This window comes from Streptomyces sp. NPDC060028 (assembly GCF_042736725.1).
Taxonomy (GTDB): domain Bacteria; phylum Actinomycetota; class Actinomycetes; order Streptomycetales; family Streptomycetaceae; genus Streptomyces.
Map to the genome: position 1 here is coordinate 56,384 of NZ_JBHWVJ010000007.1, position 57,671 is coordinate 114,054.

Annotated in this window: 47 protein-coding genes and 1 pseudogene (2 of these 48 running past the window's edge); 20 read left to right on the forward strand and 28 right to left on the reverse strand. The window is 73.0% G+C overall.

Annotated elements, in window-relative coordinates; all coding sequences use genetic code 11:
• From ACFWBF_RS06005 to ACFWBF_RS06090, 18 genes and pseudogenes are all read right to left on the reverse strand, one after another.
• Positions 1–755, reverse strand: partial view of a glycosyltransferase family 2 protein gene (locus ACFWBF_RS06005; protein WP_385595869.1) — the 5' portion only. 193 nt of this gene lie to the left of the window's left edge; the window shows 755 of its 948 coding nt (coding positions 1–755); its start codon is at positions 753–755; its stop codon lies beyond the left edge, outside the window.
• Positions 752–2,062, reverse strand: a complete 1,311-nt coding sequence (locus ACFWBF_RS06010) for a hypothetical protein (RefSeq protein WP_385595871.1) — start codon at positions 2,060–2,062, stop codon at positions 752–754. The genes ACFWBF_RS06005 and ACFWBF_RS06010 overlap by 4 nt, the downstream gene beginning before the upstream one ends.
• A 5-nt stretch (positions 2,063–2,067) precedes the next feature.
• The gene (locus ACFWBF_RS06015; protein WP_385595874.1) at positions 2,068–3,351 is read right to left on the reverse strand and encodes a DUF4910 domain-containing protein; all 1,284 of its coding nucleotides are present in this window, start codon (positions 3,349–3,351) and stop codon (positions 2,068–2,070) included.
• Positions 3,339–4,364 (reverse strand): NAD-dependent epimerase/dehydratase family protein, encoded by a 1,026-nt coding sequence (locus tag ACFWBF_RS06020; protein ID WP_385595876.1) that lies wholly within the window; start codon positions 4,362–4,364, stop codon positions 3,339–3,341. The genes ACFWBF_RS06015 and ACFWBF_RS06020 overlap by 13 nt, the downstream gene beginning before the upstream one ends.
• Positions 4,365–4,367: 3 nt before the next feature.
• Positions 4,368–5,015: a PIG-L deacetylase family protein gene (locus ACFWBF_RS06025; protein ID WP_385595879.1), complete on the reverse strand. Its 648-nt coding sequence runs from the start codon at positions 5,013–5,015 to the stop codon at positions 4,368–4,370.
• The gene (locus ACFWBF_RS06030; RefSeq protein WP_385595882.1) at positions 5,012–5,842 is read right to left on the reverse strand and encodes a glucose-1-phosphate cytidylyltransferase; all 831 of its coding nucleotides are present in this window, start codon (positions 5,840–5,842) and stop codon (positions 5,012–5,014) included. Before ACFWBF_RS06030 ends, ACFWBF_RS06025 begins: the two co-directional genes overlap by 4 nt.
• A complete protein-coding gene (locus ACFWBF_RS06035; RefSeq protein WP_385595885.1) occupies positions 5,839–7,074 on the reverse strand; it encodes a class I SAM-dependent methyltransferase in 1,236 nt (411 codons plus the stop codon). The genes ACFWBF_RS06030 and ACFWBF_RS06035 overlap by 4 nt, the downstream gene beginning before the upstream one ends.
• Positions 7,075–8,346, reverse strand: coding sequence for a glycosyltransferase (locus ACFWBF_RS06040; RefSeq protein WP_385595888.1), 1,272 nt, complete (start codon positions 8,344–8,346; stop codon positions 7,075–7,077). It lies immediately after the preceding gene.
• 2 nt (positions 8,347–8,348) lie between these two features.
• Positions 8,349–9,572, reverse strand: a complete 1,224-nt coding sequence (locus ACFWBF_RS06045; RefSeq protein WP_385595890.1) for an O-antigen ligase domain-containing protein — start codon at positions 9,570–9,572, stop codon at positions 8,349–8,351.
• A 1-nt stretch (position 9,573) separates the two neighbouring features.
• A complete protein-coding gene (locus ACFWBF_RS06050) occupies positions 9,574–11,094 on the reverse strand; it encodes a right-handed parallel beta-helix repeat-containing protein (protein ID WP_385595892.1) in 1,521 nt (506 codons plus the stop codon).
• A 9-nt stretch (positions 11,095–11,103) separates the two neighbouring features.
• A complete protein-coding gene (locus tag ACFWBF_RS06055) occupies positions 11,104–13,065 on the reverse strand; it encodes an alginate lyase family protein (protein WP_385595895.1) in 1,962 nt (653 codons plus the stop codon).
• Positions 13,062–15,266 (reverse strand): bi-domain-containing oxidoreductase, encoded by a 2,205-nt coding sequence (locus ACFWBF_RS06060; protein WP_385595897.1) that lies wholly within the window; start codon positions 15,264–15,266, stop codon positions 13,062–13,064. Before ACFWBF_RS06060 ends, ACFWBF_RS06055 begins: the two co-directional genes overlap by 4 nt.
• 16 nt (positions 15,267–15,282) lie before the next feature.
• Positions 15,283–17,217, reverse strand: coding sequence for an asparagine synthase (glutamine-hydrolyzing) (gene asnB, locus ACFWBF_RS06065; protein WP_385595899.1), 1,935 nt, complete (start codon positions 17,215–17,217; stop codon positions 15,283–15,285).
• A 3-nt stretch (positions 17,218–17,220) separates the two neighbouring features.
• Positions 17,221–18,744, reverse strand: coding sequence for a Wzz/FepE/Etk N-terminal domain-containing protein (locus tag ACFWBF_RS06070; RefSeq protein WP_385595902.1), 1,524 nt, complete (start codon positions 18,742–18,744; stop codon positions 17,221–17,223).
• Positions 18,741–20,108 (reverse strand): Wzz/FepE/Etk N-terminal domain-containing protein, encoded by a 1,368-nt coding sequence (locus tag ACFWBF_RS06075; RefSeq protein WP_385595904.1) that lies wholly within the window; start codon positions 20,106–20,108, stop codon positions 18,741–18,743. The genes ACFWBF_RS06070 and ACFWBF_RS06075 overlap by 4 nt, the downstream gene beginning before the upstream one ends.
• Positions 20,105–21,384 (reverse strand): annotated as a pseudogene (locus ACFWBF_RS06080) (glycosyltransferase family 4 protein). Before ACFWBF_RS06080 ends, ACFWBF_RS06075 begins: the two are co-directional and overlap by 4 nt.
• On the reverse strand, positions 21,374–22,690 hold the full coding sequence (locus ACFWBF_RS06085) for a nucleotide sugar dehydrogenase (protein ID WP_385595910.1): 1,317 nt from the start codon (positions 22,688–22,690) through the stop codon (positions 21,374–21,376). Before ACFWBF_RS06085 ends, ACFWBF_RS06080 begins: the two are co-directional and overlap by 11 nt.
• Before the next feature lie 73 nt (positions 22,691–22,763).
• Positions 22,764–24,248: a sugar transferase gene (locus tag ACFWBF_RS06090; RefSeq protein ID WP_385596121.1), complete on the reverse strand. Its 1,485-nt coding sequence runs from the start codon at positions 24,246–24,248 to the stop codon at positions 22,764–22,766.
• A 709-nt stretch (positions 24,249–24,957) separates the two neighbouring features.
• On the opposite strand from ACFWBF_RS06090, the gene dhaK reads away from it, so the two are divergent.
• From dhaK to ACFWBF_RS06105, 3 genes are all read left to right on the forward strand, one after another.
• A complete protein-coding gene (dhaK, locus tag ACFWBF_RS06095; RefSeq protein WP_385595913.1) occupies positions 24,958–25,962 on the forward strand; it encodes a dihydroxyacetone kinase subunit DhaK in 1,005 nt (334 codons plus the stop codon).
• Positions 25,963–26,023: 61 nt separating this feature from the next.
• Positions 26,024–26,638, forward strand: a complete 615-nt coding sequence (dhaL, locus tag ACFWBF_RS06100; protein ID WP_385595916.1) for a dihydroxyacetone kinase subunit DhaL — start codon at positions 26,024–26,026, stop codon at positions 26,636–26,638.
• Positions 26,635–27,036, forward strand: a complete 402-nt coding sequence (locus ACFWBF_RS06105; protein ID WP_385595919.1) for a PTS-dependent dihydroxyacetone kinase phosphotransferase subunit DhaM — start codon at positions 26,635–26,637, stop codon at positions 27,034–27,036. Before dhaL ends, ACFWBF_RS06105 begins: the two co-directional genes overlap by 4 nt.
• Positions 27,037–27,103: 67 nt before the next feature.
• On the opposite strand, the gene ACFWBF_RS06110 is transcribed toward ACFWBF_RS06105, so the two are convergent.
• Positions 27,104–27,523: an RNA-binding S4 domain-containing protein gene (locus ACFWBF_RS06110; protein ID WP_385595922.1), complete on the reverse strand. Its 420-nt coding sequence runs from the start codon at positions 27,521–27,523 to the stop codon at positions 27,104–27,106.
• A 298-nt stretch (positions 27,524–27,821) separates the two neighbouring features.
• Between ACFWBF_RS06110 and modA the strand changes: the two genes are divergently transcribed.
• The 3 genes from modA to ACFWBF_RS06125 all read left to right on the forward strand — a co-directional run bounded on the left by modA (position 27,822) and on the right by ACFWBF_RS06125 (position 31,799).
• Entirely contained in the window at positions 27,822–28,646 is an 825-nt protein-coding gene (gene modA, locus ACFWBF_RS06115) for a molybdate ABC transporter substrate-binding protein (protein ID WP_385595925.1), read from the forward strand.
• 211 nt (positions 28,647–28,857) lie between these two features.
• Positions 28,858–30,834: an ABC transporter permease gene (locus ACFWBF_RS06120; RefSeq protein ID WP_385595927.1), complete on the forward strand. Its 1,977-nt coding sequence runs from the start codon at positions 28,858–28,860 to the stop codon at positions 30,832–30,834.
• A 299-nt stretch (positions 30,835–31,133) separates the two neighbouring features.
• Positions 31,134–31,799, forward strand: coding sequence for a DUF4328 domain-containing protein (locus ACFWBF_RS06125; protein WP_385595930.1), 666 nt, complete (start codon positions 31,134–31,136; stop codon positions 31,797–31,799).
• A gap of 3 nt (positions 31,800–31,802) precedes the next feature.
• Here the strand turns inward: ACFWBF_RS06125 and ACFWBF_RS06130 are convergent, their stop codons facing one another.
• A complete protein-coding gene (locus ACFWBF_RS06130; RefSeq protein WP_385595932.1) occupies positions 31,803–33,911 on the reverse strand; it encodes a SpoIIE family protein phosphatase in 2,109 nt (702 codons plus the stop codon).
• Between the two features lie 442 nt (positions 33,912–34,353).
• Here ACFWBF_RS06130 and ACFWBF_RS06135 point away from each other — a divergent pair, with 442 nt between their 5' ends.
• The 5 genes from ACFWBF_RS06135 to ACFWBF_RS06155 all read left to right on the forward strand — a co-directional run bounded on the left by ACFWBF_RS06135 (position 34,354) and on the right by ACFWBF_RS06155 (position 38,493).
• Complete coding sequence (locus ACFWBF_RS06135) at positions 34,354–35,490, forward strand: SPFH domain-containing protein (protein WP_385595935.1); 1,137 nt, start codon at positions 34,354–34,356, stop codon at positions 35,488–35,490.
• 26 nt (positions 35,491–35,516) lie between these two features.
• Positions 35,517–36,458: a C40 family peptidase gene (locus ACFWBF_RS06140; RefSeq protein WP_385595937.1), complete on the forward strand. Its 942-nt coding sequence runs from the start codon at positions 35,517–35,519 to the stop codon at positions 36,456–36,458.
• Positions 36,459–36,544: 86 nt separating this feature from the next.
• On the forward strand, positions 36,545–37,024 hold the full coding sequence (locus ACFWBF_RS06145) for a tetratricopeptide repeat protein (RefSeq protein WP_385595940.1): 480 nt from the start codon (positions 36,545–36,547) through the stop codon (positions 37,022–37,024).
• 230 nt (positions 37,025–37,254) lie between these two features.
• The gene (locus tag ACFWBF_RS06150) at positions 37,255–37,989 is read left to right on the forward strand and encodes a hypothetical protein (RefSeq protein WP_385595944.1); all 735 of its coding nucleotides are present in this window, start codon (positions 37,255–37,257) and stop codon (positions 37,987–37,989) included.
• 378 nt (positions 37,990–38,367) lie between these two features.
• Positions 38,368–38,493, forward strand: coding sequence for a hypothetical protein (locus ACFWBF_RS06155; RefSeq protein WP_385595948.1), 126 nt, complete (start codon positions 38,368–38,370; stop codon positions 38,491–38,493).
• Between the two features lie 19 nt (positions 38,494–38,512).
• On the opposite strand, the gene ACFWBF_RS06160 is transcribed toward ACFWBF_RS06155, so the two are convergent.
• Positions 38,513–39,751: a DUF6777 domain-containing protein gene (locus ACFWBF_RS06160; RefSeq protein WP_385595951.1), complete on the reverse strand. Its 1,239-nt coding sequence runs from the start codon at positions 39,749–39,751 to the stop codon at positions 38,513–38,515.
• A gap of 162 nt (positions 39,752–39,913) precedes the next feature.
• Here ACFWBF_RS06160 and ACFWBF_RS06165 point away from each other — a divergent pair, with 162 nt between their 5' ends.
• Entirely contained in the window at positions 39,914–41,206 is a 1,293-nt protein-coding gene (locus ACFWBF_RS06165; RefSeq protein ID WP_385596124.1) for a streptophobe family protein, read from the forward strand.
• A gap of 38 nt (positions 41,207–41,244) precedes the next feature.
• Here the strand turns inward: ACFWBF_RS06165 and ACFWBF_RS06170 are convergent, their stop codons facing one another.
• Positions 41,245–41,619, reverse strand: a complete 375-nt coding sequence (locus ACFWBF_RS06170) for a DUF4180 domain-containing protein (RefSeq protein WP_385595954.1) — start codon at positions 41,617–41,619, stop codon at positions 41,245–41,247.
• An 86-nt stretch (positions 41,620–41,705) separates the two neighbouring features.
• On the opposite strand from ACFWBF_RS06170, the gene ACFWBF_RS06175 reads away from it, so the two are divergent.
• The gene (locus ACFWBF_RS06175; protein ID WP_385595957.1) at positions 41,706–42,095 is read left to right on the forward strand and encodes a hypothetical protein; all 390 of its coding nucleotides are present in this window, start codon (positions 41,706–41,708) and stop codon (positions 42,093–42,095) included.
• Positions 42,096–42,099: 4 nt separating this feature from the next.
• On the opposite strand, the gene ACFWBF_RS06180 is transcribed toward ACFWBF_RS06175, so the two are convergent.
• Genes ACFWBF_RS06180 through ACFWBF_RS06190 form a run of 3 tightly spaced genes read right to left on the reverse strand, consistent with a single transcriptional unit; the run spans position 42,100 to position 46,094 of the window.
• Positions 42,100–43,083 (reverse strand): serine/threonine-protein kinase, encoded by a 984-nt coding sequence (locus ACFWBF_RS06180; RefSeq protein ID WP_385595960.1) that lies wholly within the window; start codon positions 43,081–43,083, stop codon positions 42,100–42,102.
• Entirely contained in the window at positions 43,083–43,721 is a 639-nt protein-coding gene (locus ACFWBF_RS06185) for a hypothetical protein (protein WP_385595963.1), read from the reverse strand. The genes ACFWBF_RS06180 and ACFWBF_RS06185 overlap by 1 nt, the downstream gene beginning before the upstream one ends.
• A 6-nt stretch (positions 43,722–43,727) precedes the next feature.
• The gene (locus tag ACFWBF_RS06190; RefSeq protein WP_385595966.1) at positions 43,728–46,094 is read right to left on the reverse strand and encodes an FHA domain-containing protein; all 2,367 of its coding nucleotides are present in this window, start codon (positions 46,092–46,094) and stop codon (positions 43,728–43,730) included.
• A gap of 162 nt (positions 46,095–46,256) precedes the next feature.
• Here ACFWBF_RS06190 and ACFWBF_RS06195 point away from each other — a divergent pair, with 162 nt between their 5' ends.
• The 5 genes from ACFWBF_RS06195 (at position 46,257) to ACFWBF_RS06215 (ending at position 51,464) form a co-directional block, all read left to right on the forward strand.
• Positions 46,257–47,333, forward strand: a complete 1,077-nt coding sequence (locus ACFWBF_RS06195) for a cation diffusion facilitator family transporter (protein ID WP_385595969.1) — start codon at positions 46,257–46,259, stop codon at positions 47,331–47,333.
• A 58-nt stretch (positions 47,334–47,391) separates the two neighbouring features.
• Entirely contained in the window at positions 47,392–47,880 is a 489-nt protein-coding gene (locus ACFWBF_RS06200) for an NUDIX domain-containing protein (RefSeq protein ID WP_385595971.1), read from the forward strand.
• 47 nt (positions 47,881–47,927) lie between these two features.
• Positions 47,928–49,184, forward strand: a complete 1,257-nt coding sequence (locus ACFWBF_RS06205) for a Tm-1-like ATP-binding domain-containing protein (protein ID WP_385595974.1) — start codon at positions 47,928–47,930, stop codon at positions 49,182–49,184.
• 112 nt (positions 49,185–49,296) lie between these two features.
• Positions 49,297–50,886 carry a serine/threonine-protein kinase gene (locus ACFWBF_RS06210; protein WP_385595977.1) on the forward strand — a complete coding sequence of 530 codons (1,590 nt, stop codon included), beginning with the start codon at positions 49,297–49,299 and terminating at the stop codon, positions 50,884–50,886.
• Positions 50,883–51,464: a hypothetical protein gene (locus ACFWBF_RS06215; protein WP_385595979.1), complete on the forward strand. Its 582-nt coding sequence runs from the start codon at positions 50,883–50,885 to the stop codon at positions 51,462–51,464. Before ACFWBF_RS06210 ends, ACFWBF_RS06215 begins: the two co-directional genes overlap by 4 nt.
• A gap of 141 nt (positions 51,465–51,605) precedes the next feature.
• Here the strand turns inward: ACFWBF_RS06215 and ACFWBF_RS06220 are convergent, their stop codons facing one another.
• Positions 51,606–52,895 (reverse strand): ATP-binding protein, encoded by a 1,290-nt coding sequence (locus tag ACFWBF_RS06220; RefSeq protein ID WP_385595981.1) that lies wholly within the window; start codon positions 52,893–52,895, stop codon positions 51,606–51,608.
• Between the two features lie 160 nt (positions 52,896–53,055).
• On the opposite strand from ACFWBF_RS06220, the gene ACFWBF_RS06225 reads away from it, so the two are divergent.
• Both ACFWBF_RS06225 and ACFWBF_RS06230 read left to right on the forward strand, forming a co-directional pair.
• Positions 53,056–54,525 (forward strand): hypothetical protein, encoded by a 1,470-nt coding sequence (locus ACFWBF_RS06225; RefSeq protein WP_385595984.1) that lies wholly within the window; start codon positions 53,056–53,058, stop codon positions 54,523–54,525.
• Between the two features lie 129 nt (positions 54,526–54,654).
• Complete coding sequence (locus tag ACFWBF_RS06230) at positions 54,655–55,428, forward strand: trypsin-like serine peptidase (RefSeq protein ID WP_385595987.1); 774 nt, start codon at positions 54,655–54,657, stop codon at positions 55,426–55,428.
• Positions 55,429–55,478: 50 nt separating this feature from the next.
• Here ACFWBF_RS06230 and ACFWBF_RS06235 read toward each other — a convergent pair whose 3' ends face one another.
• The gene (locus ACFWBF_RS06235) at positions 55,479–55,961 is read right to left on the reverse strand and encodes an NUDIX domain-containing protein (protein WP_385595989.1); all 483 of its coding nucleotides are present in this window, start codon (positions 55,959–55,961) and stop codon (positions 55,479–55,481) included.
• Positions 55,962–55,992: 31 nt separating this feature from the next.
• Positions 55,993–57,671 carry the 3' portion of an apolipoprotein N-acyltransferase gene (gene lnt, locus ACFWBF_RS06240; RefSeq protein ID WP_385595992.1) on the reverse strand. 25 nt of this gene lie beyond the right edge of the window, so 1,679 of the gene's 1,704 nt are visible here — the last part of the coding sequence; its start codon lies beyond the right edge, outside the window; its stop codon occupies positions 55,993–55,995.

The window sequence follows — 57,671 nt, forward strand, 5'->3', positions numbered from 1 at the left end:
ACGAAGCCCCAGAGGTACTCGGCGAGCAGCCGGGGCGTCGGGTGCAGCGGGCCTGCCCGGAGCGGATCCAGGTTGACGCACCGCGAGCGCTTGCCGGGGTTCGCCCGCTCGGCGCGGGTGGGGTGGTCGCGGCGGAAGTACAGCAGCTCCGGCACCTGGTGGAAGGGCCCGTGCAGGGCGATCTCGGCGACGAACGTGCGGTCCGCGTGGTGGTAGCTGTCGAGCGGTTTCACCCGGCGCAGCACGTCGGCCCGCATCACCCCGTAGAAGTCGTCCCCACCGGGCTCGAACAGCAGACTGCGCAGCCGCTCCGGCGGGTGCGGAGAGTCGGTGGCGAGCCCGTACTCGTACGGGACCTTCACCTGGCCGGCGGCGTCGATGACCGCCTGGTCGGTGTGCGCGACGATCACGTCCGGCCGTTCGTCCAGCGCCTCCACGCAGCGCCGCAGCAGGTCCCGGGCGTACAGGTCGTCGTGGGAGGCCCACTTGAAGAGCTCGCCGTGGCACTCGGTGAACACATGGTTGTGGTTCGGCGAGGCGCCGATGTTCCGGGGCAGCCGGAGGTACCGGATGCGCGAGTCCCGCGCGGCGTACCGGCGGCAGATGTCCTGGGTCCCGTCGGTCGAGGCGTTGTCGGAGATGACCAGCTCGAAGTCCTCGTAGGTCTGGCCGAGCAGGGCGTCCAGCGACTCGGCCAGGTACTCCTCGCCGTTGTACACGGGCAGCCCGATGCTCAATCGGGGATGGGTGGTCATGGCGTCCTCACTTCGTGGATGGGGTTTTGGTGGTGCTCGCGCAGGGCGGAGCGCAGCTGCAGCCACCACACGGCCGAGCTGCTCAAGGTCGCGGCGGCGACACCCCAGGACGAGCCGACCGTGCCCGCCAGGACCGCCCCGCCGACACCGCCGCCGGCATAACAGGCGGAGGCGAACATCTGGCAGCGCAGGCTGCGCCGGGCCGCGCCGAGCGCGCGCAGCCCGGCCGCCGCCCCGGTGCCGAGGCTGGCGCCCGCGACGCCGAGGGTGGCCGGCAGGATGAGCTGCGAGGCAGCGGGCCAGACACCGCCGAGTACGAGCTCGCCGAGCCGGTCCGGGACCAGCAGCAGGGCAGCGCCCCACAGCAGCGCGGCGGCGGCCTGCCCGCCGCCGAGCAGGAGGCAGAACCTGCCCAACCGGTGCGAGGCCTGCCGCAGTACCCGGGCCGCCTCCGCGACGGTGACCAGCGACAGCCCCATCAACACCGCGAGGAACGGGCCGAGCAGCAGCTCGGCGCCCCGGACGGCACCCACCGAGGTGACCCCGACGATCGCGCCGAGCCCGTACGCGCGGACCTGGTACGCGCCGCTGAGGCCGACGTTCTCGGCCAGGTACCGGTAGCCGAGGTCACGCTGCTCGCGGAGCCACCCGCGGGCTCCGGTCATCCGGGGCCGGATGCCGGACTGGAGGCAGCCGTACGCCGCGGCCACCGCGGCGGACCCGCCCCAGGCGAACACGAAAGCGGCCACGCTGCCCACGCGGGCCGCCACCACCATGGCCGGGACGAGCGCGACGCCCCACACGAGGTCGTTGGTGAACGCCTTCCGCCCGGTACCGGCGGCGAAGAAGGAGTACCGCCAGGCGTCCTGCAGCAGCAGCCCCGGCAGCACGACGCCGAGGCAGGTCAGCGCGGGCCCCACGCTGCCGCCGAGGCCCAGCCCGACCGCCAGACACGCCGCGCCGAGAGCGACACCGACGCCGAGCGCGGTGCCCGAGGACCGGGCCACCGCCCCGCGCCAGGAGGCTTCCGGCACACCGCTGAAGCGCACCACGAGCGGGTCGGTGGCCAGCCCGCGGGAGACGTTGAGCACCACGCCGTAGGTCACCCAGGCCAGGCTGAACACGCCGAACGCGGTCGCCCCCAGCGAGCGTGCCACGTAGATCCCCACCGCGAAGTTGCTCATGCTGGAGGCCGCCTGGTCGGCCAGCCCCCAGGACAGCCGGCCGACCATGGCCCGCTTGGCGGTCCGCCGGGCGGCCTCGGGCGGGGCCGCCCGTACCGTCGCTTCGTCCCCCTCCGTGGTCATCGGCGTCATGCCTTGATCAGCCCGGCGCCGCACAGCGCGTCGGCCGCGGCGGCGACGGTGTCGAACGGCAGCCCGGACCGCTCGGCGACGTCCAGCAGACCGTGCTCGCCGTCGGAGAGGCTGAGCACCCAGAGCATGGCCATCTGGGCCTGCTTCGCGTCACTGCGGCCGCCGAGCGAGTCGTACAGCCCGCGCCGCCCCAACTGTGGTTCGCCGTACGGGCTGAGGTTGAGGTAGCGCCGGTTGCGGTCGAGCACGCCGAACGCCTCGCGGCAGACGGCGAGGGTGTCCGCCATCGCCTCCGGGGAGACGAAGTCCGGGTTGTCCGCCGAGGTGTGGTACTCGGGGTACCCGGCGTACGGGGTCCGGCTGAGCGAGCCCACGCCGAGATCGAACCCGGGCGAGCAGAACTGCCGCTCGTCGTAGCCGTACGGCGTGAACTCGTTGATCTGGTGCGGGCGTTCGCAGGAGCGCAGCACGTGCCTCATCACGCGGTCGATCTCCGCGTCGCCGCGCCTGCTCTGTTTGTACGTCAGCTGCCCCGGGTCGCCGGCGCAGGCCAGCACCAGCCCGTGCTTGACCTGGTCCACCCGCTCCGCGTTGCGGGCCAGCCAGGTGATCGCCCCGATGGTGCCGGGCGCGAACAGGAACCGGTAGGTGTAGTACGGCGTCCGCTCGGCCAGCGCCCGGGCCAGGAACGTCGCCACCGCGATGCCGGCCAGGTTGTCGTTGGCCAGCGACGGGTGGCAGACGTGGCAGGAGACGATCACCTCGTCGGCGACCTGCCCGGGGACCACGTGCTCGGCGTAGGTGAGGTGGCCGTCCGCGAGGGTGGAGTCGACGCGCACCTCGTACTCGCCGTCCGGCAGCGCGTCCAAGGTCTCCTGGGCCAGGCAGAACCCCCATTGCGGTGTGTAGTAGCTGGTGCGGTACGGCACCCAGGACGGGTGGTCCGGCAGGGTGTGCAGGTGCGCGCGGAGCTCGGCCAGCGGCATGGTCGCCGACACCGGCACGCTGTAGCCGAGCACGTGCAGGCTGGACGCGGCGAAGTCGACGACCCTGTTGCCGGCGGCGTCGGCGACGTACGCGTCCCGGATGTTCCACTCCTGCGGCACCGTCCAGTCGAGCACCTGCGTCCCGGTCGGCACCTCGTGCACCTGCAGCGGAACGTACTCGCCGACGATGTCCAGGGTCGCGCGCACCCCGTCGCCGGTGATGCTCCGGCACAGCGGGTACAGCCGCTCCACCAGCGCGTGCATCTGCGCGCCGACCGCGGTCACCGGCGCCACCGCAGGGTGTCGTCGACGGCGCCGGCGTCGGACGCCGCGCGCAGCACGGCCAGCCGGGTGAAGCGTCGCTCGAAGTCCTCCCGGGTCAGCCCGTGCGTGCGGTAGGCGTCGGCGAGTTCGAGCGCGCCCTGCTTGACCGTCCACTCGCAGTCGAAGCCGGGCACCGCGGCGCGAAGCCGGGAGAAGTCCACGCGGTACGACCGCGGATCGGCGCCGCTCTCACCGGTGATCACCACCCGCGAGCCGGACACCGCCGCGGCGACCTGCTCGGCTATCTCGGCGACCGTGACGTTGTTGATCTCGCTGCCGATGTTGAACGCCCGGTCGTGCACCGCCTCCCGCGGCGCCGTCAGCGCGGCCGCGAAGGCCCGGGCGATGTCGGCGGCGTGCACCAGCGGGCGCCAGGGCGTGCCGTCGGAGAGCACCAGCACCTCGCCGGACAGGAGCGCGTGGCCCACCAGGTTGTTCAGCACGATGTCGGCGCGCAGCCGGGGCGAGTATCCGAAGGCGGTGGCGTTGCGCATGTACACCGGGGTGAAGTCGCCGTCGGCCAGCGCGTGCAGGTCGTCCTCCACCCGCACCTTGGACTCCGCGTACGGGGTCACCGGGCGCAGCGGGGCGTCCTCGGACACCAGGTCGCCGCCCCCGGCGGCGCCGTAGACCGAGCAGGTGGACGCGTACAGGAAGCGCCGGACCCCGGCGTCGCGGGCCAGCCGGGCCAGTCGTACGGAGGCGTGGTGGTTGATGTCGTAGGTGAGCTCCGGCGCCAGCGAGCCCAGGGGGTCGTTGGACAGCGCGGCCAGGTGGATCACGGCGTCCACCCCGGCCACGTCGTCGGCCGTGACGTCGCGCAGGTCCACCCGCCGCCCCGGCGGGTCCGCGGGCGGCGGGCCGAGGACGCAGTCCGCGAACAGGCCGGAGTCGAGACCGACGACCTCGTGTCCGGCGGCCGCGAGGACCGGGGCCATCACGGTGCCCAGGTAACCCTGGTGTCCGGTCAGCAGTACGCGCAAGGTTCATTCCCCCAGGTCGAGAGTGAGTTTGGTGACGGCGAACGCCTCGGCGTAGCGCGCGTGGCATTCGATGCCGCGTATCCGGGCCAGCCCGAGGAAGGCTTCCCGGTCGTACCAGGGCCTGTGCCGCTGCGAGGGGTAGTGCTCCTGCAGCAACTGCACCTTCTGTTCGGCGATCTCCGGCGGCAGCGGCTGGTACGCCACCGGACGGCCGAGGTCGCCGTCCCACTTGACGATCTCGTAGCCGAGCACGAGGTGGTCGCGGAACGCGGTGGTGACGAGCTTCGCCAGGCCGCGGTGGTCCTGGTGCGCGTCATCGGTACGCGGCGCCAGCACCAGATCCGGTTCGGTCGCCGCGCGCAGCTCCTCGACCGCGGCCTTGGCCTCGTCCCAGTGCGTGGGCAGCCGGCCGTCCGGCAGCTTGAGCACGGTCAGCCGCAGTTCGGCGCCCGGGCAGAAGGCGGCGAGCGCGGCCTGCTCCTCCTCCTCCCGCTCGCTGCCACCGCCGGTGAGCACCAGCACGTCGACACGGATCCCCGGCCGCGCGAGGCACAGCGTCAGCAGCGTGCCGCCGGCGCCGATGGCGATGTCGTCGCAGTGCGCCCCCACCGCGACGAGTCGGTCCAAGGGCCCGGCCCCGAGCCGGATCACGCGGTCCTCGCCCCGGCGCCGTCCCTGCTGCCGGTCGCGCTCGCCCCTGCGCCGTCCCGTTCCCACACGGCCCACGGGCGGTCGCCCAGGGCGTAGGCGGCGTCGAGCGCGGCCCGCTCCTTCACGGTGTCGGTCGGCTTCCAGAAGCCGCGGTGCTGATGCGCCACCAGTCGACCTTGCTTGGCCAGTTGGGCACATCCGTCTGCGACCAGGTCCCCGTTCTCCGGTATGTGGTCGAAGATCTCCTGGCGGAGCACGAAGTAGCCGCCGTTCTCCCACAGCGGCAGTTCGCTCACCGCGGTGATGCCCCCCACCAGGCCGTCCTCGCCCAGGTCCACGCAGTGGAACGAGGACTGCGGCGGCACCACCATCATCGACGCCCCGGCATCACGTTGGGCGAACCGGTCGATCATCTCCGGCAGCGGGGCGTCGGTGAGCACGTCGGCGTAGTTGGCGAGGAACATCTCGTCGCCGTCCAGGTGGTGCCGCACCCGGCGCAGCCGCTCGCCGATCGGCGACTCGATGCCGGTCTGCACGAACGTGATCGTCCAGGAGGCGATGTCGGTGGACAGCAGCTCGGTCTGCCCGCCCCGCAGCACGAAGTCGTTGGACGTCGTCTCCTCGTAGTTGAGGAAGAAGTCCTTGATGTGGTGAGCCCCGTATCCGAGACACAGGATGAACTCCGTGTGCCCGAAGTACGCGTAGTAGCGCATGACGTGCCAGATCAGCGGCCGCGGGCCGACCATCGCCATCGGCTTGGGCATGTCGTCGGAGGTTCCGCTGCGCATACGCAGCCCATAACCGCCGCAGAACAGTACGACCTTCACGGCTTGACCTCGACAATGCTCAGTTCCGGGATGGGAAAGACCAGTCGGCCGCCCCAGGCGTGCACGAAGGACAGTTGTTCGACCAGCTCGTCCCGCAGGTTCCACGGGAGGACGAGCACGTAGTCCGGTTTGTCGGTGGCTATCTGCTCGGGCGGCAGGATCGGGATGCGGGTGCCCGGGGTGAACCTGCCGTGCTTGTAGGGGTTTCGGTCGACCGTGTACGGGAGCAGGTCGGGCCGGATGCCGCAGTGGTTGAGCAGGGTGTTGCCCTTGCCCGGAGCGCCGTAGCCGACGACCGTCTCGCCGCGCTCGGCCGCCTCGATGAGGAACCGCAGGAGGTCCCGGCGCACCTTGGCCACCCGGGCGGAGAACTCGGTGTACCCGGACAGCTCCTGCAGCCCGGCGGACTTCTCCCGGTCCAGTACGTCGGCCACCCGCCGGGTCGGCTCCCCGGCCGCCTCGGTCGGCCGGGCCCACAGCCGGATGGAGCCGCCGTGCGTGGGAAGCAGCTCGACGTCCACGAGCGCGAGTCCGCCGCTCGCCAGCGCCCGGGCCGCGGACGCGACCGTGTAGTACTGGAAGTGCTCGTGGTAGATCGTGTCGTACTGGTTCTCCTCGATCAGGGTCAGCAGGTGCTGCACCTCGATGGAGACCCAGCCGTCGTCGGCGACCAGGGCGCGCAGCCCCCGGGTGAACCCCACCACGTCGGGGATGTGCGCGTACACGTTGTTGGCCACGACCAGGTCCGCCGGGCCGTGCTCGGCGCGGACGGCCGAGCCGGTGGCCGGGTCCAGGAACTCCGTGAGCGTAGGCACACCCGCGTCCCGCGCCGCGGCGCCGACGTTCACCGACGGCTCGATGCCGAGGCAGCGGATCCCCCGGTCCACCATGTGCCTGAGCAGGTACCCGTCGTTGCTCGCGACCTCGACCACGAAGGCGTCGGGGCCGAGAGCAAGGCGCTGTACGGCGTCGGCGACGAACGTGCGTGCGTGCTCCACCCAGGAGGTCGAGTAGGAGGAGAAGTACGCGTACTGCGTGAACGTCTCCTCCGGCGTGATCAGCGGAGGGATCTGCGCGAGCCAGCAGTCGGTGCAGACCCGCAGGTGCAGCGGGTACGCCGGCTCCGGCTGGTCCAGTTGTTCCGCGGCGAGAAAGCTCTCACACGGCGGGGTCGCCCCCAGATCGACGACGCTCGCCAGCGTCGCCGAGCCGCAGAGTCGGCATCGTGTCATCTACTGCCCCCATCCCTGCTCGCGCGGGTGTCCCGTCGCGAGCCTGCGTTTGTCGTTTCCTACCGGCGGCGCGCTGTCTCCGCCGCCGGACCGCGCCGCGATCGCGGCGCGGTACCCCTCCACCAGGCGCTCCAGCCCGACGGCCGGGCTGAACCCCTGCTCGTAACGGCGCCGGGCCGCCTGGCCCATCTCCCGGTTGCGGGCCGGCTCGGCCGTGATCCGGCGCACGCAGGCCGCGAGCGAGGCGGGCTCGCCCGGCCTGTGCAGCAGTCCGGTCACCCCGTCCTCGACGAGTTCGACGAAGGCGCCGTGACCGGCGGCGACGGCCGGGACCCCCGCCGCCATCGCCTCCACGACCACCAGGCCGAATGCCTCCAGCCACGTCGAGGGAGCCACCACGGCGACCGACCGCGCGACGGCCTGCCGGCACTGGTCCGGGTCGTACAGGCCGACGTACCGCACGTCGTCCCGGCCGGCCGCCCAGGCGGTCACCTCGCGCTCCAGTGGCCCCGTGCCGGCGACCACGAGCGGCACGCCCACCCCGCCGTCGGCGGCGATCTCGTCCCACGCGGCCATGAGCAGCCGCACGCCCTTGGCTTCCGCGAGCCGGCCGAGGTAGAGCAGATGCTCGCCGGCGCCCGCTCGGCAGGTGCCCGGGTCGGGCACGAAGTTGTGCTTCACCGCCAGCCGCTCGGCCGGCATGCCGGACCGCACCAGGACGTCTCGCTGCGCCGCGGAGATGCAGAAGAACCGCTCCACGCCGGACCACCACCGCCGCCGGTTGACCGACAGGCTGACCGCCAGCGGCACCGTCGCCAGCCGGGAGTTGCGGTAGCAGCCGTGCCGGACGGCGGGCAGCGGCGCCGACCCGACGCATTCGGTGCACGGCCGGCCGTCCCGCTGCAGCGTGCCGGGCGGGCAGACCTGGGTGTAGTTGTGCAGTGTGGCGACGGCGGGCACGCCGGCGTCGGCGCAGGCGGCCAGCACCGCGGGCGACAGGAGCGGGAAGACGTTGTGGACGTGCACCACGTCCGGCCGCTCGGTGCGGAGCCGGGCGGCGAGCTCCGCGCGGACCGCCGGGTTCCACGGCACGAGGAACGGCACCGAGGCCTTGGCGAGCAGGGACCGGGCGGCGATGTCGTCGCTGCGCCGCTCGAACACCTCGACCCGGTGGCCGGCCTCGCGCAGCAGCTCCACCTCCTGGTCGACGACCTTGTTCTCCCCGCTCGGCTGCGCCGAGGCGTAGCGGTTGTGCACCACCAGAACGTGCATGCTCAGGTCACCTCCGATTTCCGGGCCCATTGCGGTATGCGTCGACGGGGGACTTCGGGCGTCGAGAGGGGAGCGGCCGCGGCAGGCGCCGCCAGCAGCGAGGCGGCCACGGTCAGATGCAGCAGGTACGGCGAGGCGTCGCCCAGCCCGGCCTCGGTGTACGACGCGATCGCGCAGTAGCTGATCAGGAAGATCGCGCAGGCCCTCTGCAGTGATGGCGGGCGCAGCAACGCGACGCCCCCCAGCACGAGGATGATCGCCGCCACGATGGCGGTGCCGGTCAGACCCTGCTCGTTGTAAACGGCCAGCCAGCTGTTGTCGATCGGCAGCCCGCCGAACGACTTGTCGCCCAAGCCCGCGCCGAACAGTTGCTCCGAGGTCGTCCGGGGGGCTGCCAGCAGGGCGTCCCAGACCTTGGCCCGACCGGTGAGGTTGGAGAAGTTCTCCTGGCTCTGTCCGCGCAGGAACCACGCCTGGAGCGCGGAGTTGAACACCACCGCGGCCACCGTGGAGCACAGCACCGCCCAGGCGAAGAACCGGCGGGCGGCGGCGCTGGTCAGGACGAGCGAGCCGATCGCCAACACCAGCCCGATGAGCAGGCCGAGCGTGGCCGTCCGGGTATGGGTCAGCGCGAGCAGGACGAGTGCGGGCACGATGACCATCGCCGCGCTGCGCCCGTCGGTCCGGCGGTCCAGGACGAGCAGCACGGCGAGCCCGATGATCACCGCGGCGTACTGTCCGATCTGCGGCGGGGTGAGCGGCCACAGCGCGCCGACCAGCCGCCCGCCGTAGAGGTCGGGCAGGGCCGCGCCCGGGGAGATCAGCAAGCCGGCGGCCACCGACGCGAGCACCGCGAAGTACAGCCGGATGTGGTGCCGGACGAACGTCGGGCTGCCGTCCCACCAGCGGCTGAGCAGCCACAGCGTGCCGACGAACAGAGCCAGCCGGGCGCAGCGGAACAGCGCGCCGAACCCGGACTCCAGGTGCGCGCTGGAGATCACGCTCGGCACCAGCAGCAGGGTGAGCAGGAACAGGAAGGCGCTGGCTCGGATGCGCAACCGGAGGTTGAGGGCGAGCGCCAGCACGAACGCGGCGACCAGCGAGCCCATGGTGGCCATCTGGATGAGGGAGCGGGGCAGCGGCACGATGGTCTTCGCCCCGGCGGAGCCGAGCGTGTTGAGGATCAGCAGCCCCCAGACGACCCCGACGATCTTCGGCGTGCCCATCTCAACCACCGGCCTGTGGCTGGAAGGTGCTGCCCGCGTCTTGCTGGTACGGCGTGCCCTGCCACTGCCCGAAGTCGAGTTCTCGGCTCGGGTCGTGGGCGACGAAGCTCCATGGTCCGAGGTAGACGTTGTCGTGCCAGCGGTTCTGCTGCTCGTGGGTGACCGCCTCGGCCACCGGTTCGCCCTTGTACGGCGACCAGTCCGGATAGGTGCCGTAGTTGGCCAGCACCGCCATGCGGCCGCACTTCACCGCGCACCCGACGACGGACGTGTCCAGCACGAAGCGGTTGCCGTGGATGTCCACCCTCTGGGTCTTCCACCGGCAGTCCGCGTAGAGCGGTGCGGTGGAGATCGTCGGCTGTGCGCAGCGGCCGGTGTCCTTCACCAGCAGCGTGCAGTCGCCGGACGAGGTGTTGGCCGGGCTGTTGCAGAACCGGTCGGCGTTTTCCCACAAGGTGATCCCGGACCAGTTGTTCTCCAGTACGTTCTGGTAGATCTCGATCTTGTCCGTGCGCGCCGGGATCCGCGGTTCGCCGCCGGACTCGGACAGGTAGACGGTCGCGAACGGGAAGGTGTCGCCGTCGCCGGCCTTCCTGCGGCCCTCGACCCAGTTGTTCCGCCGGATCGTGTTCTTCCGGATGACCGCGTTGTAGCTGGTCTCGTAGATGAGCGCGGCACCGTCGTTGGCCTCGAGCACGTTGTCCTCGATGCTGAAGTCGTTGTTGTTGGTGTCCGCCCACAACCCGGGTCCGCGGTTGTCGTGCACCCAGTTGCCGCGTACGTCGGCGCCGTTGACGGCCCAGAACTTGACCCCTCCGGTGCAGCCGCAGCCCGGCTGGCGCCGCTCCCAGTCGTCGGTGTTGTTGGCCACGATCTCGTTGCCCTCGACCACCAGGTCGCTGACGGGGCCGCCGGCCTTGTACGCGTTCAAGCCGTACTGTCCGTTGCCGCGCAGGCAGCTGGCGCGGACCCGCTGGCGGGCACCGGCCATCAGCCCGGCGCCGGAGTTGTTCTGGATCGTCGCGTGCTCGATCACCCACCCGTCGGCCGAGTCATGGTTGACGACGCCCTCGCTTTGCGGCGCGGCGAAACCCTGCACGGTCAGGTAGCGGACGGTGACGTTGCCGGCGGCACCGCCGAACGCGTACTGGTTGGTCTTCTGGCCGTCGAGCACCGCGCCCGGCGCGCCGAGGTAGCTGTTCCCCTCCTTGGGGACGACCTGGGCGAAACGGTCCGATTCGAGCCTGTGCGTCCCCGGTCGAAGCCAGAACGTGGTGTTCGCAGGGCTGCTCTTGGTCTTCGCGGCCAGGTCACCGACCACCTCGGGGTCGACCGTCACCGCGCCCGCCGGCGCCGTCGCCGGTCCGGCCGCGGGCGTGGCGCACACTCCGGCCACGGACGTGGACGGCGCAACGGTCGGCTTCGCCGGGGCGTCCGGTGCACTCACGCAGCCGGTCGCCGCCAGCAGGACCAGCACCAGCGGTGCCGGCGGCAACGCCCAGTGCCGTCTCTTGATCACCACACGTCCTCCCTAGCCGCGGAACCTGAGTACGGTGGTGAGCTCCCCCGACAACGCAGAGCCGTCGGCGAAGCCGGTGCCGATCAGCGTGGTGGTGGGTTCCTTGCGCCCGAAGCCGGCGGAGTACCAGCCCAGCGGCGGGTCGCTCTCGCCGCGGTGCGCCCGCCAGGACAGCTGCCCGGGCAGGTCGAGCACGGCGGAGCGGTCCTCGCCGTCCCGGGTCCAGGTGAGCACTGCCCGGTTCCCCACCAGGTCCGCGGCGATCGCCGGGCCGAGGTGGAACGCCAGCTGCGCGGACCGGCGCGGGCCGCGCACCTCGTCGACCACCCGCAGCTCCTTGGCTGCGGCGGTCAGCTCCACCCGGCGGCGGTGCACGGAGCCCTGGTAACCGTCGTGCTCGGCGCACCAGCGGGCCGTAACCCCGTCGGAGCCGCCGGACGGGTCCGCGACCAGGACGCGGCTGCGGGCATGCCGGGTCCACAGGAACGGGCCGCCGGAGACGGACTGGTCACCGCCGTCCAATTGCAGGGTGTTGTGGCCGAGGGTCGACCGGAAGTACTGCCGCCACTCGGGCTGCCCGTGGTAGCAGAACGTCCCCGGGTCGGCGAGCACGTCGACCCCGTCGTGCCGGACCTCCACGGACAGCGCGTCCGCGTGGGCGTGGGCGGCGATGGACAGGAATCCGTGCGGACCGCCGTCGCAGCGGCACCAGATCTCCCCCGGACCGCGCAGGATGGTCAGCCCTGCGTCGGCGAAGTGGGCCGGTCGGCTCGCCGGGCGGGTCACGGCCGGTGCGGTGGGCCGGATGAGCGCGGCCAGCAGCGGGGTGCGCACATCGCTGCCGGTCACCGTCGGCCACCAGGCGAGCCCGCCGAACACGGCGTCCCCGGTGGCCAGCAGCGAGGCCCAGCGGTCGGTGCCCGCGCCGTCCACGACCAGACCGTGCCCGTCGTCCGCGTCACCCTGGCGCGGTGGCCGCAGCCGGTTGTCCACGACGGCCGCGAGGGCGTCGGTCATCCGCAGCAGCACCACCCGGACGGTCGCGGGGACCGGCACGTCGGCGGCATCCGCCTCGGCCACCGCGGCCAGCCCGAGCTCCAGCACGAGCCCGTGGTACTCGGTGGCCGACTCGCGGTTGAGGCCGGAGTGGAAGGTGTTGCTCCGCAGATGCCGCTCCAGCGACCGCAGCGCGTCGGCTCGCCAACGCGCCGAGGAGGGGAACCACCCGAACGCGCAGGCCGCGGCGAACTGCCCGGCGGCCTCCGCGATGACGTGGTTGTTCGCCGAAGACCCCCGGCTGGGGAAGGCGGCCAGCCACCGCTGGTGGTGCCAGATCTGGTCCAGCGCCACCGGGTTGCCCTCGAAGAGCCCGGCCGCGCCCGGCCAGCCGTCGAGCAGCCGACGGATCCACACCCAGGACAGCAGCCGGATCCCCAACTCGATGCCGCTGATCCAGTGCACCCCGCGCAGCGGCGCGTTGGCCGCCCACCACGACCGCAGGTGCTCGGCCACTCGCTCGGCGTACCGCTCGTCCCCGGTGATCGCGTAGGCGGCGGCGAGCACGGTGAGGTACTGGTGCCGGGACAGCTCCCAGATCTGCTTGATGTCCCCGACCGCGTCCTCGCTGCGGTACGGCACGTCGAAGGCGTAGCCCTGCGGCGCCCGGCGCCCGGTCTTCGGGTCGTACCACCAGTCCGGGTCGGCCAGGTCGTCACGGTCCACCCCGAAGTACTCGGCGTGCCCGGCCATCAGCCGGTCCGCCTCGGCGACGAGACGTTTCGCGGCATCCGGTGGCACCGCGTCGATCGTCCCGGCCGGCAGTACCGCGGTGAACCGGGCGCCGGTCACGCTCGGGCAGTCCGGCAGCGCCGACCGCCACCGCCGCCTGCGCACCGCGTCGCCCACCCTGCCGCCGACCTCCCGCGGTCCCATCCGGGACAGCCGCCGCAGGTACCAGCCCGCGCTCAGGGTCATCGCGCCCTCGCCAACGTCACCGGAGCGCCGCCGACCAGGCCGGCCTGCACGGCGAGGGTGGCCGCCGTGGTGGCGACCAGCGACTCCAGGGGCACCGGCATCGGGCCGCCGGTCCGTACGGCCTTGATGAACGCGGCCAGCTCGGCGGACTGGCCCTTGTCCCGGGCCTTGGGCAGCCGCGAGCTGACCCACCGCTTGCGGCCGACCCTGCCGTCCAGATACACCGAGGCACGGACGAAGTCGTCGAGCCGCAGCACCTTGCCGTCCGCGACGAGGTCCAGCGTCTCCTTGGGGAAGCCGGGCGAGCCGGTGGTGACGTAGCTGATGGTGGCGGTGGACCCGTCCGGGTAGCGCAGCACGACCTGCAGGTCCTCGTGGCCGGACGTGGCGAGCGCGTACACCGAGACCGGGTCGGCCTCGAGCAGCCAGCTCGCCGTGTCGACGAAGTGTCCGCCCTCGCCGGCGAAGCGCGAGCCCTCGGTGCCCTGTTGGAGGTACCAGCTGCCGTGCTGCAGCCGGCCCGCGTTGACCAGGTAGCGGAGGCTGGCGGGACCGGTCCGTGCGCCGAACCGCTTCCTGGCCTCCTGCAGCAGCGGCGCGAACCGGCGGTTGAAGCCCACCTGCAGCCGGTCGTTGCCGGACTCCTCCACCGCCGCGACCACGCCGGCCAGCTCGTCCTCGGTGAGGGCCAGGGGCTTCTCCACGAACACCGTCTTGCCGGCCAGCAGCGCCCTTCGGGTCAGTTCGGCGTGCGAGCTGTGCCGGGTGACGACGAACACCGCGTCGATGGACTTGTCGCCGAGCACGGCGTCGAGGTCGGTGGTCGCCTCGGCGAAGCCGAACTTCCGCTGCGCGTTGGCCGCGGACAGTGCCGTCGTGGTGACGACCGTGGCCAACTCGACGCCGTCGCGCTGTGCCAGGTGCGGCAGCAGCATCGACGTCGCGTAGTTTCCAGCGCCGACGAACGCCAGGCGTACCGGCGCCTTGGCGGACCGGGCCGGGGGCGACGCCGTGCCGCTGCGTCGCACCGCGGGCACGGCCACCGCCGGCGCCTGCGCTTCCGCTGTGTTTCCAACGGGGCCGGGGTACCGGAACAGCACGGCCACGGCCTTCAGGTCGCCGTCCTTCAGGCGCTGGTACGTCTCGACGGCGTCATCGAAGTCGGCGATGTGGGAGACCAGGGGCTCCACGTCGACGCGGTCGCGGGCGAGGAGATCGAGGAAGCACGCCAGGTTGCGGCGCTCGGTCCAGCGCACGTAGCCGATCGGGTAGTCCCGCCCCTCCAGCTCGTACTCCGGGTCGTAGCGCCCGGGGCCGTACGAGCGGGAGAACCGGACGTCGAGCTCTTTCTCGTAGTACGCGTTCCACGGCAGGTCCAGGCGGCACTTGCCGATGTCGACGACCCGGCCGCGGTCCCGGCAGAGCCGGGCGGCCAGCTCGACGGGCTGATTGCTGCCGCCGCCGGCGGCCAGGTACACCTGGTCCACGCCGTGACCGCCGGTGAGTTCGGCGACGGCAGCTTCCACGGCCGCGGACGCGGGATCGCCGCAGGCCGCGGCGCCCAGGCGCTCGGCGAGCTCGCAGCGCACCGGGTCGGGGTCGACCCCGACGACGCGGACTCCCGAGGCGGCCAGCAGCTGCACCACCAGCTGCCCGATCAGGCCGAGGCCGATGACCAGTGCCACGTCGCCGAGTTGCGGCTCGCCGCGGCGGACGCCCTGCATCGCGATCGACCCGACGGTGCCGAAAGCCGCGTGCCGCGGCGCGAGGCCGTCCGGCACCCGGGCGTAGAGGTTCTTCGGCACCCAGTTCAGCTCGGCATGCAGCGCGTGCTCATTGCCCGCGCAGGCCACGAGGTCACCGACCGTCACGTCGTCGATCCCGGTGCCGACCTGCTCGACCACCCCGCACAGCGAATAGCCCAGCGGCGTGTAGGAGTCCAGTTTGCCCATCACCTTGCGGTAGGTGGCGGGCACCCCGTTGGTGGCCACGCTCTGCATGACCTTGGCCACCTGGTCCGGACGGGAGCGGGCCTTGCCCACCATCGACATGCCGGCCTCGGACACCTTCATGAGCTCGGTCCCGGTGGAGATCAGCGAGTAGGCGGTCCTGACCAGCACGCCGTCCGGCTTGCAGCCCGGCACCGGTACGTCGAGCAGCGCCAGCTCGCCGCTCTTGTAGTTCTGCACAACTTGTTTCACCCGAACTCCTGTTGTTCTACGCCGTTGAGTGAGTGCTCCGGCCGGAGCCGGAGGTCGCGCCGCGGTACCAGTACTCGAGGGTCAGCACGTGCCACAGATGTTTGGAGAAGTCCCGCTGCCCGGCGGCGTCCTCGGCGACCATGCGCGCCAGCGCGTCGCGGCGCAGGAACCCGGAATTGACGAGCACGCCGTCGTGCACCACCTCGCGCACCAGCGGTGCCAGATCCCGGCTCATCCAGGCGCGCAGCGGGGCACTGAACAGGCCCTTGGGCCGGTACACGATCTCCCGGGGCAGGATCGAGGTGGCCGCCTCCTTGAGGACGGCCTTGCCCTGTCGTCCGACGATCTTGCGATCGCCGGGCACGGCGAACGCCGCCTTGACCACCTCGACGTCCACGTACGGCACCCGCACCTCGGTCGACGCGGCCATGCTCGACCGGTCCGTGTAGGCGAGGTTCAGGCCCGGCAGGAACATCCGGGCGTCGCCCAGGCACATGCGGTTGACGAAGTCGTCGAGGTCGTTGTCCTGGTAGACGTCCGCGTGCTCGGTCAGCACCTCCTCGACCGTCCCGGCCAAGTCCGGATCGATCAGGGCGAGCAGTTCGTCCTGGTCGTACATGGTGTAGCTGCGCCGGAACGCGGTCTCCTCCGGCAGATCGGCGAAGGAGAGGAAGCGCTTCGCGAACCGCACCGACCGGTACCCCCGGCGGGCCGTGGCGACCGGCAGCCGGTCCACGGCCCGGGACAGGCCGCGCCGCAGGGGCCGCGGGACGCGCTGGTAGCGCAGCGCGAGCAGGTTGGCCAGGTGCTTGCGGTATCCGGCGAACAGCTCGTCGGCGCCCATCCCCGACAGCATCACCTTGACCCCGGCCTCCCGGGCCGCCGAGCAGATCAGGAAGGTGTTGATCGCGGCGGGGTCGCCGATCGGCTCGTCCAGGTGGTACGTCATCTGGGGCAGCAGGTCGAGCACGTTAGGAGCGATCTCGATCTCGTGCAGGTCGACGCCGAACCGCTCGGCCACCTGCCGGGCGTAGCGGAGGTCGTCCGGCATCGCCTCGAACTTGGCGTCCTCGGCGCGGAACCCGATGGTGTAGGCGGAGATCCCGGGTCGGTCGCGGGCCGCCAGCGCGGTCAGGTAGCTGGAGTCGAGACCGCCGGAGAGAAAGGTCGCCACGGGTACGTCGGAGAGCAGGTGGCGGCGGGTCGACTCCTCGACGATGGCGGCGACATCCGGCAGCTCGCCGGCCCGGGCCCGTTCCCGGCCCTCGGCGGCTACGTCCCGGAGGTGCCAGAACCGGCCGCGCTCCACCCGGCCGTCGGGCCGGCACCGCAGCCAGCTCCCCGGCGGCAGCTTCTCCGCCTCGCGGAACGCGCAGCGCGAGTCCGGTACCCAGTAGTACAGCAGTGAGGCCACCAGCGCCGCATGGTCCACCTGTAGCGACCCGCCGGTGGCGGCGGCGAGCGCCTTGAGCTCGGAGGCGAACACCAGGCCCCCGTCGCGCCGGAGCAGGAACAGCGGCTTGATGCCGAGTTGGTCGCGGGCGAGCACCAACTCACCGGTTCGCTCGTCGAAGATCGCGAACGCGAACATGCCGCGCAGCCGGGGCAGGCAGTCCGTGCCCCAGCGCCGCCAGGCCTCCAGCAGCACCTCGGTGTCGGACGTGCCGCGGAAGCGCACCCCGGCGGCTGCCAGTTCGCCGCGCAGCTCGGGCGCGTTGTACAGCTCGCCGTTGTACGTCAGGACGAGGCCGCCCGAGACCATCGGCTGGGCGCCGGTCTCGGACAGGTCGATGATGGCCAGCCGGCGATGCCCGAGGTGCACTTCGCCGTCACCGGCGGGGTGGCTGTACCGGCCCGCCCCGTCCGGACCGCGGTGGGCGAGGGTATCGGTGAGCCGGTCGGTCACGACCTTCCCGTCCGGCCATCGGTAAGTGCCTGCGATGCCACACATGTCCTACCGCACCTCCTGGTCGATGTCCGGAACCCGTGCCCATGACGGCCGCTCCGGCCGCGGCCGGCCCGTCCCGTTCTGCTGGTCCGGCCGCTCGTTGCGGCCGCGCAGCGCGGTGTGCAGCCCGTCCCACAGCGTGCCGTCGGTCCGGTCACGCGGATCGGGGTCGATCAGAACCACACCGATCACCGCGATGCGCAGGTCCGCGAGCTGCCGCGCCACGGTGTGCAGCCATGCGGCGCTGCCGTGCCCGGCGCGAACGACGAGCAGGGTCTGCGTACCGAGGTACTGGAGGTCGGTCCACGCCGCGCCGGGCGCCACCGAGCCGACGCCGAGCCGGCGCTCCTGAGGCGACGGGGCCGCGGCCTGCTCGCCGCTGACCACGGTGGGATCTCCCGGCTTCGGGCGGCGGTTGACGAGCCGCAGGCCGGGCAGACCGTCGATGATCACCACCGGCCCCTCCTCCGCCAGTGCGGCGGCGAGGTCCAGGGCGATCACAGTCGTGCTGTGCGCGCAGCCCAGTTCCAGCAGCGACACCGGTTCCGCGGAGCCGCGTACGGTACGGGCCAGGGTCGCGGTGAGCCGTGTCCGTGCCGCCCGGGTCCGTCGGCGCTGCCACAGCCTGGCCGGCCGGCGGGGCGTGCGGCGCAGCTCCGCGATGACCGAGGCGCCGAGGTTCGCCGCGATCTCCCGGCGCAGCACGGGGCGGTCCGCCACCACCGCGCCGACCGCGGCCACCGCGAGGCCGAGGACGAGCCCGAGGACGAGCCCGATCGCGGCGTTGGTCGCGGCGGTCCTGGGCAGGGAGTGCCGCACCGCGCGCGGGGCGTCCACGATCTGTGTGCCGGCGATGAGCTGGGGCGTGCCGACGCGCGCCTCGGCGGCGCGCTGGCCGAAATCGGTGATCCGGGAGGTGAGCTCGGCCCGGCGGGCGAAGAGCGACTCCATGTTCGCCGAAGCCTTCGGCCCGCTTCCCGCCGATGTGTCTGCGATCGCCTTGTTGACCTGGGCGAGTTCGTCCTGCATGCGGTCACGCTGGTCGAGCAGGGTCTTGGCCTCGGCGTCCGCAGCTTCCTGTATCCGCCTCACGTGGTCCGCGACGAACGCATCGGCCAGCGCCTTGGCCCGGGCCACCGCTTCCGCGTCGCCGTCACCTGTCACGGTGATCTGCAGCAGGTTGTTGGACAAGCCGATGCCCCCGTAGTCCTGCATGAAGTCCTCTGGTTTTTCCGGGGACCCCAGGGACTGCAGGGCCTTACCGGCGATCCGCGTGGTGTGCAGCAGCCCGACGTCGGTGCGGATCAGCGTTCCGGGGTCGTTCGGCTGGTCCGCCTGATGCGCGACCAGCACCTTGGTCACCGCGGTCGGCGGCGGCGGCATGAGGACCGCCACCGCCGCGCCGAAGAGCAGCCCCAACAGCGCCATGGAGCACCAGAGGCGGCGGCGCCTGCGCACCGCGACCACCAGCGCCTGCAGGTCCAGCAGCGGAGCGGCAGCCGACGGCTCCGAAGCCGTACTCGTCGTCACACCGCACCTCCCGCCGCGTCGTCGCCGACCGCGATCGTCGGCGTGGCGCCATGCGCAGGATGGCCGGCAGACCGCGTCGGACGGGCCCGGACCATGCCGGCGAGGACGATGCCCACGACCTCCTGCTTGGCGTCCGCACACGCCTCGGCGATGCCCGCGAGCTCCCCTGCGGTCCAGTTGCCCGCGCTGAGCACGACCAGGACACCGGACTCGCTGTCGCGGTCCGGCACCACCGGCCGGGACACCGAAACCCCCACGACCCGCAGCAGCGGATCGCTCTCGGCCTCGGCGACGAGCTGCCCGGCGGCCCGGCGGGCGATCTCGTCGCCGTCCGGGACGACAACCAGCAGCTGCCGGGGAGCCGGCAGCCGGTCCCGGAGGCGGGCGCACACCCGCCGGTAGCGGATCTGCCTGCCGGCCTCGTCGCCGGAGCTCTGCGGGGTCGGTATGTCCCACCGGATGTCGACGCCGAGCAGCCGGCGGATCCGGGCCCGCGGGCCACGGCCTTCCGGCCGGTGCGCGGGCCGTTCACCAGGTACGTCGACGGTACCCAGCAGCGCCGAGCCCAGCGCCGCGGCGATCTCAGGTTCGGTGCGCAGCCGGCGACTCATCCGTGCGGCGGTGAGATGGCCGATGACCGCGAGCAGGAAGAACAGCAGTGCCCCGCCGACGATGAGCTGCGTCCTCGTCGGCGGTGCCTCGCCGGCCGGCCGGGCCGCCGGCCCCATGACGACCATGTTGGCCTTGTTGGCGGCCGGGTCGGCCTGGTCCAGCTTTTTGATGGCCTCCTGCAGCGCTGTGCGCAGCTTCGCGAGCTCGGTGCGGGTCTGTACGCTCTCCACGGTCTGCCCCGGATCGGCCGCTTCGGCCAGGTCGGTGATGCGGCGGCTGGTCTGCACCACCATCTGCCGCAGTGCCTCGGGCCGCGCTGCCGCTTCGGGGTCGGTGTTGGCGCCCGCAATCCGAGCGGCGAACGTGACGAACTGCTGGGCCACCTGGTCGGAGAGTTGCTGTGCGCGCTCCGGGGTGTCGGCCGTACCCGAGATCTTGATGATGTTGCCGTCGGCGGCCTTGGCGCTCACCTGATCCCGCAGCTCGCTGCCGCTGACCCCGGACCAGCCGAGCGTGGCAGCCGCGCGGTCGACCACCACCGAACTGGTCGCGATCTCCGCCTGGGTCAGCAGCTCGCGCTCCTGCCACGCGCCCGGCAGCAGTACCGATGCCGACGTCGTGTAACGCGGCGGAATCAGCAAAGAGGTGCCGTAGCCGACGAGCGCACCCACCACGGCGAGGATGGTGAGAAGTCGCCAGCGCCGACGGATGATCCGACCGATCGTGACCAGGCGTATCGTGTCATCGCTCAACGGTGCGGTCTCCCCCCTGCCCGTCCCGTTCGGCCGCCGACACCGGAGCGTGGTCACGCAAGGCTGCGGCGTAGGCGGCGAGCAGCGATGCTTGCGAGTTCCGCCAGGAGAGCGGCCCGTTGATCCGCTCCTGGCCGATCTTGCCCATCCGGGCCCGCTTCTCAGGATCGTCCAGCAGCAGCGCGATGAGCTTGGCGAACTCGGCCTCGTCGTTGGCGGGCGCGTAGACGGCGGCGTCACCGGCGGAGACTCGCGCCTCCCGGAGGTCGAACGAGACGATCGGCCGGCCCATCACCATGTACTCCAGGACCTTGTTCATGGTCGACACGTCGTTGAGCGGATTGCGCGGGTCGGGGGAAAGGCACACGTCCGCGGTGGACAGGTAGCGCACCAGGTCGGCGTCCGGGATGCGCCCGGTGAACTGCACCTGCTCCGAGAGCCCGAGCCGCCGGGCCAGCTCCACCATCGCGTCGAAGCTGTCGCCGGCGCCGACGAACACCGCGTGCCAGTCGGTCCGCCCGAGCTCGTCGCGCAGCTTCGCGAGGGCTCGCAAGGCGTAGTCGACGCCGTCCTGCGGGCCCATGACGCCGAGGTAACACAGCAGGTGAGGCTTGCCGCGCTTCAGCTCCTGCTCGGGCGGTACCGGCTGGAACCGGTCGGTGTCGGGCGCGCTGCGCACCACGAAGACGTCCGCCGGCCGCCGACCGCCACGGCTCAGCGCGACGTCCCGGTAGCTCTCGTTCGTGGCGAGCACGATGTCCGCGGCCCGGTAGGTCCGCCGTTCCAGCGCGAGCACGGCGCGGTACAGCAGATCCTCGCCGCGGTCGAACCGGGAGAGGTACAGCTCGGGTACCAGGTCGTGCTGGTCGAAGACGAACCGCGCCCCGCGCCGCTTCAGCCACAGTGCCGGCAGGAACAGCAGGTCTGGCGGATTGCAGGCGTGGACCACGTCGACCGGGCCGACCTTGCGGGCCAGCCGGACCGTATGCCACAACGCCGATCCGTACTCCTGCAGGTAGCCGGCCGGCCCTCCGGTGGCCGCGCGCAACGGGTAGCGGTGGATCCGCACCCCGTCGATCTCCACCTCCGGTTCCGTGTCCCGCTTTTCCCCGCGGGGACAGATGACGTGCACCGTCCAGCCCGCGTCGCGCAGCGTCGTGCACTCCTGCCACACCCGCCGGTCGAAGGGCACCGACAGGTTCTCCACGAGGATCAGCGCGCGACGGGTCGGCCCGTCGCCGCTGACTGTGCCGTCGAACGACGTGTCACCAAGCAAGGCCCATGTACCCCGGTTCGGCCCGGCGCGCTTCGGCGTCGGGAAGGCGGATGAGGTCGACGATCACCGGGCTGGCGCCATGGGGCAGCGCGGACAGCACGGCCGGATCCTTGGTCCCGACCAGGCACACCTCGGCATGCTCGAGCACCTCGCCGACGGACTCCGCGAGCAGCTGCGCGAGGTGCGGCAGCCGGGTCTCGATGTACTCGCGGTTCGCGCCGAGCAGCCGGGAGAGGTTCACGTTGGGGTCGTAGATCCGCAGGTCGTAGCCCTTGCCGAAGAGCCTCTCCGCCAGCTCGACGAGCGGGCTCTCGCGGAGGTCGTCGGTGCCGGGTTTGAAGGACAGCCCGAACAGGCCCACCCGGCGCTTGCCGGTGCGCTCGACCAGCTCCACCGCGCGTTGCAGATGTTCGGAGTTGGAGGGCAGCACGTGGGCGAGGATGGGCACCGAGACGTCGGCCCGCCGCGCCGCGTGGAGCAGGCTGCGTAGGTCTTTGGGCAGGCAGGAGCCACCGAAGGCGAAGCCGGGCCGCAGGTAGGCGGGGCTGATGTTCAGCTTGCGGTCGGCCAGGAACACGTCCATCACCTGGTGCGAGTCCACCCCGAGCGCCTGGCAGACCGAGCCCAGTTCGTTCGCGAAGCCGATCTTGAGGCCGTGGAACGCGTTGTCCGCATACTTGATCGCCTCGGCCGTCGGGACCGGCACCCGGAACACTTCGCCGGGCAATCCGTCGTACAGCGCCGCCACCACGTCGCCGCTCGCCGGGTCGAGCTCGCCGATGACGGTCTTGGGCGGGTCGAAGAAGTCCTGGACGCTCGTGCCCTCGCGCAGGAACTCCGGGTTGACCGCGACCCCGATGTCCACCCCGGCCGTGCCGCCGACGTACTTCTCCAGGATCGGAACCAGCAGGTTCAGGCACGTGCCCGGGAGCATGGTGCTGCGGAACACGACGGTCTGCCGCCCGCCCCGCTCGGCCACCGCGGCACCGATCTGCTCGGTGACCCGCTCCAGGTACGTGGTGCACAGGCTGCCGTTGGGCTCCGACGGCGTGCCCACGCAGACCAGCGACACCTCGCTGCCCCTGATCGCCTCGCGGACGTCGCCGGTGGCGCGTAACGCTCCGGCCCGCACGACCTCGGCGATGAGCTCGCCGATCCGCTCCTCGACCACCGGGGCCTTGCCGTCGTTGACCAGGTCGACCTTCACCTGGTTCACGTCCACCCCGATGACCTCGTGACCCAGGCTGGCCAGGCACGCGGCCGACACGCAGCCCACGTAACCGAGTCCCAAGACGCTGACTCTCATAACCCGTTCCTCCCCCCGGGCAGGCCCTTGTGGCCTGCCGTCCGCGAGCCGACCGGACAACGCCCTCCGCGCATCAGTAGGCCCCCTGCCCCTGAAGCACCGCGCGCAGCGTCTTCCACAAAATCACCGTGTCGAGGGCGAGCGACCAGTCCTCCACGTACCGCAGGTCCAGCCGGACCGCCTCCTCCCACGGCAGGTCGCTGCGTCCGCTGATCTGCCACAGGCCGGTGAGCCCGGGCTTGACCAGCAGCCGCCGCCGGATGTCCGGGTCGTACGCAGCGCACTCCTCCGGTAAAGGAGGCCGCGGACCGACGAGTGACATCGATCCGGTGAGCACGTTGAAAAGCTGCGGGAGCTCGTCGATCGAGTACCGGCGCAGCATCGCTCCCACCCGGGTGACCCGCGGGTCCCGGCGGAGCTTGAACAGCGGGCCGGCGCCCTCGTTGCGGTCGGCCAGCTCGGCACGTGCCCCGCCGGCCCCGGCGACCATGGTGCGGAACTTGAAGATGGTGAACTCCCGGCCGTCCTTGCCGACCCTGCGCTGGCGGTAGAACGCCCCGCCCCGGCTGTCCGCCAGCACGACCGCCCCGACGAGCACCATCAGCGGCGCGAACAGCATCAGCAGGACCGCCGCGCCCATCCGGTCGACGACCTCTTTGACGGCCCGGCGGCCCCCGGTGAAGGTCGGCATGCTGACCCGCAGCAGCGGGATTCCGAGCACCGCGTCGACGTGCAGCCGCGGGCCGGCCACCTCCATCAGCACGGGGGCCACGACCATCTCGGCATCGCTGCCTTCGAGGTTCCAGGCCAGCCGCTGCAGCCGGTCCGGTGACCAGTGCGGGTCCGGTGTGACCGCGACGACACGGTAGCCGTCGCGGCGGACGTGGCCCGCGACCGCCGTCAGTCGGCCGACGACCGGCACTCCGTCCAGTTGGTCACCGTCGAGCCCGAGCCCATCCGGCGTGCACACCGCTTCCACCCGCCAGCCTAGGTGCGGGAACTTGCGGGTTCGGGTGATCAGGTCGCGCACGGTGGCCAGGCTCCCGGCAGCGAGCACCGGGCGCAGGCACCGTCCTTCTTTTCGCTGTTTGTGCAGCCAGAGGCGCAGCAGATACCGCTCGGTCATGGTGATGAGCGCGATCGCCGGGATCGCGACGAAGATCCAGAGCTTGATGTTGCGCGAGGTCAGGGCGATCCCGCCGAGCGCCAGTACGACGGCCGCCGTGAACAGTGAGCGTCCGAGCCGGCGGAATTCCTCGGCGCCCTGGCCGAGCACGGCCGGAGCCCACGACCGGCTCACCGCAAGCGCCACCAGCACCAGCAGCTCGGTGCCGAAGGCGAGAATTCTCCACTTCTCATGCCAGTTGGCCGCGTCCCGGACCCCGAAGGAGCCGCCGATCGCCGCCACCACGAAGGCGGTGGCCACGGTATCGCTGGTGATCACAGTGCGGCGGTACCGCTGTTCCCAGTCGATGGCGGGCTGCCCGATCGCCCCGTTCACCGGTCGCCCGCGCGCCGATAATAACGGGCCGGCTAATCCCCCCTCCCCCTGCTGCACAATCCCCCCCAGGTCGCCAGTGGACTCGACGTGTTCGCTCCACACGGTTCCTCCCCCCGGGAGGCTCGCGCCCCCCGCACTGTTCCTCCCCCGGGAGGCCCCGCCCCCCGCGCCGCGCTGTTCCTCCGGGAGGCCCCCGCCCCCCGCGCATGGCATACCGGCCATGGCAGTGCCACTTGAACACCCCACCCGGCAGGCAGCGGATTCGCATGTCTTGTCAGAGTCTCCAGGTGCGCGGGAACCCGTCCGTAGCGCCTGCCCTGAAGATCACTATTTGTCACCTCGTGTCCGAGCATGCGAAGCAGGGTCAATGTAGACCACGAGGGCCCCTCTGGAGAGGGGAATGTATGCAACTTGTGCTCAGGCTTTGAAGGTGGGCCCACCGAACGGCCGCTGTCCGCAAGCGCGTTGAAGGCGAGACACGCCTTGCGACCTGTGATGACGGGCGTTCTCCGGGCTGTCGGCACCGGCGCCACGGACGCAGGCGGCGCCGCCGGCGACAGGCGGACTCCCTGCCCCACCGAGCCCTTCGCGGCCGCCCGGCATGCGGTGCCACGCCCGGGACTCCGTCTGCCTGTCGCTGCGGGGCCGGCTCCCCTACCGTCACAGTGAGCGGTGCCCAGTCGGCACCCCGCCTGACAGGTCGTCATCGAGGTCGGCAAGAGGTCGGCATCAGAGCGTCACCTGTAAGCCTCACCGGGAGATACGCATGAGGATGCTGATCAACAGTCCGGAGACCGTCGTCGCCGACGCGCTGCGCGGTATGGCCGCCGCGCATCCCGATCTGGACGTCGACGTGGAGCGGCGTGTCGTCGTACGGCGCGACGTGCGCGGCGGGGGCCGGGTCGGGCTGGTGTCCGGGGGCGGGTCCGGGCACGAGCCGCTCCACGCGGGCTTCGTCGGGTACGGGATGCTGTCGGCCGCTTGTCCCGGGGAGGTGTTCACCTCACCCGTTCCGGACCAGATGCTGCGGGCCGCGGCGGCGGTGGACAGCGGGCAGGGAGTGCTGTTCGTCGTCAAGAACTACACCGGGGACGTGCTGAACTTCGAGATGGCCGCCGAGCTCGCCGAGGAGGACGGCCTGCGCATCGAGCGGGTGCTGGTCAACGACGACGTCGCCGTCACCGACAGTCTGTACACCGCCGGGCGGCGCGGCACCGGCGCCACGCTGTTCGTGGAGAAGATCGCCGGCGCGGCCGCCGAGGAGGGGGCGCCGCTGGAGCGGGTCGCGGCGATCGCCCGGCGGGTGAACGACTCCTCGCGCAGTTTCGGGGTGGCGCTGAGCGCGTGCACGACGCCCGCGAAGGGCAGTCCGACCTTCGATCTCCCGGACCAGGAGCTGGAGTTGGGGGTCGGGATTCACGGCGAGCCCGGCCGGGAGCGGCGCGCGATGATGCCGGCCCGGGAGATCGCGGAGATCGCGGTGGGCGCCGTGCTGGAAGAGCTGGCGGGGGTGGGCCCGGCGGGCGGCCCGGTGCTCGCGCTGGTCAATGGGATGGGGGCGACGCCACTGCTGGAGCTGTACGGGTTCCACGCGGAGGTGGCGCGGATCCTGGCCGAGCGGGGTGTGCCGGCGGCGCGGACGCTCGTGGGCAACTACGTCACGTCGCTCGACATGGCGGGGTGTTCGGTGACGTTGTGCCGGGCCGACGAGGAGCTGCTGCGGCTGTGGGACGCGCCCGTCCAGACCGTCGCGCTGCGCTGGGGCCGGTGACCGTATGGTGACCGTGGGACCAGGCACCGGCCGAGGGGCCGGAAAGAGGCGAGGAGATCCGGTGCGTGACGCAGACTTCTTCCGGCGCTGGATGACGGCCGCCACGGAGGCGGTGGAGCGGGAGGCGGACCGGCTGACCGAGCTCGACTCCCCCATCGGGGACGCCGATCACGGAAGCAACCTCCTACGAGGGTTCACCGCAGTACGGGCCGCCCTGGAAGCGGAGGCTCCGGCGGCGCCGGGGGCGGTCCTGCAACTGGCGGGACGGACGCTGATCTCGACGGTCGGCGGGGCGTCCGGACCGCTGTACGGGACCCTCCTACGGCGTACGGGCAAGGAGCTCGGAGAAGCCGCCGAGGTCTCCGACGACGAGCTGCGCAAGGCCCTGTACACGGGGGTGGGCGCGGTGGCGCAGCTCGGCGGCGCGGCTCCGGGGGACAAGACGATGCTGGACGCGCTGGTACCGGGGGTGGCGGCGCTGAGCACCTCCTACCGCGCGGCCGAGGAGGCGGCGGAGAACGGCGCCCGGGCAACGGTGCCGATGCAGGCGCGCAAGGGGCGGGCCAGCTATCTGGGTGAACGCAGCATCGGCCACCAGGATCCGGGGGCGACGTCGGCGGCGCTGCTACTGGCGGCGCTGGCGGACACGGCGGACGCGCCCGGAGCGGGCGCATGACCGCGGCCGTGGGCATCGTGCTGGTCTCGCACAGCGCGGCCGTCGCCGAGTCGGTGGCGGAGCTGGCCCGCGGCCTGGCGGCGGGCGGCCCGGTGGCCCCGGTCGCCGCGGCGGGCGGCACGGCCGACGGCGGTCTGGGCACGAACGCGGAAATGATCGTGGCGGCGGTGCGTGCCGTGGACCAGGGCGCCGGGGTGGTCCTCCTGGCGGACCTCGGCAGCTCGGTGCTCACGGTGAAGGCGCTCCTGCTGGACGGCGACCTCCCGGAGGGCGCCCGCCTGGCGGACGCTCCCTTCGTCGAGGGCGCGGTGACGGCCACGGTCACGGCCTCCGCCGGCGCCCCCCTCGACATGGTCCTGGCCTCGGCGGTCGAGGCCTATTCGTACCGCAAGACCTGACCTGACCGGCCGGGCCGGGCCCGGCCGGACAGCCAGGCCAGGCCAGGCCAGGCCAGGCCAGTAGGCCTTAGCGGCCGCGCAGGGTTTCGATCTCGCGGCGTTCGCGTTTCGTCGGGCGGCCCGCGCCGCGGTCGCGGATGCCCACCACCGCCGCCTCCACCGGGGTCGGCGGCGGGGGGCTGTTGTCGATCAGGCACTCCGCCGCGACCGGGGGGCCGACCCGCTTCGCCACCGGGCGCTTGACCACCACGACGCGTTCCCGCCCCGCGTGGAAGAGCCGCACCTCGTCCCCGGACCGGACCAGCTGCGCCGGCTTCGCCCGTTCGCCGTTGACCTTCACATGGCCCGCGCGACACGCGCCGGCCGCGATCGCCCGGGTCTTCGTCAGGCGGACCGACCAGATCCAGGCGTCCACGCGAGCGCTTCCGGCGCCCGTTCCCGTCCCTGGTCCCGTCCCTGGTCCCGTCCCTGTTCCGTCATCAGCCATACCCCGACTCTAGCGAGAGCGGCCACACCCCACGGAACGGGTTTTGGTGGTTGCGACAAGTGACGTGGCATCTGCCATGCAGATCATCCCAAGATGATTGCAAATGCGGGACAGGTGCCCCTACCTTGTCGCACATGCAGTCCGTCACGATCGGACAGGCCGCCCGCCTGCCGGGCGTCAGACGAGCCACACCACCCGCTCAGCCCCGGCCACCCGCTCCGCCCGTCACCGGCGCGGGTCACCTCCGCGCGGACCCGGCACCCGGCCGGCCGCCGACCCGACCGAGGAGCACCCGCTCATGTCCCCGATGATCCTCAAGCGCCGCCGCACCGCTGCCGCCGCCCTGACCGCCGCCGCCCTGCTCGTGCCCGTCCTGTCCGCCTGCGGCAGCAGTGACGGCGACAACGACGTGAAGGCCGACGCGACCTCCCCGGCGGCCGCCTCCGCCGCGCCCAAGGCCGCGAACCTCACCGTCCTCGCCGCGTCCTCCCTCACCGACGTGTTCAAGACCGCCGGCGCCGCGTACGAGAAGGCGCACCCGGGCACCAAGGTCACCTTCTCCTTCGCCGGTTCGCAGGAGCTCGCCGCCCAGGTCAAGCAGGGGGCCCCCGCCGACGCGCTGGTCACCGCCGACACCAAGACGATGGACGGCCTCAAGGCCGAGACGAACGGCGCCTCGGTCATCGCCAAGAACCGCCTGGTCATCGCGACCGGCAAGGGCAACCCGTTCAAGATCGACGAGCTGAAGGACCTGGCCGACAGCAAGATCAAGGTCGTGCTCGCGGCGCCCGAGGTCCCGGTCGGCCGCTACAGCAAGCAGATCCTCGACGCCCAGAAGGCCGAGGTGAAGCCGGTCTCCCAGGAGCCGAACGTCCGCGCCGTGCTGAGCAAGGTCGAGCTGGGCGAGGCCGACGCGGGCCTGGTCTACAAGACCGACTCCGCGAAGTCCGGTGACAAGGTCGTCAACGTGGAGATCCCCGACGCCCAGAACGCCGTGGCCTCCTACCCCGCCGCCACGCTCAAGGCGTCCAAGAACGCCGAGGCCGCCGCCGCGTTCGTGGCCTGGCTGAGCACCCCCGAGGCCCAGAAGATCCTCCAGGACGCGGGCTTCCAGAAGGCGTAACCGCCCGTCCGGCTGCGGCTGCCCGGTCCGGGGGACGGGCAGTCCCGCTCGGCGTCGTATCCGCCCCCGGGTATCCGCCCCGTGTCGTATCCGCTCCGGACATCCGGCCCCGCCGAATCCCGACCTTCCCCCGTCCCGGCATCCCGGCCTTCCCCCGTCCCGGCCCCGCCGGATCCCCCGCCGTCACAGCTTCTCCCGCCAGGATCGCCTCATGAGCAGACTTCGCAGCCGCGGCACCCGAACACGCCCCCGGACGCGCACCCGAACCCCCGTCACGCTGGCGCTCCCCGCCCTGCTCGCCGTGGCGTTCCTGCTGCTGCCCCTGGTCGGCATCCTCACCCGGACCCGGTGGAGCGAGCTCGGCACCCATCTCACCAACCCCGGCGTGGTCCAGGCCCTCAAGCTGTCGCTGCTGGTGTCCTGTTGGGCACTCGGCCTCTCCCTCGTCCTCGGCGTGCCGCTGGCCTGGCTGCTGGCCCGCGTCGACTTCCGGGGCAAGGCCCTCGTCCGCTCGCTGGTGCTGCTCCCGATGGTGCTGCCGCCGACCGTCGGCGGTGTGGCCCTGCTGCTCGGCTTCGGCCGGCGCGGAGTGCTCGGTCCGTGGCTGGAGGGCACCTTCGGCATCACGCTGCCCTTCCACACCTCGGGAGCCGTCGTCGCGGCCACGTTCGTCGCGATGCCGTTCCTCGTCATCAGCCTGGAGGGTGCGCTCGGCGGCCTCAAGCCGAGCTACGAGGAGACCGCGGCCTCCCTCGGCGCCTCGCCGGTGCGCGTGTTCTTCACGGTCACCCTGCCCATGGTGGCCCCGGGGCTGATCGCGGGCGCCGCGCTCACCTGGGCCCGGGCGCTGGGCGAGTTCGGTGCGACCATCACCTTCGCCGGCAACCTGCCCGGCACCACCCAGACGCTGCCGCTCCAGGTGTATCTGCTGCTCCAGGACCAGCCGGAGGCCGCCACCTCCGTGTCACTGCTGCTGCTCGCCATCGCCATGGGCGTACTGATCGCCCTGCGCGGACGGTGGACGGGCGCTCCCGTCGCCGCGAAGGCCGCCCAAGCGAACGCGGCGAAGCCGATGCAGGAGCCCACGGCGCCGACGCCGGAGCCGGCGCCCGAAGCCGATCCGACCGGCACCGCGACGGCGCCCCACGCCGGACAGTGGCCGCTGCACGCCGAGGTGACCGGCTTCAACCGGCTCACCCTGGACGCCGAACCCGGCACCACCATCGCCGTCGTCGGCGAGAACGGCGCCGGCAAGACCACCCTGCTGCGCGCGCTGCTCGGCCTCACCCCGCGCGCCCACGCCACCCTCCGGCTCGGCGACACCGACGTCACCGAACTGCCCCCGCACAAGCGGCAGGTCGCCTGGGTCCCGCAGGACGGCGCGCTGTTCCCGCACCTGAACGCCCTGGCCAACACCACGTACGGGCTGCGTGCCCGCCGGGTGCCGCGCGCCGAGGCCCGCCGCGAGGCGCGGACCTGGCTGGACCGGCTCGGGGTCGGGCACCTCGCCCACCGCCGGCCCGCCGAACTGTCCGGCGGGCAGGCGCAGCGGGTGGCGCTGGCCCGGGCGCTGGCCGCCCGGCCCCGGCTGCTGCTGCTGGACGAGCCGCTCGCCGCCCTGGACCAGACGACGCGGGCCCACGTCCGGCACACCCTGCGCACGCACCTGGCCGCCTTCGGCGGCGTCTGCCTCATCGTCACCCACGACCCCGTCGAGGCCGTGTCCCTGGCCGACCGGGTCCTCGTACTCTCCGACGGGCAGGCCCTGCAGGACGCCCCGCCCGCCGAGGTGACCCGCCATCCGCGCTCCCCGTGGGTGGCCCGGATGCTGGGGCGCAATGCCTGGCCCGGCACGGCGTCGGCCGAGGGGCTCGCGCTCGCCGCCGGGGGCCGGCTGGTGGTGGCCGAGGCGCTGCCCGAGGGGGCGCAGGCGCTCGCCATCATCGCCCCCGAGGCGGTGTCGGTGCACCGGGACCGCCCGGGCGGCAGCCCCCGTAACATCTGGCCGGGCACCGTACGGGAGATCACCTCGGTCGGCAGCCGGCTGCGCCTGCTGATCGCCTCGGCCGAAGCGCCCGACCTGGTCGCGGAGATCACCCCGGAGGCCGCCGCCGACCTCGGCATCACGGACGGGACCGCGGTGTGGACCAGCGTGAAGGCGACCGAGGTCACCCTGGTACGGCTCTGAGACGGCCACGGAAGCGGAAAACGCCCAGGTCCGCGTGTCCGACCGTTCGCCGCAATGCTTTGGACGGTGGACGCCGGCTGACATATGTTCACCGGAGCCCCGCGCGTCCGCGGGGCTCGTTCCATGTCAGATGTTCCCGTGGGGGGTCCACCGTCATGTCCTTCAGCGCGCCCGGCTCACCGCCGTCCCCGCCTCAGCAGCCGCAGCACGCGGCGAACCCGTACCCGGCTCAGCCGCAGCCGCAACCGCAACCGCAGCCATACGCTGGACAGCCCGGCGGATGGCGGCCGCCGGTCGCCGTGGACGTGCTGCGCTCGCCGCGCGGACTGAGCGTGGCGCTGACCGTCCTGCTCTCGGTCTCGGCCGTACTCGCCCTGTGCTCGGCGGGCGCGTACCTGTACATCCGCTCCCTGATGGCGGACCTGCTGGCGGACCCCGCCCAGGTCACGCCGGACACGCTCGACCGGGCCGACTTCCTGGCCACCACTCCGGACAGCTTCGGCGCCCTGGCCATGATCGCGACGGGAATCGTCTTCATCGCCTGGTTCCACCGCGTCCGCCAAAACGGCGGGTTGTTCCGCCCCGACGGCTTCACCATGGCCCCCGGCTGGGCCATCGGCGGCTGGTTCGTCCCCCTCGCCTTCTGCGTCATCCCGTTCGTGATCGCGAAGCAGACCTGGTACGCCAGCACCCAGTTCGGGCCCGACGGCTCCTTCCGCAAGGTCTCCGTCGCGCCCGTCACCGCCTGGTGGGTGCTCTTCGTCGTCTCGCAGGGCATCGACCGGATCTTCACCCGGCTCTACGAATCTGCCGACGGCCCCGAGGAACTGCGCGGGGCCGCCACCGGCTGCGCCGTCTCGGGCCTGCTCTCCGCCGCCGCGGCCGTCCTCGCGATCCTCTTCGTACGGAAGCTGACGGCCATGCAGACCACCAAGGCCGTGCAGGGACCGTACGCGGCGCTCTGACGCTCACGTACCGCCGCGCTCCGGGACGGCGAACTCGCACCACACGCACTTCCCGCCGCCCCGGGGTTCCACGCCCCAGGAATCCGCGAGCCGGTCCACCAGCATCAGACCGCGCCCCGAGACCGCCCAGTCGTCCGCCTCGCGGCGGCGCGGCAGGGCGCTGCTGGTGTCCTCGACCTCGATCCGGATCCGGCCCTCCGGGGTCAGCCGCATGCTGACGTGGCCCACGCCGTCCGTGTGGACCAGGGCGTTGGTCATCAGCTCGTCCGCCGCGAGCTCGATCTCGTCCGCCTGGTCCCACGCGCCCCACGCCGCCACGGCGGCCCGGATCAGGTGGCGGGCCATCGCCGGGGCGTCCGGGTCACCGGGCAGGAGGCGCTGGCGCAGCGGGCCGCCGCCGCGCGGGGTGGCGACGCCGCGGCGGCGCAGCAGGAGCAGGGCCATGTCGTCCCCGCCGCCCGCGTCGCCGACCAGGTCGCACAGGACGTCGGCGAGTTCCTCCACGTCGACGGGGCCGGCGTGTACCGCGTCCATGAGCTCGCGCATGCCGGTCTCGCCGTCGACGGCGGCAGCGGCATCACCGGCCGCGCCCGGCCGCTCGATGAGGCCGTCCGTACAGAGCAGCAGGGTGTCGCCCGGGTGCAGCTCGACGCTGGTGACGGGGTACCCGTTGCCCGTGCCGGTGCCGACGCCCGTGCCGTGCGGGTCGCTCGACGGGAGCCCGAGGGGCAGCCCGCCCGCCACCTGGAGCCGGTGGCAGCTGCCGTCGCCACGGCGCACCACGGGGTCGAGGTGCCCGGCGCGGACCAGCTGGGCCATGCCGGTGGTGAGGTCGATGTCGGCGTACGTACAGGTGGCGAACCGTTCCGTCTCCAGTTCCCGCAGGAAGGCCGAGGCCCGCGCCATCGCCGTGCCCGGTGTGTGGCCTTCGGAGATGTAGGCCCGGAGCACGATCCGCAGCTGGCCCATGACGGCGGCGGCGTCCGTGTCGTGCCCCTCCACGTCGCCGATCATCACCCCGACGCGGCCCTCGCCGAGCGGGATCACGTCGTACCAGTCGCCGCCGATGTCCCGCCCCACGCGGGCCGCCCGGTACCGTACGGCGATCAGCGCGCCCGCCACCTCCGGGATCCGGCGCGGCAGCATGGCCCGCTGGAGGCCCTCGGCGAGGTCGTGCTCCTGCTCGAAGAGGATGGCCCGCTGCAGGCTCTGCGCGATGCCGCTGCCGAGCGCGACGAGCAGGTTGCGCTCCTCGGCGGTGAAATCGCCGTCCCGCGTGTACAGCAGCCCGAGCGCGCCGATGGTGCGGCCCTGGGCGATCAGCGGCAGGTACACGCCGCTGCGCACGGCCAGCGGTTCGATGTACGGCCACAGCTGCGGGTAGCGGCGCTGGAACTCCTCGCGGGAGGCGAGGAAGACCGGCTGCATGCTCCGTACGGCTTCGCTCATCGGGAACTGTGCATCGATGCGGGTGTACTCGATCTCCGGGACGTACGAGCCCAGTTGCCCCTCCGCGACGAGGTGGATCCGGCCCCCGTCGACGATGCCGAGCATGACGCTGACCGCGCCGAGGTGGCCGAGGGCCTCGGGGTCCTTCAGGGTCTCGGTGACGTCGTTGACGGTCCGGGCGTGCCCGAGGATCGCGGTGGTCCGCTCCACCACGCCGGTCATCCGGCGCCGCCCCTCGGCCTGCTCCCCGCCGGCACCGGGCTCGCAGGGGTCGTGGGCGGCGTCGCGCAGGATCCCGATGACGCGGTACGGGCGACCGTGCGGGTCCCGCAGGATGCTGCCCTGGATGTGCGTCCAGGCCGGGGAGCCGTCCCGGCGGCGGCTGCGGAAGTACGCCCCGTAGTGGCTGCGGCCGTCCTCGAGCGCCTGCGCGGCCCGCGCGTCGACCCGGGCCTGCTCACCGGGCGCGACCCGGGCCCCGAGCCCGGCGGGGGTGCCGCTGAACTCTTCCCGGCGCAGGTCGAGGACCTCGAGGGCGGTGGAGTCCAGATGCATCTGTCCGCTGTCGAGGTCCCAGTCGAAGGTGCCCATGCGGTTGAGCGCGAGGCTCGTGTCCGGCTGGGCAGGCCAGTCGACCCGAGGGCTCTCTCCCCTCTCGGCCATGCAGCCAGGGTCTCACTCTTCGCGTCTCCCCGCCCTCGCCCGCCGGGGAGTGCCCGCCGGGGAAGCCCGCCGGGCACTCCTCCACGGCACGTCCCGGCCGGGGCCCCGGCCAGAGCCCCATCCGGCGCCGGCCGCCTCGGGCCGGCCGCCGAGCCACCGGGCCCGGACGGGCCGCCACGCCGGGCCCGCCCCTCACTGGTCGGCCCCGGGACGCGGGCTCCCCGCCCCGCGGGCGGGGGCGACGTTCCCCGGCCGGTGCTGCCCGCGCAGGGGCGGCTCGGTCGGCAGCGGGACGGAAAGGGTCCAAAGTCCCGGCCTGTCGGGACTTTCCCTGAAGAGGCGGCTCGCGCTGTTCCACGAGGATCATTCTTGATCATCTTTAGCGGCGTCAGCCGTCCCTCCGCAAAGGGACCTTGGCGCCCACGGCAGTGTGGGGTGTGGCTTGTCGCAAGCACCGAATCCGACGACCGAAGGCGGGGGCGCCGGCAAACGCCCCGGGCGGACACCCGGCGGCTCCCCCGGAAACGGGAGCGTCGTCATACGCCCGTACCGCGACCCCCTCGTCCTCGAGCCGCTCTTCCGGGACGAGGAACCCGCCGCTCCCGATCCGGTCGCCGAAACCCTCCGGCACCCCCCGGTCCGGGCCGCCAAGACCCGTACCCCCGCCCCGACGACCCCCCGCACCCTGCCCCCCGTACTCGACCCCGCGCTCACCGAGCGCCCGGCGCGGGCCTGCTCCGGCTGGTGGGCGCTGCTCGCCGCCGCGACCGCCGCGGCCGGGGCCGGGCTGCTCGTGCGGTACGAGGACCTGCGCCTCTCCCCCGCGCCCGCCGAGGCCTGGCCCCTGGCCCTCCTCGTCTGCTGCGCGGCCCTCGCCCTCACCGCCCTCGGCGGGCTCCGCCGCGGCCGCACCGGCCACGCCTGGGCGCTGAGCCTCTTCGGCCGCTACCGCGGCACGATCCGCCGTACCGGACTCGTCTGGTCCAGCCCCGTGGCCCGGCACGCGCGGGTCGACGTACGACTGCGGCACTGGCGCAGCGAGCCCCTCGCCGTCGTCGACGCCGAGGGCACCGCGCTGCGCGTCGTCGTCCTCGTCGTCTGGCGGGTCAAGGACACCGCCCGGGCGGTGCTCGCCGTCGAGGACCACACCGCGTACCTGCGCGGGCAGGTGGAATCCGCGACCGCCCGCGTCGTCTCCCGGATGCCCGCCGACTCCTTCGGCCCCGAGCCGGCCGACCCCGGCACGCTGCGCGACACCGAGGCCGTGGGCGACGAACTGACCCGGCTGCTCGCCGCGGAGTGCCGGGCCGTCGGCATCGAGGTCTTCTCCGCCCGGCCGCTGCACGTCGAGTACGCGCCCGAGGTCGCCGCCGCGATGCAGCGCCGCCGGGTCGCCGCGATCGACGCCCGGCACCGGGACTCCGTCCTGACCTCCGTCCTCGACGCGGTCGACGACACCGTCCACCGGATGTCGGACCGCGGGCTCGTGAGCCTCGACGACTACGAACGCAAGGCCCTGGTCAAGGACTTGACCGTGGCCTTCTACACGGCAAGCGGCCCCGCCGCCGACGCCCGCTGAGAACCCCCGATGGAGAGGAACCGCCCATGCGCACGCCCGAGTTCACCGAGGACATACCCGACTGCTGTGAGTGCGCCGGCTGCGCCTTGGGCGCGACGACCCTGACGGCCGGGGTGTCCCGTCGCCGCTGCACCCTGCGCGGGGCCGTGGTCGCGGCGGTCGGCGCGACCCTGCTGGTGGGCACCGGCGCGGGCGTCGCGTCGGCCGAGCCGGCGCCGTCCCATGCCGGCTGGGACGGGTCGAAGTACTGGTACAAGGACCAGACCGGCTGGTGGCGCTGGACCTCGCACCACGACAAGTACCTGGAGAAGTCCGGACAGAAGGCCTCCACGCCGAAGTCCACGTCCACGTCCACGTCCACGTCCACGTCCTCGTCCTCCACTCGGACCTCCGAGCCGACCTTCCGCGGTCGCGCGGGCTGGGACGCGACGGACCGCGTGTACTGGTACAAGGACGCCACCGGCTGGTGGCGCTGGACCAGCCACCAGGACAAGTACGAACGCAACACGGGCCGTTCGGGCGGCGGCGCGGGCGGCTCCGCATCCTCGGGCTCCTCCGGCTCGGCGGGGCAGGCCGGCGGCTCTGGCTCCGGCACCCCGCTGCGCCAGGGGACCGAGGGCGCCATCGCCTTCGCCAACGGCCACCTCGGCGACCCGTACGTCTGGGGCGGCAACGGCCCCCACGGCTGGGACTGCTCGGGCCTGGTCCAGGCCGCGTACCGCTCCGCCGGCATCTCCCTCCCCCGGGTCGCCGACGACCAGTACCGGGCCACCACCCCGATCGCCCGCTCCGAACTGCGCCGCGGCGACCTGGTCTTCTGGTCCACGAACGGCCGCGCTTCCGGGATCGACCACGTCGCCATCTACCTCGGCGACAGCCAGTACCTCGAGGCCCCGCGCCCCGGCAAGAACGTACGCGTCTCGTCGTTCGCGAACTACAACCCGAACATGTACGGCCGAGTCCGCTAGGCAACGCTCCCCCGCCGTGGTACCGACGCGCCGCCGAAACCGGCCATCCCACGGGCATCGCCCTGCTGGCCGGGGCCCTGCGCGCCATGGGCCGGGCGCAGGAGGCCGAGCCGCGGCTGGAGCGGCCGGCCCGGCGGGCGGGGGAAGCCGAGCGGTGGTACCGCCGCGCCGCCGAGGCGGGCCACCTCCGGGCCACCGCCGCCCTGGGGGTCATCCTGTACGAGGACGAACGCGCGGGAGAGGCCGAGCAGTTCCTGCGGCGCGCGGCCGAGGCCGGTGACGCGGCCTCGATGAGCAACCCCGGCACGCTGCTGTACATCGCCGGCCGGATGCCGCAGGCCGAGCAGTGGTACCGCCGCGCCGTCGAGGCCGGGTTCGACCGCGCCCTGCACGACCTCGGCGTACTGCTGGAGAACACCCGGGGGGCGGACGAGGCCGAGCAGTGGCTGCGGCGGGCGGCGGTGACGTCACCTCCATGGTCAACCTGGGATTCCTGCTCTTCCACACCGGCCGGAAGGGAGAGGCCGAGCAGTGGTACCAGCGCGCCGCGGCCGCGGGCGGCGTGACGGCCGCCAAGCTGCTGCGCGGCCGGCTGTTCAAGAAGCCCAAGGCGCGTCGGCGCTGGGGGGCCCGTAGGCCCGACTGACGCGTCCGGCCGGGCAGCGATTGCCGGACTCCGGAAGCAAGCGGACAATTGGATCATCCCGTCCAACTGAGAATGGGGATTCCCATGACAGCCAAGACACGCCTCCAGTGGGTGTACCGGGCGTCGATCGGGACCGGCATGGCGTGCGGAATGGCGATCGGCCTCGCGTCGCCGGCCTCAGCAGCGTCACTGGTGAGCGTGGTATTGGACGCTCCCTACGCCACGGTCACTTTCCGCGACACCGACACCAGGGACCAATCGCACACGCTCATCCTGACGCCACAGAACGCCGGCGGTGAATCTCGGCGCATCGTCGTCGCCGGGGAAGTACCCAGCGTGAACAGGACGGTCGTCAAGATGGTGAACGCCGGCATCAGACCGGGCGTCGCCTACTGCGCGGTGGTCGAGACGGCGGTCAAGGGGGAAGACGGGATTCTCGGCAGCTTCGGAACCACTACCACGTCCAACAAGGTGTGCTCCGAAGGGGCCGGCTCCGCCAACGCCCCGACCGACGTCTCGATCGGCTCCATCGAAGGCGAGGCCAGCCCGCAGGCGGGCACCAACCGCAACTACTGGGTCAGTTACGCCAACTCCGGCGCCGATGCCAAGGGCGTCACCGTTGACGTGCAGACCTCCGGCTCCATCACCATGCGCAGGCCACCGGAGTCCGGCACCTTCCACGGCATGCAGTGCGCCGCGTCCGGCACCGGCTTCCACTGCACCGGCGGCACCATCCCGAAGGGCGCGAAGGGACAGATCCCGCTCCTCGCCACGGTGAAGAACGCGGGCCCCGGTGCCATCCACGCCACCATCAGCGTGGCGGGCGACCCCAATCCCGGTAACAACTCCCAGACCTTGGGCGTCATCGCGGTCCCCAAGGCGTGACGGCCTCCGTCCCGGTCGACACCCCGGACCGTACGGGGGACGATGGACGGGACGGGCGCCTCCGGGTAGCCCAGACCGCCGCCTGACGGGCGGCGGCCGGAGGGAGAGTTCCGGGGCACGGTCCGCGGTGTCGGCGTGCCCCCCACGACCGGCATGTGCCCGCGGCGGCGCGATGGAGAAAACACCATGAACCGGCGCAGCCGCCGCACGACCGTCACCTGATCGCCTGTTCGGTCCTGGCCGGCAGCGTCGTCGCGTTCGCCCCGACGGCGTCGACAAGCAGGCCAGCTCGGACGAGATCCGCAAGGCCCGTACCGACGGCTTCCGGGAGGGCGTCAAGGCCGGCAAGGCCGCGGCCCGGAGGACTGCCACAGCGAAATGCCCGAGCCGCACAAGAAGCCCGGACTGGCCGCGCAGGACGCGGCGGTCGATGAGGCGTTCAACCAGGGCTTCGTGGCGGGCGCCACGAGCGCCTGCAACAAGTTCTGCCACACCGGGCATTGACCGCGACCCGGGCACAGCTCTACGGCGACGGCTCGGCCACGGGGGTGGCATCCGTGACCGCCCGCGGCGCGGGCGGCGGCGAGGAGGAGGAGGAGGAGGAGGACTGCGGCGGGGGCTCGGGGGCCGCCGAGGACGGTGCGGAGGACTCGTCCGACGGGGAGGCGGGAGACGACGGGGACGAGGACGAGACAGGGGGAGACGACGGGGCCACCGGCCGCAGAGGCGGTGAGGAGGCGGACTCCGACGGCGAGCTCGAACCGGAATCGGACGGCGAGGGCGGCAGCGGCGGCGACGGGATCACGGGCGGCGGCGGCGCCGGCTTGTCGTGCTTGCCCTGGTGGTCGCCGCGGTCGCGCTCGTACCAGGTCCGGTCGTGGTGGTCGTAGATCACGAACTTGTCGACGACGGTCACGGACGGGGCGATCACCACCACCTGCGTGGGCCGGTACGAATTCCACACCTGCCCGAAGCGCTTCGGATTGGCCTTGAGCGCCACCGGCGGCGCGAGCGGGTTCCCGCACGCGCAGCGCACCCGCGGCACCCCCCGGTCGTCGACGAGCACGGCCGTGCCGGCCTGGAGCACGGCCTGGTAGCTGGTGGCCTTGCCGTCCCGGTAGCCGTGATTGGTGACCCGGGTGTCCATGCGCAGCTGCACTGGCGTGAGGGAGCGCAGGTAGGCGGGTACGGAGGCCGGCCGGATGCCGAGCGCCGAGGCGAAGGCGGTGTTCTTGGCGGGCTGCGCCGTGAGCACCCTGACCTGCTTCTCCACGTCACAGCTGGCGAGGTGCCGGGTGCCGCCGTACAGGCCGGGCGAGGAACCGCTGATGCTGCGCGTCCCGGTGGGGCTGGTGGAGGGCGGTGGGCTCTGTGGCGGCTCCGGCGGCGGCGTGGCCTGCTCGGCGGCGGTGGACTCGGTGAACGGATCCGGCCCGGAAGCCACGGCGGGCTGCAGGAACACCTCGCCGTCCGCGGAGGTGGAGGTGCCGCTCGGCCTGGTGAGCACCACGGCCAGGACCACGGCCGCGGCCACCGCGACCAGCGCGGTGACGAGCCCGGGTACGGAACGCCACCAGGGCCCCTTGGGCGGCGTACCCGCAGGCGTACCCCCGGGCCCGCCGCCGCCCGACCCGGGCGGGGCGGGCGGCGGCGGTGGCGGCGGCGGAGGCCCCTGCTGCCCCCCGGACAGCGGGCCGGAGGGCGGGCCCGTGGGGCGCTCGGGCGACGGCGGCGGCTGCTGGCCGGAAGGTTGCGTGGTCACAGGCGGGCTCTTCTTCCAGACGGAGGAGTTCCGGTCCCAGTCGAGATACGGAGATTCCACTGCCATTGCATAGAAATCTCCGGATTTGTTCACTCTTGCCGCCCATTGTGTGCGTCGTTCAGATGGTGCCCGCAAGCGGAGGGTGCCTACGGTTGCAGGGTGATCCGTACGCCCAGTACGTCCGGCAATGCGTCGGCCGCCGCGTCCGCAGGCTCCGCCAGGGCCTGGCGTGACGCCCTCGCCGCGGTGGTCGCGGGCTTCGTGGTGATGGCCGTGGTCGCGGCCGCCGGGCTGGCCCTGGCGGGCGCGGGCGATCTGCCGGGCGGGGCCTTCCCCCATGTGGTGGCCGCGGTCGTCGTGATGGCCGCCGGCGGCTCGGTCGAGGTGGCGGGCGGGGCCGGCTTCCTGGCGCAGGCCGATGCGAGCCTGTCCGCACTCCCCCTCTCGGTGAGCCTGGCGGGCGCGCTCACCGCCGGCTGGTGCTTCCTGCGCCCGCTGCACTACCGGGCGGTGGCCGGGCCCCGCGAACTCCTGGCCCGGTCGGCCCCGTTGGTCCTGCTGTGGCTGCTCGCACTGCTGGGCACCTCGCTCCTGGCCCGGCAGGACTTCTCCGTCTCCACCGGCGACTCCCCCGCCGGGGAGATCGCGGGGGAACTGGGCGAACTCCTCGACTCCGCCCCGAAGGTGGGGTTCAAGGCCGCGGTGCCCGCCACGCTCCTGTTCGGACTGCTGTGGATCCTGGGGCTGTTGCTGACCGCCCTGCTGATCTCGCGCCGCGCTCCGCTCCCGGCCGGGCTGATCCGCTTCCACGCGGTGGTGCGCCCGGCCGCGTTCGCCGTGGTCGCGCTGCTCCTCGCGTACGTCGTCCTCGGTGTCGTGGCCGGTCTGGTGGTGGCGGCGACCCAGGGGCACGCGGCCCGCACCCTGGCGGTGGTCCTGCTCGGCCTGCCGAACCTCGCCTGGCCCGCCCTCACCCTGGGCCTCGGCGGGGCCTGGGAGGGCCGGGTCGAGGGGCCGTTCGGGCTGCCGATGCCGCACCCGCTGGACCAGGTGCTGCGCGGCTCCGACCTGTCCACGGTGGACGTGGGCTCCCTCGCGCGGCAGGACTCCCGGGCCTGGTGGCTCGTGGTGGTGGCGGCGGTCCTGCTGCTCGGCGCGGGCGTCCTGGCGGCCGTGCGCTCTCCGGCCGAAGTGCGCCCCTGGCAGCACGCGCTGCACCTGGCGGTGGCGCTGGCCCTTGCCACCCTGGCGGTGTGTCTGCTGGCAGCGGTCCAGGCACAGTTCGGCCTGTCCCTGCTGGGCATCGGCGACGTGGGCGGCCTCGGCGGCAAGGTCGAGCTCCGCCCCGTCCTGTGGCGCACGGTGGGCCTCGCCCTGCTCTGGGGCGCGGTGGCGGGCTTCCTGGGCGCCCTCCTGGCCCGCCCGCTGCGCCACCGCGGGCGGGTGGACCAGTAGACCTGCAGGGCACTGGACCCGCAGACCGCGGGTGCGCCTCAGTCCGTCAGCCGCGCCCGCAGCTCCTCGACGTCGGCGAGGAACCAGGTCTGCCGCCCGCGGTTGCACTCGCGGACGAAGTCCCGGAGCGCCGAACTGCCCTCCACGTGGCCGGAGATGTCGCCGAGGACGACGAGTCCCAGACGGTAGTTGGCGAACTTCTGGACGATGTCGCCGGCGACTCGGCTGCGCAGCCGGAAGAACGCGTCGTCGAACCGCCCGGCGGGGATGACGACCCACTCGGCGCCCTGGTAGCCGGCATCTCCGATCAGGTCCAGGACGGCGCCCTCCCCGCGGATGGCCTCGCCTTCGGCGGCGCACATGAGGACGGGCACGTCGTTGATCGTCTGCAGGGTGCTCACGGGGATGCTCATGGGGATCGAGGTTAGCTGGGCCGTACGGGTGAACGAACGGATATCGGTTCATCGGGGGATCGTTTCCGCATGTCACGCTCGCCTCCGTGAACACGATCAAAGGCCTGTTCCGGCCGCTCCACGCCGCTGGCCTGCTTGCGGTCTCCGCGTTGGCCCTGACCCTCTCCACCGCCCTGCCCACCCAGGCGACGAGCACCGGCGCCCGCTATCTGGCCGGCGCCACGGGCCTGGCGGGCCCCGGCGCCGAGGCGGTGGCCGTCAGCCGGGTGCTCTGCCCGCGCGGCACGACCGTCCAGTCCGGCGGCTACTCCACCGTCCGCCGCGGCCACGAGGCCGCGGGCGGGTTCAGACCCGTCGTCCTGGCCAGCCATCCCGTCTTCGACGACCCGAACGGCCGTACGGGCTGGTACGTCTCCGCCTCGCACGCCGATGTGACGGCCCACGTGCTCTGCCGTCCCTCCGACACCGGCGACTGACCGCTCAGCCCCGGCCGCGGAACACCGGCATCGCCCACCCCGGCGGCGGGGGCGCCGGTCCGGGACCGTCCCCCGAACCGGCCGACTGCCGCGCCTCCCCCGCCACGGCGGCCACCGCTGCCGCCCCCGCCCGCCGCAGCGCGTCGGTGAACTCCAGGCAGCTCGCCCACCGGTCGTCCGGCGCCTTGGCCAACGCCTTCGCCAGCACCGCGTCCACCCCGGCCGGAAGTCCGTCCCGGCGCGAGCTGACCGGCGGCGGCGGGTCGTACTGGTGGGCCCAGAGCAGCGCCATGTCGTCGTCCCGCTGGAACGGCGGCCCGCCCGCGAGCGTCTCGTAGACCACGCACCCCAGGCTGTAGACGTCACAGCGCCCGTCCACCGGCTTCCCGGAGATCTGTTCCGGCGCCACGTAGTCCAGGGTCCCCACGAACTGCCCGACGCTCGTGAACCCGGTCAGCGACAGCGACTTCTTCGTCAGCCCGAAGTCCGTGAGGTACACGTGCTCGGGGTGTTCGCTGTCCGTGCCCTCCGCGACGAGGATGTTGCCGGGCTTCACGTCCCGGTGCACCAGGTCGTGGGCGTGCGCCGCGTCCAGCGCCGAGGCCACCTGCCCGGCGATCCGCGCCGCCGTACCCACCGGCAGCGGCCCGGTGCGGTCGAGCATGGCCCGCAGGTCCTGCCCGGCCACGTACCGCATGGCGATGTACAGCAGCCCGTCCGTCTCCCCCGCCTCGAAGACCGGCACGATGTGCGGGTGCTCGATGGCCGCCGCCACCTTCGACTCGTGCGCGAACCGCTGCCTGAAGGTGTCGTTGCGCGCCAGCTCGGGCGCCAGCAGCTTCAGCGCCACCGTCCGGTCCAGCCGCACGTCGTGCGCCCGGTAGACGGTCGCCATACCGCCGCGCCCGATCTCGCTCTCCACCACGTACCCGGCGATCCGCCGCCCCCGTAGGTCTCCGGCGCGGCCGTCGAGCGGGTCCTCGGCCATCACGGCCCTCCGGTCGAGGTCCCGGTCCCGGTCCCGCCTCCGGGCGGATCCGCGATCCGCGTCGGCTCGTGCCGCCCGCCGGCGTCCGCCCCCGCGGGGGCCCCGTCCTGCGGAGGGGCCTCGGGCGCGGGCGGAGCGCCCGGTCCGGCGAGGACCGCGTACGTCGTCAGGCGGCTCCCGTCCGCGTACATCCACCGTCCCGCCGCCTCGTCGTAGAGCCATACGGACTCCCCGTCGACGACGACCCCGGCGCGCAGTCCCCGGGTGACGCGCCGCAGGGTCTCGGCGTCCGCCCTGCCCGTGGCGAGGTCCCCCACCGCCCGCCGGTAGCGCTCCAGTGCCTCGGCGGTGTGGGTGAGCAGCGGCCGCGGGTCCTCGGTGCGCGAATGGGGCCGGCCGCCGGTCGGCGGGGGCTGCGGTACGGCCACCAGCAGGCGGCCGTCCACCCAGGCGGACCAGCCGTTGGCGCACAGGACCTCCCCCCACTCCCCGCGCCGGGACAGCAGGCGCACGGGCAGGAAGGGGTCCAGGGGCGTGGTGGGCCGGGACAGGTCGGGTTCCTCCCAGGCGGGCAGCCCCTCCTGCGGCACGACATGGGTGGGGTGGAACTCCTCGCCGAGGCCGGCCGCGCTGGTCATCGGTGCCTACTTCCGCATGATCGCGGGCTCGTGCCGCCGCAGCAGCCGCGCGACCAGCACCCCGAACAGCACGGACAGGGCCACCAGCATCCCGAGGTTCAGCAGCCACACCCCGACGCTGTGCGCGAAGAGCGGGTCGTCGGTGAGTTCGCCGGGCACGATCGCGCCGAGGTCGATGGTGGCGGCCATCGCGCCGAGCGCCCACCGCGAGGGCACGAGCCAGGCCAGCTGCTCGATCACCGGCACCCCGTCGAGCTGGAGGAGCGCGCCGCAGAACACCACTTGGACGATGGCGAGCAGGACCAGCAGCGGCATGGTGACCTCCTCCTTGCGCACCAGGGCGGAGACGAGCAGGCCGAGCATCATGGCGGTGAACGACAACAGTGCGACGGCGAGGGTGATTTCGACCAGGGGCGGCAGCAGTACTCCCTTGCCGTCCGGGGCGCCCGGTTTCACGCCGAAGAGTCCGACGAGGGTCAGCACGACCGCCTGGGCCACGGTGATGGCGCCGAGCACCACCACCTTGGACATCAGGTAGGCGGACCTGGACAGCCCGACGGCGCGCTCGCGCTGGTAGATGGTGCGTTCCTTGACCAGTTCGCGCACCGCGTTGGCGGCGCCCGTCAGCACGCCGCCCACGCACAGGATGAGCAGGGCGTTGATCGCCGTCTCCGGGGTCAGGGTGCTGCCGGCCAGCGCGCGGGCCATCGCTCCCATCACGAACGGCAGCGCGATCATGATGGCGAGGAAGGTGCGGTCCGCGCCGAGCGCGGCCGCGTACCGCCGGATCAGGGTGGACAGCTGGGAGCCCCAGCTCTGCGCCTTCGGCGGCGAGGCGACGAAGCCCGCGGCGGCCGCGGACCCGGTGTCCCCGTCGTGCCGGGGCTGGCGGGCGGCGCCCGTGACGTAGCGGTGGTGCTGGGCCGAAGCCGCGTACTCCCCGTACCAGTCGCGTCCCTGCTGGTTCTCGAAGGCCTCGAAGGCCTCGGGCCACTGCGTGAAGCCGAAGAAGCCGAGGGTCTCCTCGGGCGGCCCGAAGTAGGCGGTGCGCCCGCCCGGAGCGAGGACCAGGAGCCGGTCGCAGACGTCCAGGCTGAGCACGCTGTGCGTGACGACGATGACGGTGCGGCCGTCGTCTGCGAGGCCGCGCAGCATGTGCATCACGGAGCGGTCCATCCCGGGGTCGAGCCCGGAGGTGGGCTCGTCGAGGAAGAGCAGCGACGGCTTGGTGAGCAGCTCCAGTGCGACGGAGACCCGCTTGCGCTGGCCGCCGGAGAGGCTGTGGATGGGCTGGTCGGCGCGCTGCTGAAGGCCGAGTTCGCCGATGACCTCGTCCACCCGGGCCTGGCGTTCGGCCTTGGCGGTGTCCTGCGGGAAGCGCAGCTCGGCGGCGTAGGTGAGGGCGCGGCGGACGGTGAGCTGCGCGTGCAGGATGTCGTCCTGCGGTACGAGTCCGATGCGGCTGCGCAGTTCGGCGTAGTCCCGGTACAGGTCGCGGCCGTCGTAGAGGACGGTGCCGTGGTCGGCGGGGCGCAGGCCGGTCAGGGCGCCGAGGAGGGTCGACTTGCCGGCGCCGCTGGGGCCGACGACGGCCAGCAGGCATTTGGCGCCGACGGGGAAGGAGACGCCGTCGAGGAGGGTCTTGCGGCCGTGGTCGACCGCCACGGTGAGGTCCTGGACGTCGAGCGAGACCTCGCCCGTGTCCACGTACTCCTGGAGCTGGTCCCCGACGAGGCAGAAGGCGCTGTGGCCGATGCCGACCATGTCGCCCTCGGCGACGCGGGCGGCGCCTTCGACGGGTGATCCGTTGAGGTAGGTGCCGTTGTGGCTGCCGAGGTCGGCGATCTCGTACGAGCCGTCGGCGAGGGAGCGCAGTTCGGCGTGGCGGCGGGAGACCACGAGGTCGTCGATGACGAGGTCGTTGCCGGCGGCGCGGCCGATCCGCAGGGCGGTCCGGGCGGTCAGCGGCCGGATGCTGGTCGGCCGGCGGAAGGTGCCGGTCATCGCCGGGTTGGTCACGGAAGAGAGGCGGGCGTCGGGCGGGGAGGGCGGCGGCGGGCCGACCAGCAGGGCGCGGGGGCCGTCGGCGACGCTGCCGAAGCGCAGTTCGCTGCCGAGTCCGACGGCCCATTCGTGAACCCGGTGGCCGTCGGCCCAGGTGCCGTTGGTGCTGTTCTCGTCCTCCAGCGTCCAGTGGTCGCCGTCGGGGCGCAGGATCGCGTGGTGCCAGGAGACGCGCGCGTCCTCCAGGCAGATCTCGCACAGGGGGTCCCGGCCGACGTGGTACGTCCGGGCCGGGCTCATCGTGGTGGAGCCCCTGTCGGTCTCCAGAACGAGCTCGGGCGCGGTCGGCACACCGTGTCGCTGGGACATGGTCAGATCTTCCCACGATCCGACCCACCCGGCAGTTGCCGGGCATAACCGCAGGTCAGAGCGGTGTTATAGGTAATGACAACGGTCCCCGTTGCAGCCTTTGCCCATCTCCGGAAGGTGCGCTTCACTTCACGCGACAGATCCGAACAAATGAGGGACGCCATGAGTGCGCACGACCACGCGCCGCACGAGTACGACGACCCGGCACACGACCGAGGAGGCCCCGGCCGCGAGCACGGGCACGACCACGGCGGCCACGGCGGCCACGGCCACAGCCACGGTGTCGCCGCCGACGCCGACCGACGCTGGCTGGGGCTGGCGCTGGGCCTGATCGCCGGCTTCATGGCGATCGAGGTCGTCATCGGCGTGGTGGCGCAGTCCCTGGCCCTGATCTCGGACGCCGCGCACATGCTGACCGACGCCGTGTCGATCGTCCTGGCACTGATCGCGATGCGGCTCGCCGCCCGCCCGGCGCGCGGCGGTTTCACCTACGGCCTCAAGCGCGCCGAGATACTTTCCGCCCAGGCCAACGGGCTGACGCTGCTCCTGCTGGCGGCCTGGCTGGCGTACGAGGCGGTGCGGCGGCTGTTCGACCCGCCGCCGGTGGAGGGCGGTCTGGTACTCGTCACGGCGCTGGCGGGCATCGCCGTCAACATCGTCGCGGCCTGGTTCATCTCCAAGGCCAACCGGACCTCGCTCGCCGTCGAAGGCGCCTACCAGCACGTCCTCAACGACCTGTTCGCCTTCATCGGCACCGCCGTGGCCGGTCTGATCGTGCTCACCACCGGCTTCCGGCAGGCCGACTCGATCGCCACCCTCGTGGTGGTCGCGCTGATGGTCAAGGCGGGCTACGGACTGGTCCGGGATTCCGGCCGGATCTTCCTGGAGGCCGCCCCGGCCCACGTGGACCCGGACGCCGTGGGCGACCGGCTCGTGGGGCACCCGCCCGTCACCGAGGTGCACGACCTCCACATCTGGACCATCACCTCCGGGCAGGCGGCGCTCTCCGCCCACGTGCTGGTGGCGCCCGAGGGCGACTGCCACGCGGTACGCCGCAACCTGGAGAGCCTGCTGGCCAAGGAGTACGGGATCACGCACACCACCCTCCAGGTGGACCACGCACAGGACGCCCTGCTCACGGTCGGACGCGCGGGGGAGATCACCGGCTCGCACGCGGCCGATCCGCACTGCGCGGACGCGCACGGCCCGGTGCACCGGCAGGGCCCGCACGACCACTGAACCGTTTCGGCGCGCGGCGGGGTGCTGAGCCCCGCCCGCGCTGGGCATACATGAACCCATGACGCCGAAGCGCAGCGCCGGGCTGCTCCTGTTCCGCGAGGCCGGCCCTGGAGCGAGGGGCGGCCCGCAGGACGTCGAGGTACTGCTCGGCCACATGGGCGGCCCGTTCTGGGAGCGGCGCGACGCGGGCGCCTGGTCGATCCCGAAGGGCGAGTACGGCCCGGAGGAGACCCCGCGCGACGCCGCGCGCCGGGAGTTCACCGAGGAGATCGGGCTGCCGCCGCCGGAGGGCCCGTACCTGCCACTGGGCGAGGTACGGGTGCCGGGCGGGAAGCTGGTGACGATCTGGGCGGTACGGGCCGACCTGGATCCGCAGCTGATGGTCCCCGGGACGTTCAGCATGGAGTGGCCCACGGGCTCGGGCCGCACGGAGGAGTTCCCGGAGCTGGACCGGGTCGGCTGGTTCACTCCCCCGGCGGCCAGGACCAAGCTGGTGGTGTCCCAACTCCCCTTCCTGGAGCGATTGTTGGGACTTGTACAGGGTTGACCCGACCTTTACTTGTCAACAAACCCCACTGCATGGACATTGCACGTATGACGAACGTCGTGCTGGTGGGAACCCTGGACACCAAGGGTGTGGAGTACGGCTGGTTGCGCGAGCGGCTGCTCGGCGCCGGCGTCGAAGTGGTACTGGTCGACACGGGGATCATGGGCGAACCCCGAGTGACCGCCGACGTGCCGCGCGAAGCGGTGGCGCGGGCGGCCGGAACCGAACTGTCCGAACTACGCGCGGCCGCCGACCGGGGCGCGGCCGTGACCACGATGGCCCAGGGCGCGGAAGCGACCCTCTTACGCCTGCACGCCGAAGGCCGGCTGCACGGAGTGCTCGCGATCGGCGGCAGCGGCGGCACCTCCATCGCCACCCGGGCGATGCGCGCGCTCCCGCTGGGCGTGCCGAAGCTGATGGTCTCCTCGATGGCGTCCGGGGACGTGGCCCCGTACGTCGGGTCGGCGGACATCACGATGATGTACAGCGTGGTGGACATCGCCGGGATCAACAGCGTCTCCGCCCCGATCATGGCGAACGCGGTCGAGGCCGTCGCGGGCATGGCCAAGGGCTTCGAGCGGCTCTCCCTGGAGCTGCGCCGTCCGGCCCGGCTGGGCGCGGGCAGCCGTCCGCTGATCGCGGCGAGCATGGCGGGCGTGACCACGCCCGGCGTGGACGCGGCCCGCGAACGACTGACCGAACTCGGCTACGAGGTACTGGTCTTCCACGTCAGCGGCAGCGGCGGGCGCACACTGGAGAAACTCGCCGGCCAGGGGATCTTCGCCGGGGTCCTCGACCTCACCCTCAGCGAGCTGGCCGACGACCTGTGCGGCGGGATCCTCACCGCCGGCCCCGACCGGCTCAGCGCGGCCGGGCGGGCCGGGATTCCGCAGGTGGTGAGCCTGGGCGCGCTGGACATTGTGAAGTTCGGCCCGCTGGAGACCCTGCCCGAACGGGCCCGCTACCGGCGGGTCCGCATCCACAACCCCTCGATCACGGTGATCCGTACGACCGAGGCCGAATGCGCGGAGTTGGGCCGCAGGGTCGCCGCCAAACTCCGTGCGGCCACCGGCCCCACGGAAGTGTGCGTCCCACTGCGCGGACTGTCCACGCTCGGCGCGCCGGGCGGCCCCTACCATGACCCCGACGCGGACCGGGCCCTGTTCTCGGCGCTGCGCGACGGACTGCGGGGCAGCGCCGCCCGGCTCTACGACTACGACACCCACATCAACGACCCCGACTTCGGACGGGCGGCGGCCGACCGGCTGCACGCCATGATCGGCGCGGTATCGGCCGCCGCCTGAGACGCCCCCCTACGGCGGGAACCAGCCGTGGCGGATTCCGTGTCCCAGCAGGTGGCCGGTCACCGACCGACCGGCCGCGGGACACGGGTCGCCATGGCAGGGGGCGGGAACGATGAACAACACGTGGACGGTCCCCGGTTACACGCACACCCGGGAGCTCGGTTCGGGCGGCAGCGGCCGCGTGGTCCTCGCCGTCCACGACGGCACGGGCACCGCGGTCGCCGTCAAGTACCTCAGCGACCGAATGCTCCAGGACCCCGCCTTCGTACGGGAGTTCCGGGCCGAGGCGCGACTCCTCGGCGGGCTGCGCTCCCCGTACGTGGTGGGCCTGTACGAGTACGTGGAGGCCCCCGGCGGCGCCGCGATCGTGATGGAACTGGTCGACGGGATATCCCTGCGGGCGCTGCTCAAGCAGTCCGGGCAGACCGCTCCGGAGGCCGCGCTGGTGCTCCTGAAGGGCTCCCTGCTCGGCCTCGCCGCAGCGCACCGGGAGGGCGTGGTCCACCGGGACTACAAGCCGGAGAACGTGCTGGTCGCGGCGGACGGCGCGTCGAAACTGGTGGACTTCGGCATCGCGGCGGGCCGCGGCACCACCCCTGGCGTGGCCGGAACGCCCGCGTACATGGCGCCGGAACAGTGGCAGGGCCGGCCGGCCTCCCCCGCCGCGGACGTGTACGCGGCGACGGCGACCTTCTTCGAGTGCCTGACGGGCCGCAAGCCCTACGACGGGGAGAACTTCGCGGAGCTCGCGGTCCAGCACATCGAAGCGCCCGTCCCGGAGACCGAGGCCCCCGAGCCCGTGCGCCCGCTGATCCGGCGGGGGCTCGCGAAGGCGCCGGAGCAGCGGCCGGAGAACGCGGACGCGTTCGTGGCGGAGCTGGAGCAGGTGGCGCTGGCCGCGTACGGGCCGCGGTGGGAGGAGCGCGGACAGCGCAAGCTGGCGGCGCTGGCCGCGCTGCTGCCGCTGCTGTTCCCCTCGGCGGGGGCACCCGCCGAGGGCACCACCGCGCTGGCCACGACCACGCTGAGCAGCGGCTCCTCCGGCTGGAGCCCCGGGCGGCGCGGCTGGCTCGCGGCGGGCGTGTCGCTGGTCCTGGGCGCGGTGCTGGTGCTGACGACGGACGCGATCGGCGACACCCCGGGCGGGGCGTCGGCGCTGAGCGCGTTCGCGACGACGAGCCCCGCCCCCGGCGCGTCCCCCCAGCCGCCCCCGACCCCGTCGGCGTCCGCGAGCCCGTCGCCTTCGCCGTCGCTGTCGCTGTCGCTGTCGCTGTCGCCGAGCCCCACGGCGTCCCCGTCGCCGTCTGTCACCCCCACGCCCACCCCCAAGCCGACGGTGAGCTGGTCTCCCAGGGCCACGCCGACCCCCAGTGCGACGCCGACCGTCAAGGTCCTGGCGGTCGGCGTGAACCTCACCCAGTCGGCGCTGGCCAGCGGCCAGGCCGCGGTCACCGTCAAGGCCACGGGATCCGGCACGGTGAAGGTCACCGTCCAGTGGTTCACGGGCGACGCCAGGAATCCGTTCGCGACGCCCGACGGCTCCGGGACCTACGAGTACACCGGCGCCGCGCTCCCCGCGATCCCGCACACCTTCACCGGCGCGGGCTGCTTCTGGGGGGTCAGGGTCACCACCACCCCGGCGGCCGGGGACGGTCCGGCTCAGGACAGCATGCAGGCCAAGCGGAGGTGCGTTCCCGCATGAGCGACGACGACTACAGCGCCACGGTCCTCGGCAGCCACTGGTTCAGCGGCCCCCCGCAGCCGGCCGACGCCGTCCCCGACCGGGTCGAGGGGTCGGTGCTGCGGTTCGGGCCCGGGGTCACCGCCGCCATGCCCGCGCCGTTCCCGTTGACCGGCCCCGCCGCCCCGCGGGGGCCCCGGCGGGGCGGCGGCCTGCGGCGGTACACCCTCGCGGCGGTGGTCCTGCTCGCGGTGCTCACGTACCTGGGCTGGCAGCGGTACGGGCCCTCGATCGGCGTCCGGGACGTGGCCGTGAGCACCGACCCCCGGGGTCCCGCCTGCGACGCGGCGGCCGATGTGGTGGCCGTCGTACGGACGAACGGGCGCGCGGGGGTCCTCACGTACCGCTGGGTGCGCAGCGACGGCACCCGGTCCGCGCAGCTCACCGAGCGGGTGCCGAGCGGGCAGCACGAGGCGCGGCTGCACCTGCTGTGGACGTTCCAGGGAACGGGCACCTACCCCGCCCGGGCGGAGCTCCAGCTGATCTCCCCCGGGCCCCGCACCGCGGCGGTGGAGTTCACGTACCGCTGCCGGCCGTAGCCGCGACCCGTCCTCCTTCCGGCCAGGGCGGCCGTGGCCGTCCCGCACGGATGCCAAGTCCCGCGCGGGAGGCCCGCAGCCGCTTTGGGGAGGGGCTGCGGGCCACTTGTGCCGTCCCCCTCCGCAACAGGGGGACGGAGCTCAGAACCGCGCGTGCGCCGTGATGTCCGCCGCGAACTCGCCCGTCATCGCGGGAGTCACCGTCGGCCGGCACTGCGCGACCGCCGCCAGGTAGTCCTCGGTGGTCGCACCCAGCTGCGCGGCCGCCGCGCCGCGCGCGCCCACCGCTTCCAGGTCCCGTTCGAAGGACACCTGCGCGGCGGTCCGCGCCGCGTGCTCGATGTCGGCCGGGGTGAACAGCTCGCTCGCCGCCACCAGCGCCGCCACGTCGACGTCCGCGCGGCCGGCCGTGTACCGCGCCCAGATCGCGGCGCGGGCGCCCGCGTCCGGGGTGCCGATCGGGATCAGGTAGTCGAAGCGGCCGGGCCGCAGGAAGGCCGGGTCCAGAGAGCGGATCGAGTTGGTGGCGCACACCAGCAGCCGCTCGTCGCCCTCCCGGAAGCGCGGTATCAGCTTGAGCAGCTCGTTGGTCACCCCGTGGATCCCGCCGGGCTGCGCGGGCTCGGTGCGCACGGGCGCGATCTCCTCGACCTCGTCGATGAAGACGAGCACCCGCTCCAGCTCGCCGATCCGGCCGAAGGCGTCGCGCAACGCGGTGGACAGATTGCCCTGATCGGCGAGGCGGGAGGGCAGCAGTTCCACGAAGGGCCAGCCGAGCCGCGAGGCGATGGCGCGGGCGAAGGTGGTCTTGCCGGTGCCGGGCGGCCCGAAGAGGGTGATGGCGCGCGGCGGGCGCACCCCGTGCGCGGCGGCCCGCTCGGGTTCGGCGAGCGGCAGCACCACGCGGCGCTCGATGAGGTCCTTCTCCTTCTCCATGCCGGCGACCTTGGTCCACAGGTCGTTCGGCAGGAAGCGGCCGCCGAGGTCGTCGAGGAGGCCCGCGGCCGGCCCGTGCAGCGGCTCGGTCTTCTCGAAGTAGGCGACGGCGGGCTGCCGCGTGTAGCCGGCGTTGAGCAGGCCCTCGCCGAGCAGGTCCTCCTCGGGCAGGACGTAGGCGATGCGGCCGACGCGGGCGGCGACGAGCCGCCGCTCCAGCTCGACGAGCAGGGCGCTGGCCAGGCCCCGGCCGCGCCAGCCGGAGGCGATGGCGATGCGCATCACCCAGGCCCGCTCCCCGGTGACGCAGGCGAGTGCCGCGCCGATCGGGACGCCCTGGTGGACGGCGACGACGCAGGGCTGGCGGTCCGTGAGGGCGCCGATGCACTCGGCGAGGGAGAAGACGGACTCCTGGCCGAGTTCGGCCGTGGTGTCGATCAGATGGACCACAGCGGCGAGATCGCTCTCGCGGTAGTCGTGGATGAGCCAGTTCACCGGGTACCGCCCCTCGTTCGTGCTCTTGTGGCGAGGCTAGGGGCGGGCGGGCCGGGCCATCACGCTCCGCGGCGCACAACAGCGTGTGCGCGAACCCGCCGTCGCGTCCATAGACTGGTGGCTTCCGCCCAAGCCCCCCACCGAGGATCCGCGCACCTTCATGCCTTCCGACATATCCCACATACCAACCGGCCGGCGCCGCCACCTCACATGGCTGGTTCCGGTCCTGTGGACCCTCGCCCTCGGTCTGTGGGGGCTCTCCCGGCAGGACAGCGTGTGGCGGGACGAGGCGGCCACCTGGCAGGTGGCCGGGCGGTCGGCGGGCGAGATCTGGCACATGCTCGGGACCGTCGACGCCGTGCACGGGCTGTACTACCTGCTGATGCACGTGCTCTTCGAGGTGTTCGGGGCGAGCACGACGACCCTGCGGCTGCCGTCCGTGCTGGCGGGCGCGGCCGCGGCGGCGTGTGTGGCGCTGATCGGGCGCCGGCTGGCGGGCTCCTGGGCGGGGCTCGGCGGCGGACTGGCGCTGGGGTTGCTGCCGGCGGTGCAGTTCTACCTCCAGGAGGGCAGGCCGTACGCCCTGGTCGCGGCCGGGGCCGGGCTGTCGACCCTGCTGCTGGTGTCGCTGCTGGAGAGCCGGCCCGGGCGGCGGACGTGGCCGCGCTGGACGGCGTACGGGATCACCGTGCTGGTGTGCGCCCTGTTGAACTGGCTGTCCCTGCTGGTGCTGCCCGCCCATGCGGCGACCCTGTGGTGGGCGCGGGCCCGGCGCGGTGTGTACGGGCGCTGGCTGCTCGCGTCGGGGGCGGCGGTCCTGGGGGCACTGCCGCTGATCCTGTTCAGCCGGGGCCAGTCCGACCAGGTGTCGTGGATACCGCCGCTGACCTGGCACATGCTGATAGGGCCGGGCATCCTGCTGGCGATCGGCGGGCTCGGCGCGTGGGCCGACCAGTGGAACCGGCCGGGTGCGCAGCGGCTGTCGGTGGCGGCCGTCGGGCTGCCGCTGCTGGCGGTTCCGCAGCTGGGGCTGATCGGGCTGTCCCTGGGGCAGCCGCTGTTCCTGGACCGGTACGTGCTGTTCAGCATGGTCGGTCTGGCGCTGCTGATCGGCGCCGCGCTGGGCGCCGCGGTACGCCTCACCGTGCCGCGGTTCCCCCGGGTGGCGGGCCTGCTCGTGCCGGGCGTGGTCGGGGTCGCGGCGCTGGCCCTGCTGCCGGTGGAGCTGGACAAACGGGCCCCCGCCAGCCGGGTCGACGACGTTCTGGCGGTCGCCGGGGAGGTGGCCCGGCTGAAGCACGACGGGGACGCGGTGCTGTTCGTACCGGCGGCGCGGCGGGACACGGCGCTGGTGTCACCGCAGGCCTTCACGGGGCTGGCGGACATCGCGCTGGCCCGGACCCCGGTCGCCTCGGGCACCCTCAAGGGCGAGGAGGCGGATCCGGCACGGATCCGGGCGGCGCTGCTCGCACAGCGGCGGGTGCTGCTGGTGACGGACGCGGCGAAGGTGGCCAAGCCGTCCGGGGCGGACCGGGACAAGGCGAAGGCCGCGGTCCTCGGGGAGCACTTCCGGGTGGTGGCGGACGAGCAGCTCCGGGGCCGCCGGGTGACGGTGTACGAGCGCCGCTAGCGCTCGCCCCCGGCGGGAGCCGGAGCCGACCGGGCCGGGGCGGGGCCGCAGTGGTCCGCTCCGGGATTCACAGCGGATTCATATGGAATTCCGGGCTCCGGACATGGGTTCGCCGGGGAGGCTCGGTGCATGATCCAGCGCACCCTCCCCCGACCCGACCGCCGCTCCCGCGCTCGTGCCCGGCGGACGTCCCGGATCCTGGTCGCCCTGGCCGCGATGGCCGCGCTGCTCAGCGTGGACCTGCCCGACGCCCTGGCCGAACCGCCGCTCGGGGTCACCGCACAGGCCGTCCCCGACACGACCGCCGACCGGGTGGGCGCGCTCTTCGCGGCCGGGCTCGACGGCGGCCACTCCTGCACCGCCGCGGTGGTGCGCAGCGACGACCGCAATGTGATCGCGACCGCCGCGCACTGCCTGGGCGCCCTGGACGGCGCCCTCTTCGCGCCGGGCTACCGGGACGGCAAGACCCCGTACGGCGTCTGGCAGCTCACCGGCACGTACGTGGCCCCGGACTGGGCGGACGGCGGGAACCCGGACGACGACATCGCCTTCGCGACGGTGGCCGAGGTGGACGGACGGCAGATCGAGGACGTCGTGGGCGGTTTCCCGGTGGCCGCCGAGCAGCCGGGCGACGCCACGGTCACGATCATCGGCTACCCGAGCAGTGAGGAGGTCCCGCTGCGCTGCGCCAACAGCACGACGCTGTTCTCCGAGACCCAGCGCCGGATCGAGTGCCCGGACCTCAGCGGCGGCACGAGCGGCAGCCCGTGGCTGGTCGACGGCTCCCTGGCGGGCGTCCTGGGCGGGTACGAGGGCGGCGGAACCGTCCCGGAGGTCTCCTACAGCGCGGTGATGGGAGACCAGGCGGTGGAGCTCTACCGGGAGGCGGCCGTCACCAACTGACCTGCCGGGGAGACCCAGCCTGGTGCTGTGACCGGAAAAGGGTCACCGCGCTAAGAGATTTCGGCGGGCACCTCGAACCAGGTCGGCTCGTCGCGCAGGGCCCGGTGGATGCGGTCCAGGGCGAACGGCTCCAGCGGCGGCAGGTCGTCGACCTCGAACCAGGCCACCTCCAGCGACTCGTGGTCGTTGGCCCGCGCCTCGCCGCCGGTGGCCCGGCAGCGGAAGGTGATGTCCTGGAACTGGCAGACGTCCCCGTTGGGGTAGGTGATCGGCTCCAGCATCTGCACGAGGACCACCCGCTCCGGCACGCACGTCACCGCGGTCTCCTCGTACACCTCGCGCACCGCCGTCTCGGCGGGCTGCTCCCCCGGCTCGGCGATGCCGCCGACGACGGACCACCGGCCGGTGTCGGACCGCCGCCCGAGCAGCACCCGGCCCAGGTCGTCGATGACGATGGCCGTGACGCCGGGCAGCAGGAGCAGCTGGTGCCCGGCGGTGGCCCGGAGCTCGCGGATGAAGTCAGGTGTGGTCATCCCTCGACCCTAAGCGGCGCCGCGAAGCGTCTCAGCCGCGGCGGGCGCGGATCCGACGGGCGAGGACCAGTCCGAGTCCGCCGGCGGCGAGGGCCAGCAGGGCGTACTCCGGGAGCGGCCCGAACCGCGTCGCCGGGGTCTCGGTGGAGCGCAGCGGGATCTCGTCGACCAGTGCGTCGGCGGTGAACATCTCGGTCTGCTTGACGATCGTTCCGTCGGGGCGGATGACCGCGCTGACCCCGCTGGTGACCGGGACGAGGACGGTCCGGCTGTGCTCCACGGCCCGCACCCGGTCCATCGCGAGCTGCTGGTACGTCATCTCGGTCCGGCCGAAGGTGGCGTTGTTGCTCGGTACGGCGATCACCTGGGCGCCGGCCTTGACGGTGGAGCGGACGGCGTCGTCGAAGGCGGCCTCGAAGCAGGTGACCATGCCGACGCCGGTGCCCGCCATGTCGAAGACGCCGGGCTCCTTGCCGGGGCCGAAGTCGCGGCGCACCCGGTCCACGTCGGAGCTGAAGAGCCGCACGAAGGAGCGCATGGGGATGCGTTCGCCGAACGGCTGGATCTTTCGCTTGTCGTACGTCTCGGTGGGGCCCTTGACCGGGTCCCAGAGGATCATCGTGTTGCGCAGCGGGCCGCTCTCCGGGACCAGTACGGAGCCGATCGCCACGGGCACGCCGATGGCCTTGACCGCCTTGTCGATGACGGCGTAGGCGTCGGGCTCGTTGTACGGGTCGATGTCGGAGGAGTTCTCCGGCCAGACGACGAAGTCGGGCTGCTTGGCGCGGCCGGCCTTGACGTCCTCGGCGAGCTGGATGGTCCGCCTGACGTGGTTGTCGAGGACCGCGCGGCGCTGGGCGTTGAAGTCGAAGCCGGCGCGGGGCACGTTGCCCTGGACGACGGCGGCCACCGCGGTGCCGTCCTCGCCCGTGTCGGAGACCAGCGGTCTCGCGGCGAGGGCGCCGGCCAGCGGGGCTGCGACGCTCACGGCCGCGAGCAGGGCGGCGCCCGCCCTGCGGGTGTCGGCGCCGACGCGCAGGGCCTCGTAGAGGCCGAATCCGCACAGGGCGACCCCGAAGGAGAGCAGCGGGGTGCCGCCGAGCGCGGCGAGCGGCAGGAAGATCCCGTCGGGCTGGCCGAAGGCGAGCTTGCCCCAGGGGAAGCCGCCGAAGGGGGCGCGGGCGCGCAGGGCTTCTCCGGCGATCCAGACGGCCGCGCCCCACAGCGGCCAGGCGGGCAGCCGGGTGACGAGGCAGATGCCGAGGGCGGTGAGGCCGATGAGGAGGGACTCGACGGTGGCCAGGGCGATCCAGGGGACGGGCCCGACGCCCTCCCCGGTCCAGACGAGCAGGGGCAGCAGGAAGCCGAGCCCGTGCAGGACGCCGAGGCCGAAGCCGGCCCGCGCGCGGCGGCCGTACAGGCACCAGGCGAGGAGCGCGAGGGCGGCGGGGGCCAGCCACCACAGGGGGCGGGGCGGGAAGCTGAGGTAGAGCAGCACCCCGGAAAGGGCGGCGAGCGCGGGGCGCACCAGCCGGGCGGCCTTCCGCGCGGCGGAGCTGCCGGGAGCGGAGCTGCCGCGGGCGGGACTGTCCGGAGCAGGACTGCCGGGACCCGGGCTGCCCGGAGCGGGGCTGCCGGGACCGGGGGCGGTCAGCCCGGATTGCGGTTCCGCTTCGTCTCGGACGGCGGGGTTCGGCGGCTCGTTCCCGG

Bases quoted from the DNA above. Each gene is read 5' to 3' on its own strand.
- ACFWBF_RS06010 (WP_385595871.1), bottom strand. From the start codon at position 2,062: ATGACCACGGAGGGGGACGAAGCGACGGTACGGGCGGCCCCGCCCGAG.
- ACFWBF_RS06035 (WP_385595885.1), bottom strand. From the start codon at position 7,074: ATGACACGATGCCGACTCTGCGGCTCGGCGACGCTGGCGAGCGTCGTC.
- ACFWBF_RS06040 (WP_385595888.1), bottom strand. From the start codon at position 8,346: ATGCACGTTCTGGTGGTGCACAACCGCTACGCCTCGGCGCAGCCGAGC.
- ACFWBF_RS06045 (WP_385595890.1), bottom strand. From the start codon at position 9,572: ATGGGCACGCCGAAGATCGTCGGGGTCGTCTGGGGGCTGCTGATCCTC.
- ACFWBF_RS06055 (WP_385595895.1), bottom strand. From the start codon at position 13,065: ATGACCCTGAGCGCGGGCTGGTACCTGCGGCGGCTGTCCCGGATGGGA.
- asnB (WP_385595899.1), bottom strand. From the start codon at position 17,217: ATGTGTGGCATCGCAGGCACTTACCGATGGCCGGACGGGAAGGTCGTG.
- ACFWBF_RS06085 (WP_385595910.1), bottom strand. From the start codon at position 22,690: ATGAGAGTCAGCGTCTTGGGACTCGGTTACGTGGGCTGCGTGTCGGCC.
- dhaK (WP_385595913.1), top strand. From the start codon at position 24,958: ATGAGGATGCTGATCAACAGTCCGGAGACCGTCGTCGCCGACGCGCTG.
- ACFWBF_RS06105 (WP_385595919.1), top strand. From the start codon at position 26,635: ATGACCGCGGCCGTGGGCATCGTGCTGGTCTCGCACAGCGCGGCCGTC.
- ACFWBF_RS06110 (WP_385595922.1), bottom strand. From the start codon at position 27,523: ATGGCTGATGACGGAACAGGGACGGGACCAGGGACGGGACCAGGGACG.
- modA (WP_385595925.1), top strand. From the start codon at position 27,822: ATGTCCCCGATGATCCTCAAGCGCCGCCGCACCGCTGCCGCCGCCCTG.
- ACFWBF_RS06120 (WP_385595927.1), top strand. From the start codon at position 28,858: ATGAGCAGACTTCGCAGCCGCGGCACCCGAACACGCCCCCGGACGCGC.
- ACFWBF_RS06130 (WP_385595932.1), bottom strand. From the start codon at position 33,911: ATGGCCGAGAGGGGAGAGAGCCCTCGGGTCGACTGGCCTGCCCAGCCG.
- ACFWBF_RS06140 (WP_385595937.1), top strand. From the start codon at position 35,517: ATGCGCACGCCCGAGTTCACCGAGGACATACCCGACTGCTGTGAGTGC.
- ACFWBF_RS06145 (WP_385595940.1), top strand. From the start codon at position 36,545: ATGGGCCGGGCGCAGGAGGCCGAGCCGCGGCTGGAGCGGCCGGCCCGG.
- ACFWBF_RS06150 (WP_385595944.1), top strand. From the start codon at position 37,255: ATGGCGATCGGCCTCGCGTCGCCGGCCTCAGCAGCGTCACTGGTGAGC.
- ACFWBF_RS06155 (WP_385595948.1), top strand. From the start codon at position 38,368: ATGCCCGAGCCGCACAAGAAGCCCGGACTGGCCGCGCAGGACGCGGCG.
- ACFWBF_RS06170 (WP_385595954.1), bottom strand. From the start codon at position 41,619: ATGAGCATCCCCGTGAGCACCCTGCAGACGATCAACGACGTGCCCGTC.
- ACFWBF_RS06180 (WP_385595960.1), bottom strand. From the start codon at position 43,083: ATGGCCGAGGACCCGCTCGACGGCCGCGCCGGAGACCTACGGGGGCGG.
- ACFWBF_RS06185 (WP_385595963.1), bottom strand. From the start codon at position 43,721: ATGACCAGCGCGGCCGGCCTCGGCGAGGAGTTCCACCCCACCCATGTC.
- ACFWBF_RS06190 (WP_385595966.1), bottom strand. From the start codon at position 46,094: ATGTCCCAGCGACACGGTGTGCCGACCGCGCCCGAGCTCGTTCTGGAG.
- ACFWBF_RS06195 (WP_385595969.1), top strand. From the start codon at position 46,257: ATGAGTGCGCACGACCACGCGCCGCACGAGTACGACGACCCGGCACAC.
- ACFWBF_RS06200 (WP_385595971.1), top strand. From the start codon at position 47,392: ATGACGCCGAAGCGCAGCGCCGGGCTGCTCCTGTTCCGCGAGGCCGGC.
- ACFWBF_RS06205 (WP_385595974.1), top strand. From the start codon at position 47,928: ATGACGAACGTCGTGCTGGTGGGAACCCTGGACACCAAGGGTGTGGAG.
- ACFWBF_RS06210 (WP_385595977.1), top strand. From the start codon at position 49,297: ATGAACAACACGTGGACGGTCCCCGGTTACACGCACACCCGGGAGCTC.
- ACFWBF_RS06215 (WP_385595979.1), top strand. From the start codon at position 50,883: ATGAGCGACGACGACTACAGCGCCACGGTCCTCGGCAGCCACTGGTTC.
- ACFWBF_RS06225 (WP_385595984.1), top strand. From the start codon at position 53,056: ATGCCTTCCGACATATCCCACATACCAACCGGCCGGCGCCGCCACCTC.
- ACFWBF_RS06230 (WP_385595987.1), top strand. From the start codon at position 54,655: ATGATCCAGCGCACCCTCCCCCGACCCGACCGCCGCTCCCGCGCTCGT.
- ACFWBF_RS06235 (WP_385595989.1), bottom strand. From the start codon at position 55,961: ATGACCACACCTGACTTCATCCGCGAGCTCCGGGCCACCGCCGGGCAC.